General features: G+C 59.8%; 52 protein-coding genes (1 of these 52 only partly in view). 16 read left to right on the forward strand and 36 right to left on the reverse strand.

Going from position 1 to position 57671, the window contains the following annotated elements; genetic code table 11:
* The 23 genes from ispD to rpsB all read right to left on the reverse strand — a co-directional run.
* Positions 1 to 85 carry the start of a 2-C-methyl-D-erythritol 4-phosphate cytidylyltransferase gene (gene ispD / locus AACY52_RS06275; protein ID WP_339418124.1) on the reverse strand. It extends 623 nt beyond the left edge of the window, so only the first 85 of its 708 coding nucleotides appear in the window; its start codon is at positions 83 to 85; the stop codon falls past the left edge of the window.
* The gene (gene ftsB / locus AACY52_RS06280) at positions 82 to 360 is read right to left on the reverse strand and encodes a cell division protein FtsB (RefSeq protein WP_339418126.1); all 279 of its coding nucleotides are present in this window, start codon (positions 358 to 360) and stop codon (positions 82 to 84) included. Before ftsB ends, ispD begins: the two co-directional genes overlap by 4 nt.
* A 183-nt stretch (positions 361 to 543) precedes the next feature.
* Positions 544 to 1833, reverse strand: a complete 1290-nt coding sequence (gene eno, locus AACY52_RS06285) for a phosphopyruvate hydratase (RefSeq protein WP_065872435.1) — start codon at positions 1831 to 1833, stop codon at positions 544 to 546.
* A 157-nt stretch (positions 1834 to 1990) separates the two neighbouring features.
* Entirely contained in the window at positions 1991 to 2836 is an 846-nt protein-coding gene (gene kdsA, locus AACY52_RS06290) for a 3-deoxy-8-phosphooctulonate synthase (RefSeq protein WP_339418128.1), read from the reverse strand.
* Positions 2837 to 2841: 5 nt separating this feature from the next.
* Positions 2842 to 4473, reverse strand: a complete 1632-nt coding sequence (locus AACY52_RS06295) for a CTP synthase (protein ID WP_339427097.1) — start codon at positions 4471 to 4473, stop codon at positions 2842 to 2844.
* A 274-nt stretch (positions 4474 to 4747) separates the two neighbouring features.
* Complete coding sequence (tilS, locus tag AACY52_RS06300; RefSeq protein WP_339418131.1) at positions 4748 to 6067, reverse strand: tRNA lysidine(34) synthetase TilS; 1320 nt, start codon at positions 6065 to 6067, stop codon at positions 4748 to 4750.
* Between the two features lie 178 nt (positions 6068 to 6245).
* On the reverse strand, positions 6246 to 7193 hold the full coding sequence (locus tag AACY52_RS06305; RefSeq protein ID WP_339418132.1) for an acetyl-CoA carboxylase carboxyltransferase subunit alpha: 948 nt from the start codon (positions 7191 to 7193) through the stop codon (positions 6246 to 6248).
* A gap of 138 nt (positions 7194 to 7331) precedes the next feature.
* A complete protein-coding gene (dnaE, locus tag AACY52_RS06310) occupies positions 7332 to 10853 on the reverse strand; it encodes a DNA polymerase III subunit alpha (protein WP_339435890.1) in 3522 nt (1173 codons plus the stop codon).
* A 76-nt stretch (positions 10854 to 10929) separates the two neighbouring features.
* Positions 10930 to 11562: a ribonuclease HII gene (rnhB, locus tag AACY52_RS06315; RefSeq protein WP_339469472.1), complete on the reverse strand. Its 633-nt coding sequence runs from the start codon at positions 11560 to 11562 to the stop codon at positions 10930 to 10932.
* A complete protein-coding gene (gene lpxB, locus AACY52_RS06320) occupies positions 11559 to 12698 on the reverse strand; it encodes a lipid-A-disaccharide synthase (protein WP_339418136.1) in 1140 nt (379 codons plus the stop codon). Before lpxB ends, rnhB begins: the two co-directional genes overlap by 4 nt.
* Before the next feature lie 2 nt (positions 12699 to 12700).
* Positions 12701 to 13477, reverse strand: a complete 777-nt coding sequence (gene lpxA, locus AACY52_RS06325) for an acyl-ACP--UDP-N-acetylglucosamine O-acyltransferase (RefSeq protein ID WP_339418138.1) — start codon at positions 13475 to 13477, stop codon at positions 12701 to 12703.
* On the reverse strand, positions 13474 to 13914 hold the full coding sequence (gene fabZ / locus AACY52_RS06330) for a 3-hydroxyacyl-ACP dehydratase FabZ (protein WP_003172281.1): 441 nt from the start codon (positions 13912 to 13914) through the stop codon (positions 13474 to 13476). The genes lpxA and fabZ overlap by 4 nt, the downstream gene beginning before the upstream one ends.
* Before the next feature lie 111 nt (positions 13915 to 14025).
* The gene (lpxD, locus tag AACY52_RS06335) at positions 14026 to 15081 is read right to left on the reverse strand and encodes a UDP-3-O-(3-hydroxymyristoyl)glucosamine N-acyltransferase (RefSeq protein WP_339418141.1); all 1056 of its coding nucleotides are present in this window, start codon (positions 15079 to 15081) and stop codon (positions 14026 to 14028) included.
* A 3-nt stretch (positions 15082 to 15084) separates the two neighbouring features.
* Complete coding sequence (locus AACY52_RS06340; RefSeq protein WP_003189173.1) at positions 15085 to 15588, reverse strand: OmpH family outer membrane protein; 504 nt, start codon at positions 15586 to 15588, stop codon at positions 15085 to 15087.
* Between the two features lie 45 nt (positions 15589 to 15633).
* Positions 15634 to 18021: an outer membrane protein assembly factor BamA gene (gene bamA / locus AACY52_RS06345; RefSeq protein ID WP_339418143.1), complete on the reverse strand. Its 2388-nt coding sequence runs from the start codon at positions 18019 to 18021 to the stop codon at positions 15634 to 15636.
* Between the two features lie 74 nt (positions 18022 to 18095).
* Entirely contained in the window at positions 18096 to 19448 is a 1353-nt protein-coding gene (rseP, locus tag AACY52_RS06350; protein WP_339427100.1) for a sigma E protease regulator RseP, read from the reverse strand.
* Positions 19449 to 19501: 53 nt separating this feature from the next.
* Positions 19502 to 20692, reverse strand: a complete 1191-nt coding sequence (gene ispC / locus AACY52_RS06355; protein WP_339418147.1) for a 1-deoxy-D-xylulose-5-phosphate reductoisomerase — start codon at positions 20690 to 20692, stop codon at positions 19502 to 19504.
* Complete coding sequence (locus tag AACY52_RS06360; RefSeq protein ID WP_339418148.1) at positions 20689 to 21495, reverse strand: phosphatidate cytidylyltransferase; 807 nt, start codon at positions 21493 to 21495, stop codon at positions 20689 to 20691. Before AACY52_RS06360 ends, ispC begins: the two co-directional genes overlap by 4 nt.
* A complete protein-coding gene (uppS, locus tag AACY52_RS06365; protein WP_339418149.1) occupies positions 21496 to 22251 on the reverse strand; it encodes a polyprenyl diphosphate synthase in 756 nt (251 codons plus the stop codon). It lies immediately after the preceding gene.
* A gap of 17 nt (positions 22252 to 22268) precedes the next feature.
* Positions 22269 to 22826 (reverse strand): ribosome recycling factor, encoded by a 558-nt coding sequence (frr, locus tag AACY52_RS06370; protein ID WP_049709667.1) that lies wholly within the window; start codon positions 22824 to 22826, stop codon positions 22269 to 22271.
* Entirely contained in the window at positions 22823 to 23566 is a 744-nt protein-coding gene (pyrH, locus tag AACY52_RS06375; protein WP_003172271.1) for a UMP kinase, read from the reverse strand. Before pyrH ends, frr begins: the two co-directional genes overlap by 4 nt.
* A gap of 210 nt (positions 23567 to 23776) precedes the next feature.
* Positions 23777 to 24640, reverse strand: a complete 864-nt coding sequence (gene tsf, locus AACY52_RS06380; RefSeq protein ID WP_314563261.1) for a translation elongation factor Ts — start codon at positions 24638 to 24640, stop codon at positions 23777 to 23779.
* 203 nt (positions 24641 to 24843) lie between these two features.
* On the reverse strand, positions 24844 to 25581 hold the full coding sequence (rpsB, locus tag AACY52_RS06385) for a 30S ribosomal protein S2 (protein ID WP_049709669.1): 738 nt from the start codon (positions 25579 to 25581) through the stop codon (positions 24844 to 24846).
* 387 nt (positions 25582 to 25968) lie between these two features.
* Here rpsB and map point away from each other — a divergent pair, with 387 nt between their 5' ends.
* From map to dapC, 3 genes are all read left to right on the forward strand, one after another.
* Positions 25969 to 26763, forward strand: a complete 795-nt coding sequence (map, locus tag AACY52_RS06390; protein WP_065872446.1) for a type I methionyl aminopeptidase — start codon at positions 25969 to 25971, stop codon at positions 26761 to 26763.
* A 64-nt stretch (positions 26764 to 26827) separates the two neighbouring features.
* On the forward strand, positions 26828 to 29530 hold the full coding sequence (locus AACY52_RS06395) for a [protein-PII] uridylyltransferase (protein ID WP_339418154.1): 2703 nt from the start codon (positions 26828 to 26830) through the stop codon (positions 29528 to 29530).
* Positions 29531 to 29673: 143 nt separating this feature from the next.
* Positions 29674 to 30873 (forward strand): succinyldiaminopimelate transaminase, encoded by a 1200-nt coding sequence (gene dapC, locus AACY52_RS06400; protein ID WP_339530430.1) that lies wholly within the window; start codon positions 29674 to 29676, stop codon positions 30871 to 30873.
* A 12-nt stretch (positions 30874 to 30885) separates the two neighbouring features.
* Here the strand turns inward: dapC and AACY52_RS06405 are convergent, their stop codons facing one another.
* The gene (locus AACY52_RS06405) at positions 30886 to 32529 is read right to left on the reverse strand and encodes a Na+/H+ antiporter (protein WP_339435886.1); all 1644 of its coding nucleotides are present in this window, start codon (positions 32527 to 32529) and stop codon (positions 30886 to 30888) included.
* Between the two features lie 252 nt (positions 32530 to 32781).
* Here AACY52_RS06405 and AACY52_RS06410 point away from each other — a divergent pair, with 252 nt between their 5' ends.
* From AACY52_RS06410 to AACY52_RS06425, 4 genes are all read left to right on the forward strand, one after another.
* Positions 32782 to 33090: an arsenate reductase gene (locus tag AACY52_RS06410; protein ID WP_231984831.1), complete on the forward strand. Its 309-nt coding sequence runs from the start codon at positions 32782 to 32784 to the stop codon at positions 33088 to 33090.
* A 32-nt stretch (positions 33091 to 33122) separates the two neighbouring features.
* Complete coding sequence (gene dapD / locus AACY52_RS06415) at positions 33123 to 34157, forward strand: 2,3,4,5-tetrahydropyridine-2,6-dicarboxylate N-succinyltransferase (RefSeq protein WP_339418160.1); 1035 nt, start codon at positions 33123 to 33125, stop codon at positions 34155 to 34157.
* Between the two features lie 64 nt (positions 34158 to 34221).
* Positions 34222 to 35427, forward strand: coding sequence for a cysteine desulfurase (locus tag AACY52_RS06420; protein WP_339435885.1), 1206 nt, complete (start codon positions 34222 to 34224; stop codon positions 35425 to 35427).
* Complete coding sequence (locus AACY52_RS06425; RefSeq protein WP_339418162.1) at positions 35424 to 35837, forward strand: SufE family protein; 414 nt, start codon at positions 35424 to 35426, stop codon at positions 35835 to 35837. Before AACY52_RS06420 ends, AACY52_RS06425 begins: the two co-directional genes overlap by 4 nt.
* A 96-nt stretch (positions 35838 to 35933) precedes the next feature.
* Here the strand turns inward: AACY52_RS06425 and tcdA are convergent, their stop codons facing one another.
* Complete coding sequence (gene tcdA / locus AACY52_RS06430) at positions 35934 to 36743, reverse strand: tRNA cyclic N6-threonylcarbamoyladenosine(37) synthase TcdA (protein ID WP_370467832.1); 810 nt, start codon at positions 36741 to 36743, stop codon at positions 35934 to 35936.
* A 217-nt stretch (positions 36744 to 36960) separates the two neighbouring features.
* Between tcdA and AACY52_RS06435 the strand changes: the two genes are divergently transcribed.
* From AACY52_RS06435 to AACY52_RS06450, 4 genes are all read left to right on the forward strand, one after another.
* Complete coding sequence (locus AACY52_RS06435) at positions 36961 to 39552, forward strand: glycosyltransferase (protein WP_339418164.1); 2592 nt, start codon at positions 36961 to 36963, stop codon at positions 39550 to 39552.
* 159 nt (positions 39553 to 39711) lie between these two features.
* Positions 39712 to 40863, forward strand: a complete 1152-nt coding sequence (dapE, locus tag AACY52_RS06440; protein ID WP_065872455.1) for a succinyl-diaminopimelate desuccinylase — start codon at positions 39712 to 39714, stop codon at positions 40861 to 40863.
* A complete protein-coding gene (locus AACY52_RS06445; protein WP_339435882.1) occupies positions 40863 to 41672 on the forward strand; it encodes a putative RNA methyltransferase in 810 nt (269 codons plus the stop codon). Before dapE ends, AACY52_RS06445 begins: the two co-directional genes overlap by 1 nt.
* A 48-nt stretch (positions 41673 to 41720) precedes the next feature.
* Positions 41721 to 42098 (forward strand): hypothetical protein, encoded by a 378-nt coding sequence (locus tag AACY52_RS06450; protein WP_339418166.1) that lies wholly within the window; start codon positions 41721 to 41723, stop codon positions 42096 to 42098.
* Positions 42099 to 42173: 75 nt separating this feature from the next.
* On the opposite strand, the gene AACY52_RS06455 is transcribed toward AACY52_RS06450, so the two are convergent.
* On the reverse strand, positions 42174 to 42383 hold the full coding sequence (locus AACY52_RS06455) for a cold-shock protein (protein WP_032891681.1): 210 nt from the start codon (positions 42381 to 42383) through the stop codon (positions 42174 to 42176).
* A gap of 182 nt (positions 42384 to 42565) precedes the next feature.
* Between AACY52_RS06455 and plsB the strand changes: the two genes are divergently transcribed.
* The 3 genes from plsB to AACY52_RS06470 are packed head-to-tail and all read left to right on the forward strand — an operon-like array spanning position 42566 to position 46253.
* Entirely contained in the window at positions 42566 to 45085 is a 2520-nt protein-coding gene (gene plsB / locus AACY52_RS06460; protein ID WP_339560358.1) for a glycerol-3-phosphate 1-O-acyltransferase PlsB, read from the forward strand.
* A 51-nt stretch (positions 45086 to 45136) separates the two neighbouring features.
* Complete coding sequence (locus AACY52_RS06465; protein WP_339435880.1) at positions 45137 to 45538, forward strand: YbaY family lipoprotein; 402 nt, start codon at positions 45137 to 45139, stop codon at positions 45536 to 45538.
* Between the two features lie 25 nt (positions 45539 to 45563).
* On the forward strand, positions 45564 to 46253 hold the full coding sequence (locus tag AACY52_RS06470; protein ID WP_339418169.1) for a DUF4197 domain-containing protein: 690 nt from the start codon (positions 45564 to 45566) through the stop codon (positions 46251 to 46253).
* A 65-nt stretch (positions 46254 to 46318) separates the two neighbouring features.
* Here the strand turns inward: AACY52_RS06470 and AACY52_RS06475 are convergent, their stop codons facing one another.
* From AACY52_RS06475 to AACY52_RS06485, 3 genes are all read right to left on the reverse strand, one after another.
* Entirely contained in the window at positions 46319 to 46522 is a 204-nt protein-coding gene (locus AACY52_RS06475) for a hypothetical protein (protein WP_339418170.1), read from the reverse strand.
* A 154-nt stretch (positions 46523 to 46676) separates the two neighbouring features.
* Positions 46677 to 49742, reverse strand: a complete 3066-nt coding sequence (locus AACY52_RS06480; RefSeq protein WP_339560359.1) for an efflux RND transporter permease subunit — start codon at positions 49740 to 49742, stop codon at positions 46677 to 46679.
* Positions 49743 to 49749: 7 nt separating this feature from the next.
* A complete protein-coding gene (locus tag AACY52_RS06485) occupies positions 49750 to 50850 on the reverse strand; it encodes an efflux RND transporter periplasmic adaptor subunit (RefSeq protein WP_339418172.1) in 1101 nt (366 codons plus the stop codon).
* A gap of 93 nt (positions 50851 to 50943) precedes the next feature.
* Here AACY52_RS06485 and AACY52_RS06490 point away from each other — a divergent pair, with 93 nt between their 5' ends.
* On the forward strand, positions 50944 to 51597 hold the full coding sequence (locus tag AACY52_RS06490; RefSeq protein WP_339418173.1) for a TetR/AcrR family transcriptional regulator: 654 nt from the start codon (positions 50944 to 50946) through the stop codon (positions 51595 to 51597).
* 44 nt (positions 51598 to 51641) lie between these two features.
* On the opposite strand, the gene AACY52_RS06495 is transcribed toward AACY52_RS06490, so the two are convergent.
* Positions 51642 to 52424, reverse strand: a complete 783-nt coding sequence (locus tag AACY52_RS06495) for a class I SAM-dependent methyltransferase (protein ID WP_339418174.1) — start codon at positions 52422 to 52424, stop codon at positions 51642 to 51644.
* A 96-nt stretch (positions 52425 to 52520) separates the two neighbouring features.
* On the opposite strand from AACY52_RS06495, the gene AACY52_RS06500 reads away from it, so the two are divergent.
* Positions 52521 to 53141, forward strand: coding sequence for an energy transducer TonB (locus AACY52_RS06500; protein ID WP_339418175.1), 621 nt, complete (start codon positions 52521 to 52523; stop codon positions 53139 to 53141).
* Between the two features lie 3 nt (positions 53142 to 53144).
* Here the strand turns inward: AACY52_RS06500 and AACY52_RS06505 are convergent, their stop codons facing one another.
* The 6 genes from AACY52_RS06505 to adk form a co-directional block, all read right to left on the reverse strand.
* A complete protein-coding gene (locus AACY52_RS06505) occupies positions 53145 to 53843 on the reverse strand; it encodes an extensin family protein (protein WP_339435876.1) in 699 nt (232 codons plus the stop codon).
* A gap of 3 nt (positions 53844 to 53846) precedes the next feature.
* Positions 53847 to 54674 (reverse strand): isocitrate lyase/phosphoenolpyruvate mutase family protein, encoded by an 828-nt coding sequence (locus tag AACY52_RS06510; RefSeq protein ID WP_339437955.1) that lies wholly within the window; start codon positions 54672 to 54674, stop codon positions 53847 to 53849.
* Positions 54675 to 54701: 27 nt separating this feature from the next.
* Positions 54702 to 55562, reverse strand: coding sequence for a DUF72 domain-containing protein (locus AACY52_RS06515; protein ID WP_339418178.1), 861 nt, complete (start codon positions 55560 to 55562; stop codon positions 54702 to 54704).
* Complete coding sequence (locus AACY52_RS06520; RefSeq protein WP_339418179.1) at positions 55562 to 55864, reverse strand: hypothetical protein; 303 nt, start codon at positions 55862 to 55864, stop codon at positions 55562 to 55564. The genes AACY52_RS06515 and AACY52_RS06520 overlap by 1 nt, the downstream gene beginning before the upstream one ends.
* A 160-nt stretch (positions 55865 to 56024) precedes the next feature.
* Positions 56025 to 56711, reverse strand: coding sequence for a tRNA (adenosine(37)-N6)-threonylcarbamoyltransferase complex dimerization subunit type 1 TsaB (gene tsaB, locus AACY52_RS06525; protein WP_339418180.1), 687 nt, complete (start codon positions 56709 to 56711; stop codon positions 56025 to 56027).
* Between the two features lie 90 nt (positions 56712 to 56801).
* Complete coding sequence (adk, locus tag AACY52_RS06530; RefSeq protein ID WP_049709696.1) at positions 56802 to 57449, reverse strand: adenylate kinase; 648 nt, start codon at positions 57447 to 57449, stop codon at positions 56802 to 56804.
* Positions 57450 to 57671 lie beyond the last annotated feature (222 nt).

The following is a 57671-nucleotide window of genomic DNA, read 5'->3' on the forward strand; positions in this document are numbered from 1 at the left end:
ACTGCTTGGGACGGTCCGCGGCCATGCGGGCACCGATGCCCGCGGCAGGAATCACGGCCCAGAAGGCCGGCAAGCTGTTGGTCATTGGGCCAACTGGTAGAGGGTTTCGCCCTCCTTGACCATGCCCAACTCATGACGAGCCCGCTCTTCAACGGTCTCGGTACCCTTTTTCAGCTCAAGCACTTCCGCATAAAGTACCCGGTTGCGCTCCAGCAGGACTTCGTTTTCGGCGCGTTGTGCAGCGATTTGCTCGGCCAGGTCTTTTACCTGCGCAAAGCTGCCATTACCGACCCATAGGCGGTACTGCAGGCCAGCCAGCAACAAGAGCAAGACGAGAAACAACCAATTGGGACTGCGCATCGAAATCCGGGTATCCAGTGAAAAAAGACAGCCATGCAAAACTTTTAAAGTAACTGATAGCACGAAGCCTGGAAAAACCAGGCTTGTGCTTGATAGCCATCAGATTAGCGTCGAAACCCACACTGTCGTGAGTTTTCCGACGCAATCCGTCAGCTTTTTACCATGTCTTACCCTCAAGAGCGATCAGCCGCGAAACTCGCCGCGACCGTTGTACTTGGCTTTGCCGGCCAGTTGCTCTTCGATACGCAGCAATTGGTTGTACTTGGAAACGCGGTCGGAACGGCACAGAGAACCGGTCTTGATCTGGCCCGCCGAGGTGCCCACGGCCAGGTCGGCAATGGTCGAATCTTCGGTTTCGCCGGAGCGGTGCGAGATCACGGCAGTGTAGCCCGCTGCCTTGGCCATCTGGATGGCTTCCAGGGTTTCGGTCAGGGTGCCGATCTGGTTGAACTTGATCAGGATCGAGTTGGCGATCTTTTTATCGATGCCCTCTTTCAGGATCTTGGTGTTGGTGACGAACAGGTCGTCGCCCACCAGCTGGGTTTTCTCGCCGATCTTGTCGGTGAGGATTTTCCAGCCATCCCAGTCGGACTCGTCCAGCCCGTCTTCGATCGAGATGATCGGGTAACGCTCGGTCAAGCCTTTGAGGTAGTCAGCAAAACCTTCGGAGTTGAACACCTGGCCTTCGCCGGACAGGTTGTATTTACCGTCCTCGTAGAACTCACTGGCCGCGCAATCCAGCGCCAGGGTCACGTCGGTGCCCAGCTTGTAGCCAGCGTTGGCTACCGCTTCGGAGATCACTTTGAGTGCATCTTCGTTGGACGCCAGGTTCGGTGCAAAACCACCTTCGTCACCCACGGCAGTGCTCAGGCCACGGGCCTTCAGCACAGCTTTGAGGTGATGGAAAATCTCGGTGCCCATGCGCAGGCCTTCGGAGAAGGTCTTGGCGCCGACCGGCTGCACCATGAATTCCTGAATGTCGACGTTGTTATCGGCGTGCTCACCACCGTTGATGATGTTCATCATCGGTACCGGCATCGAGTAAACACCGGGGGTGCCGTTCAGGTTGGCAATGTGTGCGTACAGCGGCAGGTCCTGGTCCTGGGCAGCAGCCTTGGCAGCAGCCAGGGACACGGCGAGGATGGCGTTGGCGCCCAGGCTGCCTTTGTTTTCGGTGCCGTCGAGCTTGATCATCGCGTGGTCCAGGGCTTTCTGGTCCAGCGGGTCTTTGCCCAGTAACAGGTCTCGGATCGGGCCGTTGATGTTGGCTACAGCCTTGAGTACACCCTTGCCCAGGTAACGGCTCTTGTCGCCATCACGCAGTTCCAGCGCTTCGCGCGAACCGGTGGAAGCACCGGACGGCGCGCAGGCGCTGCCGATGATGCCGTTATCGAGAAGCACGTCTGCTTCGACGGTGGGGTTGCCACGGGAGTCGAGAACTTCACGACCTTTGATGTCGACGATTTTTGCCATTGTTGTAAACACTCCAAAGTTGACGAAAACGACGCAGCTGAAGGAAATCTTTTGACCGACCGCAAGGGTGGAACAACGGGGCAGGCTTGCAGGCGACATGGCTCAGGCCCGTAGGCCTGAGCGTAAAGCGTGGGAAAGTCTACCGGAGAAATGGCGCTTACGCGGTCTCTACCGTCGGAAAACTCTTGACCAGTTCGTCCAGCTGCTTGAGCTGGGCCAGGAATGGCTCCAGTTTGTCCAGGCGCAGGGCGCACGGACCGTCGCATTTGGCGTTGTCCGGGTCCGGGTGGGCTTCGAGGAACAGGCCCGCCAAAGACTGGCTGATGCCAGCCTTGGCCAGGTCCAGCACCTGGGCACGCCGCCCGCCCGCAGAATCAGCGCGACCACCGGGCATTTGCAGCGCGTGGGTCACGTCGAAGAACACCGGGTATTCGAACTGTTTCATGATGCCGAAACCGAGCATGTCGACCACGAGGTTGTTGTAGCCGAAGCTCGAACCGCGCTCGCAGAGGATCAACTGGTCGTTACCCGCTTCAACGCACTTGCTCAGGATGTGCTTCATTTCCTGGGGCGCGAGGAACTGGGCTTTCTTGATATTGATCACAGCACCGGTCTTGGCCATCGCGACAACCAAGTCGGTCTGGCGCGACAGGAAGGCCGGCAACTGGATGATGTCGCACACCTCAGCGACCACGGCAGCCTGTTCAGGCTCGTGGACGTCAGTGATGATCGGTACACCGAAGGCTTGCTTGATGTCCTGGAAGATCCGCATGCCTTCTTCAAGGCCCGGGCCGCGATAGGAGGTCACGGACGAACGGTTGGCCTTGTCGAAGCTGGCTTTGAACACGTAAGGGATACCCATTTTTTGGGTCACCTTCACGTACTCTTCACAGACCTGCATCGCCATGTCGCGGCTTTCCAGCACGTTCATGCCGCCAAACAGCACCATGGGCTTGTCGTTGGCAATCTCGATGTCGCCTACGCGAATGATCTTCTGGGCCATCAGGGTTACGCCTTTTTCTGATGTTGCGTCAGTGCTGCTTTAACGAAACCACTGAACAACGGGTGACCGTCGCGCGGCGTCGAGGTGAACTCCGGGTGGAACTGGCACGCCACGAACCATGGATGATCCGGTGCCTCGACCACTTCAACCAGCGCGCCATCACCGGAGCGACCGGAGATTTTCAGGCCGGCCTCTTTGATTTGTGGCAGCAGGTTGTTGTTCACTTCGTAGCGGTGACGGTGACGCTCGACGATCACATCCTTGCCGTAGCAATCGTGAACCAGCGAACCCGGCTCCAGCAGGCAGTCCTGCGCGCCAAGGCGCATGGTGCCACCAAGGTCGGAGGCTTCGGTACGGGTCTCGACGGCACCAGTGGCATCTTCCCACTCGGTGATCAGGCCCACGACCGGGTGACCGCTCTTGCTGTCGAACTCGGTGGAGTTGGCGTCTTTCCAGCCCAACACGTTACGGGCGAACTCGATAACGGCCACTTGCATGCCCAGGCAGATACCCAGGTAAGGCACCTTGTTCTCACGAGCGTATTGCACGGCAGTGATCTTGCCTTCCACGCCGCGCAGGCCGAAACCGCCCGGTACGAGGATCGCATCGACACCTTCGAGCAGCGCAGTGCCCTGGTTCTCGATGTCTTCGGAATCAATGTAGCGCAGGTTGACCTTGGTACGGTTGCTGATGCCGGCGTGACTCATCGCTTCGATCAGCGACTTGTACGCGTCCAGCAGCTCCATATACTTGCCGACCATGGCGATGGTGACTTCGTGCTCAGGGTTGAGCTTGGCGTCGACCACAGCTTCCCACTCGGACAGGTCCGCGCTGTTGCATTGCAGGCCGAAACGCTCGACCACAAAATCGTCCAGGCCTTGCGAGTGCAGGATGCCCGGGATCTTGTAGATGGTGTCGGCGTCTTCCAGCGCGATCACCGCACGTTCTTCAACGTTGGTGAATTGCGCGATCTTGCGACGCGAGGAAATGTCGATCGGGTGATCGGAGCGGCACACCAGCACATCCGGCTGCAGGCCGATGGAACGCAGTTCCTTTACCGAGTGCTGGGTAGGCTTGGTTTTGGTTTCGCCGGCGGTGGCGATGTACGGCACCAGGGTCAGGTGCATCAGCATCGCGCGCTTGGCGCCGACTTCGAAACGCAGCTGGCGGATGGCTTCGAGGAACGGTTGGGACTCGATGTCACCGACGGTGCCACCAATCTCGACCATCGCCACGTCGGCATCGCCTGCACCCTTGATGATGCGGCGCTTGATTTCATCGGTGATGTGCGGGATCACCTGGATGGTTGCACCCAGATAGTCACCACGGCGTTCCTTGCGCAGCACGTGCTCGTAGACACGGCCGGTGGTGAAGTTGTTGTTCTGGGTCATGGTCGTGCGGATGAACCGCTCGTAGTGGCCCAGGTCCAGGTCGGTCTCGGCGCCGTCGTGAGTGACGAACACTTCACCGTGCTGGAACGGGCTCATGGTGCCCGGGTCGACGTTGATGTACGGGTCCAGCTTGAGCATGGTGACCTTAAGTCCCCGCGCCTCCAGGATGGCCGCCAATGAAGCGGAGGCAATGCCTTTCCCCAATGAAGAAACAACACCGCCCGTGACGAATATGTAGCGCGTCATGAAAAACCCTAGAAGTCTGCGTTAAAGCGGTCCGAACCGCCGGGGAGAGCGAAGAGAGGCCGAAGCCCCCGATCACCTGCATTAATCACAGTGCACCTTTCAAAAAAAACCGCCGCGTGATGACAGACCGGCAATGAAACACCAGTACGTTGATCGCTACACATTTTTTGGAATCGCCCAGCAAAGACTGCTTGGTAATCGGCAACTGCTGCGATTCAGGCGAATCCACAGAAGTTGTATCAAGAAGGGAGCGTAGTCTACCGGAAAGGCGCTATCAGCTCAAACCTTGATCGCAGGTCTGTGGCATCCAATGTAATTGCCAGTCGCCCGCCCCTGTGTTCCACAATCCCGCCAGGTTAGGCACCCCGAGCAATTGCTCTCCCTGATACAGCAGCGGCAATCTGCCACGGACGAAGCTCGGAAGCCCACTTTCATTAAGCAGGCGCTTCAAGTCACGCCGCCCGCGACGTGGCACGTCGATGATTTCGCCGCCATGACGGTAGCGAACCTCCAGCGGGCCTTCAGGCGCCTTGCCGGTGAGTTTCAGCCGGCCATTGCCGGGTAACTCTAGTGGATTTCGCGGATCGGGCCAGCGCAGCGATGCGTCGGAAAACTCCGACCATGTGGAGGGCAGCCACCATAGGCGTTCGCCGCTACGGTGCAGTTCGCCGTCGGCCAGGCGCCATAGAGGCTGTGCGTCGCCCTTGGCATCACGCAGGGAATGCCAACTGGCCCAGTGGTCGCTGTCGGGTAGACGGGTCAGTGGGGCCAGCCAATGGCGCAGGGCGTTACGCTGGCGGGCGTCGGAAAGTTCGCGCAGCGGCGCAAGTGCCAAAGATGGCAGGTGCAACCAGGGAAAAGGTGCAGGCTGGTCGGCGGCTTGCAGGTCCATTTGCGCCAATTCATCGAGCAGGCCCTGGGCTTCACCTAGGTGCTCGGCAGTGCGGGCAAGGCTGATGACAGCTTGAGGCCAGCGCTTCGTGAGCGCCGGGAACACGTGATGGCGCAGATAATTGCGTGAGAACCGCGGGTCGGCGTTGGACGGGTCTTCGACCCATTTGAGTTGATGCTCGTGGGCGTAGGCCTCCAACTCACCCCTTGCTACATCCAATAAAGGCCGAACCAGATAACCAGCCGCCAACGGGCGCTGTGCAGGCATTGCCGACAGCCCGCGCGCGCCTGCGCCGCGCAACAGGCGGAATAACAGGGTTTCGGCCTGATCATCGCGATGCTGGCCTGTCAGCAGCACCTCCCCTGCTCCGATGACTTCGGTAAACGCCTGGTAACGCGCGTCACGGGCGGCCCGCTCAAGGCTGGCGCCGGGTTGTACCTGCACGCGCATGACGCGCAGGGGGATGCCCACGCTGTCGCATATCGACTGGCAATGGTTTGGCCAGGCGTCGGCGGCGGTTTGCAGGCCATGGTGGACATGGATTGCGTTGAGGGGTGGGAGTGTTTCGGTTTCTGGCAGGGCGGCCAGGAGATGGAGCAGGACGGTGGAATCAAGGCCGCCAGAGAAAGCGATATGCCAGGCCGGGGCATTTTGCCAGGGAACCAGGGCTTGCAGCAGTTTGGCGGTCAGCGTCCGTTTCATCACACATTGTCGCCGCATACTTGGAACACGATAGCCCAGCATACACAAAGCAAATGTGGGAGCGGGCTTACTCGCGAAAGCGTGGTGTCAGTCACCGGATATATTGACTGATTCACCGCTTTCGCGAGTAAGCCCGCTCCCACATCAGTACAGCAATGTCTGCCAGATCAGTAGTTGATCAGAGACCGTAGCTCATCAGACGCTCATAACGACGGGCCAACAGCGCTTCGTTATCCAGCTTCTTGAGCATCGCCAGTTGCGAACCCAGCTCGGCACGAATAGTCGCGGCAGCAGCAGTCGGATCACGATGAGCGCCGCCCAATGGCTCGGCGATCACTTTGTCGACAATGCCCAGGCCCTTGAGGCGATCAGCGGTGATACCCATCGCTTCAGCAGCGTCCGGCGCTTTTTCAGCGGTTTTCCACAGAATCGAAGCGCAACCTTCCGGTGAGATCACCGCGTAGGTCGAGTATTGCAGCATGTTCAACTGATCGCACACGCCAATGGCCAGTGCGCCACCGGAACCACCTTCACCAATCACGGTAGCGATGATCGGGGTTTTGAGGCGCGACATGACGCGCAGGTTCCAGGCGATTGCTTCGCTCTGGTTGCGCTCTTCAGCGTCGATACCCGGATAAGCACCCGGCGTGTCGATGAAGGTCAGGATCGGCATTTTGAAACGCTCGGCCATTTCCATCAGGCGGCACGCCTTGCGGTAGCCTTCCGGACGCGGCATGCCGAAGTTGCGGCGAACTTTCTCGCGCACTTCACGGCCTTTCTGGTGACCGATCACCATCACCGGCTGGTCGTCCAGGCGAGCGATACCGCCCACGATGGCCGCGTCGTCGGAGAAGTGGCGGTCGCCGTGCAGCTCGTCGAACTCGGTGAAGATGTGCTGAATGTAGTCCAGGGTGTACGGACGACGCGGGTGGCGAGCCAAACGCGCGATCTGCCAGCTGGTCAGCTTGCCGAAGATATCCTCGGTGAGCGTGCTGCTCTTGTCTTGCAGGCGAGCGATCTCATCGCCGATATTCAGCGAATTGTCATTGCCGACCAGGCGCAGTTCTTCAATCTTGGCTTGCAGGTCAGCGATCGGCTGTTCGAAATCAAGAAAATTCGGGTTCATAAGCGTCCGTCTTGGGTCGACGGCCAAGGAGTGCCTGGCCAGCCGGTTGTCTATTCGCGCCCTACCTTAAGGGAGAGGCGCGTCTAGGTCGAGATTAAATGTTTCGCCGAGATCAGGCTAAATATTAATGCCTGACCGTCAACGGTATTGGAGAAAGACGTTGTCACGGCCGAACTGGTCACGCAATGCTTGAATCAAGCCATCCGCAGGATCAATTCGCCAGGTCTCGCCAAACTGCAACATGGCCTTGGCGTCATTGCCGGTGTACTCCATAGTCACCGGGCACGCGCCACGGTGGCGTTTGAGCAGGTCGCCCAACCAGCGTAGCTGATCGCCCTTGAGCGCTTCGGTTTTCACCTTCAAGCGCAAGCTCTCGGCCAAATTGGTGCGCGCATCTTCCATGCTCATCACGCGCTTGATCCGCAGCCGCAGGCCGCCGGAGAAGTCATCGTTGCTGACCTCCCCTTCCACCACCACCATGGCGTCAGTCTGCAGCAGCGACTGCGCGGAGTGGAACGCATCGGCAAACAGCGACGCTTCGATGCGGCCCGAACGGTCGTCGAGAGTGATAAAGCCCATCTTGTCGCCCTTTTTGTTTTTCATCACCCGCAGGGCGATGATCATACCGGCGACGGTCTGCGTATCCCGCGCCGGTTTCAGGTCGATGATGCGCTGGCGGGCGAACCGCCGGATTTCACCTTCGTACTCATCAATCGGGTGGCCGGTGAGGTAAAGGCCCAAGGTGTCTTTCTCACCCTTGAGGCGCTCCTTCAGGGTCAGGTCCTTGGCCTTGCGGTGGTTGGCGTACACATCCGCGTCTTCCTCGACGAACAATCCGCCAAACAGGTCGGCATGGCCACTGTCATGGGTGCGGGCAGTCTGCTCGGCAGCCTTGATCGCCTCTTCCATCGCAGTGAGCAACACGGCGCGGTTACGGTCGATATTCGCCTGGTAAGCCTTCGGCTCATCATGGAAATAGGGGCCGAGGCGGTCGAGTGCACCACTACGGATCAGCCCATCGAGGGTTCGCTTGTTGATGCGCTTGAGGTCAACCCTTGCACAGAAGTCGAACAAGTCCTTGAAAGGCCCGTCCTGGCGCGCTTCGGTGATGGCTTCCACCGGGCCTTCGCCCACGCCTTTGATCGCGCCCAGGCCATAGATGATGCGACCTTCGTCGTTCACCGTGAACTTGAACTCCGAGGCGTTCACGTCCGGTGCGTCGAGGCGCAGTTTCATGGTGCGCACTTCCTCGATCAAGGTCACAACCTTGTCGGTGTTGTGCATATCCGCCGAAAGTACCGCAGCCATGAACGGCGCCGGGTAGTGAGCCTTCAGCCAGGCAGTCTGGTACGACACCAGGCCGTAGGCGGCGGAGTGGGATTTGTTAAAGCCGTAACCGGCGAATTTTTCTACCAGGTCGAAAATGTTACCGGCCAGGTCAGCGTCAATATTGTTGGTGGCGCAACCTTCAATGAAACCGCCGCGCTGCTTGGCCATTTCCTCGGGTTTTTTCTTACCCATGGCGCGACGCAGCATGTCCGCACCACCGAGGGTGTAACCGGCCATCACCTGGGCGATCTGCATCACCTGTTCCTGATACAGGATGATGCCGTAGGTCGGCGCCAATACCGGCTTGAGGCCTTCGTATTGGTAGTCGGAGTGCGGATATGCCAGCTCGGCGCGACCGTGCTTACGGTTGATGAAGTCGTCCACCATGCCCGATTGCAGCGGGCCCGGACGGAACAGCGCCACCAGTGCGATCAAGTCTTCCAGGCAGTCGGGCTTGAGCTTTTTGATCAGCTCTTTCATACCGCGCGACTCAAGCTGGAACACCGCCGTGGTTTCGGCCTTTTGCAGCAACTGGTAGGTCGGCTTGTCGTCCAGCGGGATGAACGCAATATCCAGCGGCTCTTCGTCAACCTTGGCACGCTCACGGTTGATCGTCTTGAGCGCCCAGTCGATGATCGTCAGCGTGCGCAGGCCGAGGAAGTCGAACTTCACCAGGCCGGCCGCCTCGACGTCGTCCTTGTCGAACTGGGTGACCAGGCCACCGCCTTCTTCATCGCAATAGATCGGCGAAAAGTCGGTGAGCTTTGTAGGCGCGATAACCACACCACCGGCGTGTTTACCGACGTTACGCACCACGCCTTCGAGCTTGCGCGCCATGTCCCAGATTTCGGCGGCTTCTTCATCGATCTTGATGAAGTCACGCAGGATCTCTTCCTGCTCGTAGGCCTTTTCCAGGGTCATGCCGACTTCGAACGGAATCATCTTCGACAGGCGATCCGCCAGGCCGTAGGACTTGCCCTGCACCCGCGCAACGTCGCGGATTACAGCCTTGGCAGCCATGGAACCGAAGGTGATGATCTGGCTTACCGCGTTGCGGCCGTATTTCTCGGCCACGTACTCAATGACGCGGTCGCGACCATCCATGCAGAAGTCGACGTCGAAGTCGGGCATGGAAACCCGTTCCGGGTTCAGGAACCGTTCGAACAGCAGGTCATATTCCAGCGGGTCGAGATCGGTAATCTTCTGTACGTAAGCAACCAGCGAGCCAGCACCCGACCCCCGGCCCGGGCCTACCGGCACACCGTTGCTTTTGGCCCACTGGATAAAGTCCATTACGATCAGGAAGTAACCGGGGAACCCCATCTGGATGATGATATCCAGCTCGAAATTCAGCCGGTCGACATAGACCTGGCGCTTGGCCTCGTAATCCTCAGTGGTGTCCTTGGGCAACAGCACACTGAGGCGCTCTTCCAAGCCGTCGAACGACACCTTGCGGAAGTACTCATCGATGGTCATGCCATCGGGAATCGGGAAGTTGGGCAGGAAGTGCTTGCCCAGCTTCACTTCAATGTTGCAACGCTTGGCAATTTCGACAGAGTTTTCCAGGGCCTCGGGCAGGTCGCTGAACAGCTCGGCCATCTCGTCGGCACTTTTGAGGTATTGCTCTTCGCTGAAGTTCTTCGAGCGTCGCGGGTCATCCAGAGCCCGGCCCTCGCCGATGCACACGCGGGTTTCGTGGGCTTCGAAATCTTCTTTCTTGATGAAGCGCACATCGTTGGTCGCTACCAACGGCGCGCCCAGCTTATCGGCCAGGGCCACGGCGGCGTGCAGGTGCTCTTCGTCGTTGGGGCGGTTGGTGCGCTGGACTTCCAAGTAGAGACGGTCGGGAAAAACCTGCATCCACTCGCGGGCCAGCACTTCAGCCTCTTGAGGATTGCCGCCGAGTAGCGCGAGACCGATCTCACCCTCTTTAGCGGCCGACAGCATGATCAGCCCTTCGCTGGCCTCGGCGACCCACTCGCGCTCGATGATGATCGAACCGTTGCGCTGGCCGTCGATAAAGCCACGGGAAATCAGTTCGGTGAGGTTGCGATAACCCACGCCGTTCATCGCCAGCAGACTGATACGGCTAAGGGCGTTATCCGGATCTTTGTTGGACAACCACAGGTCGGCGCCGCAGATCGGCTTGATGCCGGCGCCCATGGCGTTTTTATAGAATTTGACCAGGGAACACATGTTGTTCTGATCGGTAACCGCCACGGCAGGCATGTTCATGCCCACCAGGGTTTTGACCAGCGGTTTGATCCGTACCAGGCCGTCAACCAGGGAGTATTCAGTGTGCAGGCGCAGGTGAACGAATGAAGCCGGCATAGTGATCCTGTCTTAAACGTAGAAACAACAAGGCCCGGGATTGTACCGGGCCTTGGCAAAAACATCAGCCTCGCGACTACACCTCGCTGAGACTCTCTCGCAGCTCATAAGCCTGGCGTACGGGGGCGAACGAGCGGCGGTGGATCGGCGTCGGGCCGAGGCGAGCCAGGGCTTCCAGATGAACGGGGGTCGGGTAGCCTTTATGGCCGCCAATGCCGTAGCCGGGGTAGATCAATTCGAAAGCAGCCATTTCACGATCGCGGCTGACTTTAGCCAGGATTGACGCTGCCGCAATCGCAGGCACCTTGCTATCGCCCTTCACCACCGCTTCCGCCGGCATGGCCAATTTTGGGCAGCGGTTGCCGTCGATCATCGCCATTTTGGGCGTGATGTGCAGGCCTTCTACTGCACGCTGCATGGCAAGCATGGTGGCGTGAAGGATGTTCAACGCGTCGATTTCCTCGACTTCGGCCCGAGCAATATGCCAGCTGAGGGCCTTCTCAATAATCTCGTCGTAGAGCTTTTCGCGGCGCGCTTCGGTGAGTTTCTTCGAGTCGTTGAGGCCGAGAATCGGGCGGTTCGGATCGAGAATCACCGCCGCCGTGACGACAGCGCCGCACAAAGGCCCGCGCCCGACCTCGTCAACACCGGCCACCAGTTCGTGGGCTTCGGCAACCAGGCTGAAATCCAGGCCGATTTGCTTGGTCATAAAGCTTCCTGTTTCTTGCCGATCAAGGTCAACACGGCGTCCGCCGCCTGGTTCGAGGCATCACGGCGCAAGGTGCAGTGAATGTCGTCAAAACCGCGGGTCTGCTCTTCGCCGCCGTCGATCAAGGGTAGTAGAGTTTGTGCCAAGGCCTCAGGCGTTGCATCGTCCTGCAACAACTCCGGCACCAACAGGCGCTGGGCCAGCAGGTTGGGCAGGGAGATGTAAGGGCTTTTGACCATGCGCTTGAGAATCCAGAAGGTCAGCGGCGCCAGGCGATAGGCCACGACCATCGGACGCTTGTACAGCAAGGCCTCCAGGGTGGCCGTACCCGAGGCGATCAGCACGGCATTACAGGCCGCCAGGGCCAGGTGCGATTGGCCGTCGAGCAAGGTCACCGGCAGGTTGCGACCGTCCAATAGGGCCTCGATCTGCGCACGCCGCTGCGGGCTCGCGCAGGGCAGCACGAAACGTACGCCTGGCTTCAAGGCTTGCAGGCGCTCGGCAGCATCGAAGAACACCGCAGCCAGGCGGCCGACTTCGCCGCCACGGCTGCCCGGCATCAGCGCCACCAGCGGACCGTCAGGCAGACCCAGCTCGGCGCGCGCGGCTGTGCGATCAGCGTGCAAAGGGATGGTGTCGGCCAGGGTGTGACCGACAAATCGCACCGGCACGCCCTTTTCTTCGTAGAACCTGGCTTCGAACGGCAGCAGGGTCAGCATCAAGTCACAGCCTTCGCGGATCTTCAGTACGCGCTTCTGACGCCATGCCCACACGGAGGGGCTGACGTAGTGCACGGTCTTGATCCCGGCCTGACGTAACTTGAGCTCGATATTAAGGGTGAAGTCCGGTGCGTCGATCCCGATGAAAACATCGGGTTTCTCTTCGATGAGGGTCTGGATCAGCAGCTTGCGGCGAGCCAGCAGCTCACGCAGACGGCCCAGCACTTCCACCAACCCCATGACCGATAGCCGCTCCATGGGAAAGTAGGACGTGAGCCCTTCGGCCTGCATCAGCGGGCCGCCGACACCCATAAATTCCACCGCAGGGTGCTGGGCCTTGAGGGCCCGCATAAGACCCGCGCCCAGAATGTCACCGGAAGCTTCTCCGGCCACCAGCGCAATACGCAGATTAGCCATGATTAGCGGGTGATGCCGCGAGTCGACGCCTGGATAGAGTCACGGAACACCGCGACTTCCGGGAACAACGTCGATGGCTCGGCCAATTGCGTCAACGCCTGATCCACGGTAAGCCCCTGGCGATAAACCACCTTGTAGGCACGGCGCAGGGCGTGGATGGCCTCTTCGCTGAAACCACGACGGCGCATGCCTTCGAAGTTCATGCTGCGAGCTTCGGCCGGGTTGCCAAATACTGTGACGAACGCCGGAACATCCTTGCCGATGGCGGTACCCATGCCGGAAAAGCTGTGTGCGCCGATATGGCAGTACTGATGCACCAGGGTGAATCCGGAGAGGATCGCCCAATCGTCGACGTGCACATGGCCGGCTAACGCCGTGTTGTTGACCAGGATGCAGTGGTTGCCGATGACGCTGTCGTGGCCGATGTGCGCGTAGGCCATGACCAGGTTGTGATCACCCAGGGTGGTCTCGGCCCGATCTTGCACGGTGCCACGGTGAATGGTCACGCCTTCACGAATGATGTTGTGATCACCGATTACCAGGCGTGTTTCTTCACCCTTGTACTTCATGTCCGGGGTGTCTTCGCCTACCGAGGAAAACTGGTAGATACGATTGTGTTTGCCAATACGGGTCGGACCTTTAAGGATCACGTGCGGCCCGATGACAGTCCCCTCGCCGATTTCCACACCTGCGCCGATGATCGACCAGGGGCCGACCTCAACGTCGGCGGCCAGTACGGCCGACGGATCGATGATTGCGCGAGGGTCAATCAAACTCATAGTTTGCGTTCCGCACAGATGATTTCGGCGGAGCACACAGGCTTGCCGTCCACCGAAGCCTGGCATTCGAACTTCCAGATCTGGCGCTTGCAACTGATGAACTTGGCTTCCAGGATCAACTGGTCACCCGGGGTGACCGGGTTGCGAAAACGCAACTTATCGGACCCCACGAAATAGTAGAGTGTGCCGTCGGCAGGCTTGAGGTCGAGCATTTTGAAACCAAGGATACCGGCAGCCTGGGCCATCGCTTCGATGATCAGCACGCCCGGCATGATTGGATGCGCGGGAAAGTGACCGTTGAAGAACGGTTCGTTGATGCTGACATTCTTGTAGGCACGAATGCGCTTTTCCTCGACGTTGAGGTCCACTACGCGGTCCACCAGCAGGAACGGGTAACGGTGAGGCAGGTATTCGCGAATCTCGTTGATGTCCATCATTTCGGGGGGAAGCCTGTAATAAAGATTGGGGGCGGGCGAACTAAACGCACGCCCCGCTAGCAAATCAAGGAGGCAGTCTAGCGGCTGTGCACACTTGATATGGAAATGGTATCAGCCTTCTGATGAAGCATTACCGCCAGGGGTCACGTCCCCAACACGCTTTTCCAGCTGTTTGAGACGTCGAGCCATGTCGTCGAGCTGCCTCAACCGTGCTGCGCTCTTGCGCCATTCAGCCGCAGGCTGCATGGCGGTACCGGATGAGTAGGCCCCTGGCTCGGTAATCGAGTGGGTAACCATGGTCATGCCGGTGATGAAGACGTTGTCGCAAATATCGATATGCCCCACCAGCCCTACGCCACCGGCGAGCATGCAATGCTTGCCGATCCTGGTGCTGCCGGAAATGCCCACACACGCTGCCATGGCAGTGTGATCACCAATCTGCACGTTGTGGGCGATCTGAATCTGGTTGTCGAGCTTCACGCCGTTGCCGATCACGGTATCGGCCAGGGCCCCGCGATCAACAGCAGTGTTGACGCCAATTTCCACGTCGTCGCCGATCAATACGCCGCCGACCTGGGCAATCTTGTTCCAGATACCCTTGGCGTTGGCGAAGCCGAAGCCTTCCCCCCCGATCACCGCACCCGATTGGATGACCACACGCTCACCGATACGCACATCGTGGTACAGGGTTACGCGCGGTGCGAGCCAACCGTCAGCGCCGATCTCGCAGCGCGCGCCGATAAAGCAATGGGCACCAATGGTCACACCTGCTGCAATGCGCGCACCGCTCTCGATCACCGCAAAGGCGCCAATGCTGGCCGCAGGATCAACCTGAGCATCATCGGCGATGACCGCAGACGAATGAATACCGGCTGCGGCCCTTGGTTTCGGATCGAACAGGTGCGACACCCGGGCATAAGCGAGGTACGGGTCGGGCACCACCAGCGAGTCCCCTGCAAACCCTTCGGCGTCAGCAGCTTTCAGCAACACGGCGGCGGCTTGGCTCTCGACCAGGTATTTACGGTATTGAGGGTTTGCGAGGAAGCTCAACTGAGCTGGGCCAGCCTCCTGCAAGGTGGCTAGCCCAGTGATTTCTTTCTCCGGGGAGCCATTTAAGGTGGCCCCCAGGAACTCGGCCAACTCGCCGAGCTTGATAGTCGCGGTCATGGCTTACTTCAGCTGGTTCATGCGCTCGATCACCTGGCGGGTGATGTCATATTGAGGCTTGACGTCGATAACCGCGCCACGCTCGAACACCAGGTCAAAGGCACCTTTCTTGATGACTTCTTCCACGGCGCTGTCGAGTTTCGGCTTCAGCTGTTTCAGCATTTCACGGTCAGCAACCGCTTTGGCTTCGTTCAGCTCCTTGGACTGGAACTGGTAGTCACGGGCCTTTTGCTTGAATTCAAGCTCCAGACGCTCGCGCTCGCCTTGCTGCATCTTGTCGCCACCGGCTACCAGACGATCCTGGATGCCCTTGGCGCTGCTTTCCAGGGTCTTGAGTTTGGTCAGTTGCGGACCGAATTTCTTCTCGGCATCCACGGCATAACGCTTGGCCGCGTCGGATTCCAACAGCGCCATCTGATAGTTCAGGACGGCGATTTTCATTTCGGCGAAGGCCGGGGTGGTTACCAGCACAGTGGCCAGCAAAACCAATTGAGTCAACTTACGCACGATGTACTCCTACAGAATCCGTTGTCGTTATCTTAGGTCAGACGCTTAGAACGTCTGGCCGAGGGAGAATTGGAAAATCTGGGTTTCAGCGTTATCCGGTTTCTTGATCGGCATGGCCAGCGCGAAGCTCAACGGGCCCAGCGCAGTCACCCAGGTCACACCCAAGCCCACGGAGCTCGCCAAGTTACTGAGGCTCACATCGTTGCACTGGGTGTTGGACTTCAAGCCGCTCGGGTTACGAATCTGCTCGCACTTGGAGTCGAACACGTTACCCACGTCCCAGAAGACCGAGGTCCGCAGGGAACGCTGATCCTTGACGAACGGCAGCGGGAACAGGATCTCGGCACCACCCTGGATCAGCACGTTACCACCGAACGGCAGCGGATCGTTGTCGGAGTCAGCCACAGTGCCTTGGTTACCGGTTACACCAACACCACGGCTTGGGGTACCACGTGGACCCAGGGTGCTGTCTTTGAAACCACGTACGGAGTTGAAGCCACCCGCGTAGTAGTTCTCGTAGAAAGGTAGACCGTTGGTGGAACCATAACCATCGCCATAACCCAATTCAGTGTGCAGGCGCATGGTGTAGTTGTCGCTCAACGGCGTGAACAGTTGGCCACGGTAGTCGAGCTTGAAGAACGACAGGTCGCTGCCCGGCGTGGTGACTTCCGCAGTCAGGCTCTGGGAATGGCCACGGGTTGCCAGCACCCCTTTGTTCAGGGTCGACTCGGACCAGCCAGCAGATGCCTTGAAGTTCAGGAACTTGTCACCTTCACGACGGGTGAAGTCAAAGATTTCATCCACGGTGTAGACACCGGTCTTGATCTCATCCTGTTGCGCAGTCAGGCCGAAGGTCAGGCGCGACGTCTCGCTGATCGGGTAACCAACGTTGACACCGGCACCGAGGCTGTCGATCGCATAGCTTGCAACGTCAACGTCGAGGTCTTTGTAGTCGGTGGTGCGGTAGAAGGCGTTGTAGCCCAGGCTCACACCATCAGCAGTCCAGTAGGGGTCGGTATAACCGAAGTTATATCGGCTCTGGTATTCGCTTCGGGTCAGGCCGATAGACACGCGGTTACCGGTACCCAGGAAGTTGTTCTGGGTGATGGAGCCACCAAGGATCAGACCGGCACTTTGTGCGAAGCCGACACTGGCGGTGATCGAGCCCGAGGCTTGTTCTTCCACGGCGTAGTTCACGTCAACCTGGTCATCAACACCCGGTACGGCCGGGGTTTCGACGTTGACTTCCTTGAAGAAGCCCAGGCGTTCAAGACGGGTCTTGGACTGGTCGATCAGGTAAGTCGACGCCCAGCCACCTTCCATCTGACGCATTTCACGACGCAGCACTTCGTCCGCTGACTTGGTGTTGCCACGGAAGTTGATGCGGTTCACGTAGGCACGTTTGCCGGGATCGACGACGAAAGTGATGTCCACGGTGTGGTCATCATCATGCGGAGTCGGCACGCCGTTGACGTTGGCGAAGGTATAGCCTTCGTTACCCAGGCGGCGAGTGATCAGTTCTGACGTGGTGGTCATCAGCTTGCGGGAGAACACCTGGTCTTTCTGCACCAGCAGCAGCGCCTTGACCTGGTCTTCAGGCACTTTCAGGTCGCCGCTCAGCTTGACATCACGAACCTTGTACTTCTCGCCTTCGTTGACGTTGACTGTGATGTAGACGTGTTTCTTGTCCGGGGTGATGGAGACCTGGGTCGAGGCGATATCCATGTTGATATAGCCACGGTCCAGGTAGTAGGAACGCAGGCGTTCCAAGTCACCAGACAGTTTCTCGCGGGCGTACTTGTCATCGTTCTTGAAGAACGACAGCCAGTTGGTGGTCTTGAGCTCGAACAGGTCGATCAGGTCTTCATCAGCGAACTTGGTATTACCCACCACGTTGATGTGCTGGATCGCCGCCACGGTGCCTTCGTTGATGTTGACCTTGAGGCCCACACGGTTACGCGGCTGCGGCACCACTTCCGTTTCCACGGTGGCGGAGTAGCGGCCTTGGGCAACGTACTGGCGTTGCAGCTCGTTACGCACACCTTCAAGGGTGGCGCGTTGGAAGATCTCGCCTTCGGCCAGGCCGGATTGCTTCAGACCTTTCATCAAGTCTTCAGTAGAGATCGCCTTGTTGCCTTCGATCTCGATACTGGCGACGGAAGGTCGCTCGACAACGGTGATGACCAGGACGTTGCCTTCACGCCCCAGTTGGATGTCTTGAAAGAAACCGGTTTTGAACAGCGCACGAGTGGACTCCACCAGGCGACGGTCATCAGCCTGTTCACCGACGTTCAACGGTAACGCACCAAAGACGCTACCGGCGGAAACCCGCTGGAGGCCGTTGACGCGAATATCGGAGATGGTGAAGGACTCGGCGTGAACTTCGGCGATCATCAATACGGTGAGAACCGCAGTTAGCAGCAGACGTTTCATGAAGTCCTTTCTTATTCCAACTGGCAATAAACAAACTGCCGCAAAATGCGGCAGATTCGCAATTCAGCGAAGCGTTACAGTCGACCCAGATCGTTGACCAAGGCTAATAACATCACCCCGACCACCAAACTGATACCGATCTGTATCCCCCAACCCTGCACCCGATCCGACAAGGGGCGACCACGCACCCACTCGACCAGATAAAACAACAGATGCCCCCCATCCAATACTGGAATGGGCAACAAATTCAGAACACCCAGGCTAATACTCAGATAAGCCAGGAAATTCAGGAAATCCGCGACACCCGACTGGGCAGAAGCGCCCGCCACTTTAGCAATGGTTATCGGTCCACTCAAGTTTTTTACCGAGAGCTCGCCGAACAACATTTTCTTGAGGGATTCCAGGGTCAGCACACTCATGGTCCAAGTGCGTTTTGCACCCTCGCCAATTGCTGCCAACGGCCCGAAGCTGACCTCACGCACCATCGATGGCGGCCAGTCGACACCTTTGACTCCGGCACCGAGGTAACCCCCGGCCGCCTTGGCTTCCCCGCGAACAGACAAGGTCACAGGGACGTCGATTTGAGCACCGTCGCGCTCAACTTTCAGCAGAATTTTAGTATCAGGACGTACACGAACCAGGTCGACTACTTGCTGCCAGTCGCCCAGCGCCTGTCCATCGAGGGCCAACAGCCGATCGCCTGTTTTCAGGCCAGCGGCCTGGGCCGGACCTTTCGGATCGAGCTCCGCCAGGACTGGCGGCAAGGCCGGACGCCATGGACGTATGCCCAGGGACTTGATCGGATCAGGTTCATCAGCGCCCTTGAGCCAGTGGTCGAGGGTCAGATCACGCGGGGTTTCGGTAGTCGAGTCCTGCTCACGCACCACCACATTGACGATGCCGCTTTCGCCCAGGCGGCGCACCAACTGCAGATTGACCGCACCCCAACCTGTGGTGGGCTCGCCATCAATGGAAACAATTTCTTGCCCGGCAACCAGGCCGGCTTTAGCGGCAATACTGTCCGACTCGACCGCACCGATGACCGGACGCACCTGCTGGCTGCCCAGCATGGCGAGGACCCAGAAGAACACCATCGCCAACAGGAAGTTGGCGATCGGGCCAGCGGCAACAATGGCGATACGCTGACGAACGGTCTTGCGATTGAAGGATTGGTCCAACTGATCTGCCGGCACTTCGCCTTCGCGCTCATCGAGCATCTTGACGTAGCCACCCAGCGGGATGGCGGCAATCACGAATTCGGTGCCTTGGCGGTCACGCCAGCGCAACAGCGGCATGCCGAAACCGACGGAAAAGCGCAGTACCTTGACGCCGCAACGACGCGCGACCCAGAAATGGCCGAATTCGTGGAAGGTAACCAGCACACCCAGAGCAACCAGGGTGCCGACGATCATGTAAAGCGCACTCATCTAATTTCTCCGCATTCCAATCCAGTGCCTAAAGGCTCAAACCCGCCCAAAGACTAACGCGCGTTCCGGCTCAACCATTGCTCAGCCAGGGCTCGAGCCTTGGCATCAGCCTCGAATACCGCCCCCAGATCATTCACCGCCACTACAGGTTCAAGCGCTAGGACGCCCTCGATGATACTCGCGATCTGCGGAAAGCGGATGCGCCGTTCGAGAAACGCTGCCACAGCCACTTCATTCGCGGCATTCAGCATCGCCGGCGCGCTGTTACCCGCTTCGGCAGCTTGCCGCGCCAGGCGCAGGCAAGGAAAGCGCTGCTCGTCCGGCGCCTCGAAGTCCAGACGGGCCACGGCAAACAGGTCCAACGGCGCCACACCGGAGTCAATCCGCTCCGGCCAGGCCAAGGCATTGGCGATGGGCGTGCGCATATCGGGATTGCCCAACTGCGCCAATACCGAACCGTCCACGTAATCAACCAGCGAATGAATCACACTTTGCGGGTGAATCACCACCTCGACCTGATCCGGGCGCGCATCGAACAGCCAGCACGCCTCGATCAACTCAAGACCCTTGTTCATCATGCTCGCCGAATCAACCGAGATCTTGCGCCCCATGGACCAGTTCGGATGAGCGCACGCCTGGTCAGGCGACACATCTTCCAACTCAGCCAACGGAGTTTGCCGGAAAGGACCACCAGACGCCGTCAGCAGAATCCGACGCACGCCAACCTGACTCAAGCCCCGGGCGTAGTCACCCGGCATGCATTGGAAAATCGCATTGTGCTCGCTATCGAGGGGCAGCAACACGGCGCCGCTTTTGCGCACCGCCTGCATAAAGAGTGCACCAGACATCACCAGCGCTTCTTTATTGGCCAGCAGGATCTTCTTGCCGGCATCGACAGCAGCCAGGGTCGGACGCAAACCGGCCGCACCGACAATAGCGGCAACCACGGTATCCACGTCAGCGTCGGCCGAGACCTGGCACAACCCCTCCTCCCCGACCAACACCTGAGTGGCAAGCCCGGCAGCCCGCAGATCATCCTGCAGGCCACGAGCCGCGGCCGCTTCAGGCACCACGGCAAAGCGCGGCGAATGACGCACGCACAAAGCCAGCAGCTCGCTCAAGCGGGTAAACCCGGTGAGGGCGAAGACCTGATAGCGATCAGGATGACGCGCAATCACGTCAAGGGTACTCAGCCCTACCGACCCCGTCGCACCCAGCACGGTTATTTGTTGCAGGCGGCTCACGAAGCCGTCATCCACAACAGCACGGCGAAGATCGGAATGGCCGCGGTCAAGCTGTCGATGCGGTCCAGCACGCCGCCATGGCCCGGCAGCAGGTTGCTACTGTCCTTGATCCCGGCCTGGCGCTTAAACATGCTTTCAGTGAGGTCACCCACCACCGAAATGAACACCACGATGGCCGTGGCCAACAGCGCCAGGAAGATTTCCTTCACCGACCAGCCACGCACGACACCCACTACCAGCGTGATCACCAGCGTTAGTGCCAGGCCGCCGTAAACGCCTTCCCAGCTCTTGCCCGGACTGACCGCCGGCGCCAGCTTGCGCTTGCCGAAGGCCCGGCCGGAAAAGTAGGCACCGATATCAGCGCCCCAGACCAGCACCATCACGGCCAGAATCAACCAGTTACCCATTGGGTAACGCTTGATTTCCACCAGCCCTTGCCACGCAGGCAAGAGGATCAACAAACCAATCACCAACTTGCAGGCAACGGTGGACCATTGGCCACTGGTACGCGGATAGGTCAACACCAGGAACGTCGCCAGTGCCCACCACAACACTGCCGCCCCCAACACCCAAGGCGCAAGGTCCGGCAGGATGTACAAGAGAAACGCCAGGGCAGCCACGACAGTGGCATACACCACACGCGGCAATTGCGCGCTGAAACCCGCCAGGCGCGCCCACTCCCAGGCACCCAGGGTGACGACCAGGCCGATAAACAGCGCAAAGCCGGAACCCTCGAGCAGGAAAAACCCACACAAGGCAATCGGCAACAGGATCAGTGCTGTGATGATTCGTTGTTTAAGCATTTAAACCCGGGCTCCAGCTTCGATCTGCTCGCTCGTTTTACCGAAGCGACGCTGACGGGAAGCGAAATCGGCCAGTGCTTTACGCATGGCATCGTGTTTGAAGTCCGGCCAGAACAGGTCGGAGAAGTACAGCTCGGTATAGGCCAACTGCCACAACAGGAAATTGCTGATGCGGTGCTCACCACCGGTACGGATGCACAAGTCAGGCAACGGCAGGTCGCCGGTGACCAGGCAGGTTTGCAACAGTTCGGGCGTAATGTCGTCGGGACGCAGATGGCCGGCCTGCACTTCGCGGGCCAGCCGTTGCGCGGCCTGGGCGATATCCCACTGGCCACCGTAATTGGCTGCGATCTGCAGCACAAAACGCTCGGCGCCAGCGGTAATGGCCTCGGCTTCGCGCATGGCGGCTTGCAGTTCCGGATGGAAGCGCGAGCGATCACCAATGATACGCAGGCTGATGTTGTTGTCGTTGAGGCGCTTGGCCTCACGACGCAAGGCCTTGAAGAACAGGTCCATCAAGGCACTGACTTCTTCGGCGGGCCGCTGCCAGTTCTCACTGGAGAAGGCGAACAAAGTCAACACTTCGACCTTGGCCTCGGCACACACTTCAATCACAGCCCTTACCGCATCGACACCCGCTTTATGCCCGGCGACACCCGGCATAAAGCGCTTTTTCGCCCAGCGATTATTCCCATCCATGATGATCGCGACATGGCGCGGCACCACGGAGGGTACAGTCTGCTTGGTCTTTTCCATGAAGGCGTCCTGACCCCTTATACGGCCATCAGGTCCTTTTCTTTTTCTTCCGTGGCCTTGGTGATCTGGGCCTCGGCATCTTTGGTCAGTTTGTCGATATCAGCAACGGCACGGCGCTCTTCGTCTTCGCTGATTTCCTTGTCCTTGACCAATTTCTTCAGATCACCCAAGGCATCACGACGAATGTTGCGCACGGCAACCCGCGCATCTTCAGCTGCGCTGCGCGCCTGCTTGGTGAAGCCCTTGCGGGTTTCTTCAGTCAGGGCTGGCATGGAAATCAGCAGCAACTCGCCCAGGTTGGTCGGGTTGAGGTTCAGACCGGCGCTCTGGATAGCCTTGTCGACGGCGCCGAGCATGTTGCGCTCAAAGGCGACGACTTGCAGGGTGCGCGAGTCTTTTACGGTGATGTTGGCCACTTGGGTGATGGAGGTATCTGCGCCGTAATACGGCACCATCACGCTGCCCAGAATGCTTGGGTGAGCCTTGCCTGTACGAATCTGACCAAATGCATGGTTCAGGGAGTCCAGGGATTTCTGCATACGCTCTTGAGCGTCTTTTTTAATTTCGTTGATCATTGTTGGCCTTCCTCGATCAGAGTCCCTTCTGCGCCGCCGTGTACGATATTCAGCAGGGCACCGGGTTTGTTCATGTTAAATACGCGTAGTGGCATCTTGTGGTCGCGGCACAGGCAAATAGCAGTCAGGTCCATCACGCCCAATTTGCGATCCAGCACTTCATCGTAGGTCAGATGATCGAACTTCTCGGCATGCGGGTCTTTGAATGGATCTGCGGTGTACACGCCGTCTACCTTGGTCGCCTTGAGCACCACGTCAGCATCGATCTCGATGGCGCGCAGGCACGCTGCCGAGTCGGTGGTGAAGAACGGGTTACCTGTGCCAGCGGCGAAGATCACCACTTCCTTGGCGTTCAGGTGGCGCATGGCTTTGCGGCGGTCATAGTGATCGGTCACGCCGACCATGGAAATGGCCGACATCACGATAGCCGAGATATTGGCGCGCTCCAGGGCGTCGCGCATGGCCAAGGCGTTCATCACAGTGGCCAGCATGCCCATGTGGTCGCCTGTGACCCGATCCATGCCGGCCGCACTCAGTGCCGCGCCGCGAAACAGGTTACCGCCGCCGATCACCAGGCCGACCTGAACGCCGATACCGACCAGTTGGCCGACTTCCAGCGCCATGCGGTCGAGCACTTTGGGATCGATCCCGAACTCTTCCGAGCCCATGAGGGCCTCGCCGCTAAGCTTGAGTAGAATGCGTTTATAGCGAGCCTGATAACCACTGCCCTGCTGAGCCATTGCGAATCTCTCCTGCGGCGTATTTTTAAAAATTCTTGGCGAGCCGTTTACGGCTTGCGTTCACTCTAGCTGGACGCTGCTACAGCGCCATCGGAACACGGCTTTGTAAGCCAGTTCCGAAGGGATGCCAATTAAAATCGGCCTTCCCATTTGAAAAGAGGCTGCGCGCGTGAGCGGGCAGCCTCTTTCGGGCGACAGTTGAAAACTGTCTTATTGCTTGGCGGCAGCCAGCTGGGCAGCAACTTCTTCAGCGAAGTTGTCGACCGGCTTCTCGATGCCTTCGCCTACTTTAAAGTAGGTGAAGGAAACGATTTCAGCACCGGCTTTCTTTGCCAGTTCGCCAACCTTGATTTCAGGGTTCTTGACGAACGCCTGCTCAACCAGGCTCGCTTCAGCCAGGAACTTGCTGATACGGCCTTTGATCATGTTTTCAACGATGTTTTCTGGCTTGCCGGCGATCTTGTCAGCGTTGAGGCTCAGGAACACGGCTTTTTCGCGTTCGATGGCGTCAGCGGACACTTCCGATGGCAGCAGGAATTCAGGGTTGCTGGCCGCTACGTGCATAGCGATGTCTTTGGCCAGTTCAACGTTGCCGCCTTTCAGGACAACAGCTACGCCGATTTTGTTGCCGTGCAGGTAACCACCCACAACATCACCTTCAACGCGAACCAGGCGACGGATGTTGACGTTTTCGCCAACCTTGCCGACCAGCACCAGGCGAGCAGCTTCTTGAGCTTCGATCAGCGGCTCAACGGTGGTCAGCTTGTCGTCGAATGCTTTCTGGACGCTGGCAGCAACGAATGCCTTGAAGTCGTCTTGCAGAGCGAGGAAGTCGGTCTGCGAGTTCACTTCCAGCAGAACGGCGGCTTTACCGTCTTCAACCAGAGCGATAGCGCCTTCGGCAGCCACGTTGCCGGCTTTCTTGGCAGCCTTGATGGCGCCCGAGGCACGCATGTCGTCGATGGCTTTTTCGATGTCGCCGCCGGCCTTGGTCAAGGCCTTTTTGCAATCCATCATGCCTTCGCCGGTACGCTCACGCAGTTCTTTAACCAACGCTGCAGTAATCTCTGCCATTTCAAAATCCTCTTGGATAGGTTTTCAACCATTCCACCCGATCAAACGGGCGATCAATTCTTCCCGAATCACCCTTGTAGGCCGCTGCACGTTACAGTCGCTAGGTTGCGCTGCCACAAATGGGCGCCGACAAATGGTTTTCGAGGTGGCAAAAAGGGGGCCAAGCCCCCTTTTTGCTTACTGAGTCAACGCCAGGGCGTCAATTACTCAGCTGCGGCTACCGGAGCTTCTTCAACGAACTGCTCGGCACCACCAGCAACGTGGTTGCGACCACGGATTACAGCGTCAGCCATCGAACCCATGTACAGCTGGATAGCGCGGATTGCGTCATCGTTGCCTGGGATGATGTAGTCAACGCCTTCCGGGCTGCTGTTGGTATCGACTACGCCGATAACAGGGATGCCCAGCTTGTTGGCTTCGGTGATCGCGATACGCTCGTGATCAACGTCGATAACGAACAGTGCGTCAGGCAGACCGCCCATGTCCTTGATACCACCCAGGGAACGATCGAGCTTTTCCAGGTCGCGAGTGCGCATCAGCGCCTCTTTCTTGGTCAGCTTGGCGAAAGTACCGTCTTCGGCTTGCACTTCAAGGTCACGCAGACGCTTGATGGAAGCACGGATGGTTTTGAAGTTGGTGAGCATGCCGCCCAACCAGCGGTGATCGACGTACGGCGAACCGCAACGTGCTGCTTCTTCAGCAACGATCTTGCCAGCGGAACGCTTGGTGCCGACGAACAGAATCTTGTTTTTGCCCTGAGCCAGGCGCTCTACGAAAGTCAAAGCTTCGTTGAACATAGGCAGGGTTTTTTCAAGGTTGATAATGTGGATCTTGTTACGCGCGCCGAAAATGTATTTACCCATTTTCGGGTTCCAGTAACGGGTCTGGTGACCGAAGTGCACACCGGCCTTCAGCATATCGCGCATGTTGACTTGGGACATGATAGTTCCTTAATAAGTCGGGTTTGGCCTCCACGTATCCCAATGACCAACCAGCGGCTTCAAAGCCTCCGGCACCCAGGTCATCGTGTCGACACGTGTGTGGATTTAAGCTCTGCGGGGCATCCCCGGAAAGCGGCGCATTTTATACCACAGCATCGGCAAAAACGGAACACGCAATCACATTTGCCGCCGGTCGCTTTCGTGTAACCCCTTGAATAGAGCCAACATCGCCCTACCTTATAGAAAGAAGCGATCATCAGAGGCTCATGATTTGACGCCATCGTCTGTTAGAATCGCGTTTTTTGTGGCTTGTGCGAATTCTGTAACCTCTTGTCGCACGCCCGTAAACCGTATTGATTTCAGCGCGTCGCGCTAGAGAGAGCCTGTATGACCGTTAGTTTGAAAACCGCCGAAGACATCGCCGGCATGCGCATCGCCGGCAAACTGGCTGCCGACGTGCTGGAAATGATCGCCGAGCACGTCAAGCCCGGCGTTACCACCGAGACCCTCAACCAAATCTGCCATGACTATATCGTCAACGTGCAGGGTGCTATCCCTGCGCCGTTGAACTACAAAGGCTTCCCCAAGTCGATCTGCACCTCGGTCAACCACGTGGTCTGCCACGGGATTCCCGGTGACAAACCGTTGAAGGACGGCGACACCCTGAACATCGACGTTACCGTGATCAAGGACCGCTACTTCGGCGACACCAGCCGCATGTTCCACGTCGGCACCGTGCCGGTCTGGGCCGAGCGCCTGTCCCAGGTGACCCAGGAATGCATGTACAAGGCCATCGAAATCGTCAAACCGGGTTGCCGCCTGGGCGACATCGGCGAAGTGATCCAGAAGCACGCTGAAAAGAACGGCTTCTCGGTGGTGCGCGAATTCTGCGGCCACGGTATCGGCACCGTGTTCCACGAAGAGCCACAGATCCTGCACTACGGCCGCGCCGGCACTGGCATGGAACTCAAGGCAGGCATGACCTTCACCATCGAGCCGATGATCAATCAGGGCAAGGCCGATACCAAAGTGCTGGGCGACGGCTGGACCGCCATCACCAAGGACCGCAAGCTCTCGGCCCAGTGGGAACACACCCTGCTGGTCACCGAAACCGGCTATGAAATCTTCACCCTGCGCGCCGACGACACAATCCCGCGCACTTCAGGTGCTGCTTCGGCGTAACGGTTGCTCAGGTTTTCCCCCACTGTGTTGTGACTGACTGTTTGATAGAAAGGAAAGCCGATCGATGCCCCAGGTGGATCCCGAACTCTTCGACCGTGGCCAGTTCCAGGCCGAACTGGCCCTGAAGGCGAGCCCCATCGCCGCGTTCAAGAAAGCTATTCGCCAGGCCCGCGAGGTGCTCGATGCGCGCTTTCGCAGCGGCCGGGACATCCGTCGGTTGATCGAAGACCGCGCCTGGTTTGTCGATAACATCCTGCAAAAGGCTTGGGAGCAGTTCAGCTGGAGCGAAGACGCCGACATCGCCCTGGTGGCGGTCGGCGGCTACGGGCGTGGCGAACTGCACCCCTACTCCGACATCGACCTGCTGATCCTGCTGGACAGCGCCGATCATGAGATCTTTCGCGATTCCATCGAGCGTTTTCTGACGCTGTTGTGGGACATCGGCCTGGAAGTCGGCCAGAGCGTACGCTCGGTCGACGAATGCGCCGAAGAAGCCCGCGCCGACCTCACGGTGATCACCAACCTGATGGAAAGCCGCACCATCGCCGGCCCCGAGCGCCTGCGCCAGCGCATGCTCGAAGTCACCAGCACCGCGCACATGTGGCCGAGCAAGGAGTTCTTCCTGGCCAAGCGCGCCGAGCAAAAGGCCAGGCACCACAAGTACAACGACACCGAATACAACCTGGAACCCAACGTCAAAGGCTCACCGGGCGGACTGCGGGATATCCAGACGATTTTGTGGGTTGCCCGCCGCCAATACGGCACCTTGAACCTGCGGGCATTGGCCGGTGAAGGCTTCCTGGTGGAAAGCGAGAACGCCCTGCTGGCCTCGTCCCAGGATTTTCTGTGGAAGGTGCGCTACGCCCTGCACATGCTCGCGGGGCGCTCCGAAGACCGCCTGCTGTTCGACCATCAGCGCTCCATCGCCACCCTGCTGGGGTTTGAAGGCGAAGACGCAAAGACCAGCATCGAAAGCTTCATGCAGCAGTATTACCGGGTGGTCATGAGCATTGCCCAGCTCAGCGACCTGATCATCCAGCACTTCGAAGAGGTGATCCTGGCCCCTGAAGACGAAGCGCCGCCGCAACCGATCAACTCGCGTTTCCAACTGCACGACGGCTATATCGAAGCGCGCAACGACAATGTGTTTCGCCGCACGCCGTTCGCCATGCTGGAAATCTTCGTGCTGATGGCCCAGCAGCCGGAAATAAAAGGCGTGCGCGCCGACACCATTCGCCTGCTGCGGGAAAACCGTCACCTGATCGACGACGATTTCCGCAACGACATCCGCAACACCAGCCTGTTTATCGAGCTGTTCAAGTGCAAAATCGGCATCCACCGCAACCTGCGGCGCATGAACCGTTACGGCATCCTCGGGCGCTACCTGCCGGAGTTCGGCTTTATCGTCGGGCAAATGCAGCACGACCTGTTCCACATTTATACCGTGGATGCGCACACCCTGAACCTGATCAAGCACCTGCGTAAGTTGCAGTACACCCAGGTGTCAGAGAAATTCCCTTTGGCCAGTAAGCTGATGGCCAAGTTGCCCAAGCCCGAGCTGATCTACCTGGCCGGTTTGTACCACGACATAGGCAAGGGCCGGCATGGCGACCACTCCGAGATCGGTGCGGTGGATGCCGAGGCGTTCTGCCAGCGCCACCAGTTGCCGCTGTGGGACAGTCGCCTGATCGTCTGGCTGGTGCAGAACCATTTGGTGATGTCCACCACCGCCCAACGCAAGGACCTGTCCGACCCACAGGTGATCCACGACTTCGCACAGATCGTCGGCGATGAAACCCACCTCGACTACCTGTACGTCTTGACCGTCTCCGACATCAACGCCACCAACCCGACGCTGTGGAACTCCTGGCGCGCCAGCCTGTTGCGCCAGCTGTACACCGAGACCAAGCGCGCCCTGCGCCGCGGCCTGGAAAACCCGGTGGACCGCGAAGAGCAGATCCGCCGCACCCAAAGCGCGGCGCTGGATATATTGGTGCGCGGCGGCAACGACCCAGACGACGTCGAACAACTGTGGTCGCAACTGGGCGACGATTACTTCCTGCGCCACACCGCTGGCGACGTGGCTTGGCACACTGACGCGATCTTGCAGCAGCCAGCCGATGGCGGCCCGCTGGTATTGGTCAAGGAGACCACCCAGCGCGAATTCGAGGGCGGTACGCAGATCTTCATTTATGCGCCGGACCAGCACGACTTCTTCGCTGTGACGGTAGCCGCCATGGACCAGCTCAACCTCAACATCCATGACGCCCGGGTCATCACCTCCAGCAGCCAGTTCACCCTCGACACTTATATCGTGCTCGACACCGATGGCGACTCAATTGGTGACAACCCAGCACGCGTGAAAAAGATCCGCGAAGGCCTGACCGAGGCCCTGCACAACCCTGACGACTACCCGACCATCATCCAGCGCCGGGTGCCGCGTCAGCTCAAGCATTTTGCGTTTGCCCCACAGGTGACCATCTCCAACGACGCCCAGCGCCCGGTAACTGTGCTGGAACTCAGCGCCCCGGACCGCCCGGGCCTGTTGGCGCGAGTCGGTGGGATTTTCCTGGAGTTCGACCTGTCGTTGCAGAATGCCAAGATCGCGACCCTCGGCGAGCGCGTGGAAGACGTGTTCTTCATCACCGACGCCGACAACCAGCCATTGTCCGACCCGGAACTGTGCCGCCGCTTGCAGAAAGCCATCGAGCAGCAATTAAGCGTGACTCAGCAACCGAACGTCGAACTGACGCACCTGACTATATGAATTTTTAACTTTGTAAACACGATCCCTGTGGGAGCTGGCTTGCCTGCGATGGCATCGCTGCGGAGTCTCTGGTGTACCGCGGCGTCCCCATCGCAGGCAAGCCAGCTCCCACAGAGTCTGTGTTCACCGTGATAGAGGCTTACATGAACAACGCCCTGAACCAACTGCAGCCCTACCCGTTCGAAAAACTGCGCGCCCTGCTGGGCAGTGTCACGCCGAACCCGGACAAACGCCCGATCGCGCTGTCCATCGGCGAGCCGAAGCACAAATCCCCGACCTTCGTGGCCGAAGCGCTGAGCAATAACCTTGACCAGATGGCCGTGTACCCGACCACCCTGGGCATTCCCGCGCTGCGCGAGGCCATCGGCGCCTGGTGCGAGCGCCGCTTCAATGTGCCCAGGGGCTGGCTCGACCCGGCGCGCAACATCTTGCCGGTCAACGGCACGCGTGAAGCGCTGTTCGCCTTCACCCAAACCGTGGTCAATCGCGGCGACGATGCGCTGGTGGTGAGCCCGAACCCGTTCTACCAGATCTACGAAGGCGCCGCGTTCCTGGCCGGGGCCAAGCCGCATTACCTGCCGTGCCTGGCCGCCAATGGCTTCAACCCGGATTTCGATGCCGTGACGCCGGACGTCTGGAAACGCTGCCAGATCCTGTTCCTGTGCTCCCCCGGCAACCCGACCGGCGCGTTGATACCGGTCGACACCCTGAAAAAACTCATCGCCCTGGCCGACGAATACGACTTCGTGATCGCTGCCGACGAATGCTACAGCGAACTCTACTTCGACGAGCAAACCCCGCCGCCGGGCCTGTTGAGTGCCTGCGTCGAGCTGGGTCGCCAGGACTTCAAGCGTTGCGTGGTGTTCCACAGCCTGTCCAAGCGCTCCAACCTGCCGGGCCTGCGCTCCGGTTTTGTGGCCGGCGACGCCGACATTCTCAAGGCGTTCCTGCTGTACCGCACCTACCACGGTTGCGCGATGCCGGTGCAAACCCAACTGGCGAGCATTGCTGCCTGGCAGGACGAAGCCCACGTGCAGACCAATCGTGATCTGTACCGCGAGAAATTCGATGCGGTGCTGGCGATCCTCAAGCCAGTACTGGACGTGCAAAACCCCGACGGCGGTTTCTACCTGTGGCCGAATGTCGAAGGTGATGACGCCGCTTTCTGCCGGGATCTGTTCGTAGAGGAACATGTCACTGTGGTGCCAGGCTCGTACCTGTCGCGGGAAGTCGACGGCTTCAACCCCGGCGCCGGGCGTGTGCGCATGGCGTTGGTTGCCCCCTTGGCGGAGTGTGTGGAAGCGGCGGAGCGGATTCGCGATTTTATTCAGCGTCGCCGCTAACGGCTAGCTGGGTCATTTCACATGACCCAGATTAGCCTCACTCATATCCAACTCGGCCAACACTTCCCTCAAGACGTCGTCACCAATCTGGTGATGACGGCTCAAGCTGTACAACTCCAAGCGCTGCGCGCGCAGGGCCTTCAGACGCAACTTGCGCTCAAGCAGGTCCATCTGCCGCGCCAGCGCCTGGGCTTCGGCTGAGTCGTTGAACACGTTCAACTGATGGCGATACTCCGACATCAGGCGAGCCTTGAGTTCGGTCGCGAGCGCAGCCTGGGCGGCGTCCTGGGTTTCGCTTTCCGCCGGTTCTTCAGCCTCCAGCGCATGGATTGCAGCCACTGCGGTCTTTTTCCAGGCCTCGCGCACTTCGTTATGGCGCTTTTCATCGGGGCTCTTTTCGATCCCGCGCAACAGCAGGGGCAAGGCGATGCATGCGGCGATCAGCGACAGCAGGATCACCCCGGCAGCAATGAAGATCAGCAAGTCGCGCTCGGGGAAATCCTGGCCCGGCGCCAGCAGCAACGGCACTGACATCACACCCGCCAGCGTCACCGCACCGCGCACACCACCGACGGTCAGCAGCCAGCAAGAGCGTGCAGTCGGCACCAGCGTCAATTCACTTTTCCCACGAATCCGGCGCAGTAAACCCGACAGCCGCCAGATGCTCTGCACCCAGATGAAACGCAACACCACCAGCACCAGAAAGATCGAGACCACATCCAGGCAGCGATAAAACAATGTCGGCCACAGCGTCGGCTCGTGACTGACCACGGCCTTAATGATGTCCGGCAGTTGCAGGCCCAGCAGCAGGAAAATCAAGCCGTTGAAGGCAAACTCCAGCAACGACCACACACTGCGATTGAGCAAGCGGGTGCTGGTCTGGCGGGGTAGCAGGTCGAGCCAGCTTTGCATCATGCCCGCCGCCACCGCCGACAAAATGCCCGATGCGCCCAAGCGCTCAGCCAGCACATAGGCGGCGAACGGTAGCAGCAACATAAACACCACGTGAGTCGCCGGGTCGTCCCAGCCTCGCGCGATCATCCACGCACGCAGTCGCCCGACCAGCCAGCTCAATGCCACCCCCACGGCCAGGCCCCCCACGGCGACCAACACAAATGCCAGGCTGGCATCCGCCAGGGAAAACACGCCAGTCAACGCCGCCGCCAGGGCAAACTTGAAGGTCACCAAGCCCGACGCATCGTTCATCAGGGCCTCGCCCTGGAGCATGTGCATCAGCGGCGTGGGCAGACGGTTCTGGGAAATGGCCGACACCGCAACGGCGTCCGTCGGTGACAACACAGCCGCCAGGGCGAAGGCCACGGGCAGCGGGATCGTAGGCAAAATCCAGTGAATGAAGTAACCGGCGCCCACCACGGTGAACAGCACCAGCCCCACCGCCAACGTCAGGATTGGCCCACGCAGGCGCCACAACTCACGCTTGGGCATGCGCCAGCCATCCGAGAACAGCAGCGGCGGCAGGAACAGAAACAGGAACAACTCCGGGTCCAGCGCCACGTGCAGCCCCAACGTGGGCCAGGCCAGCAAGGCGCCCGCTGCGATCTGCACCAAGGGTAACGGCAGGGGGATGACACGCCCGACCAGACGCGAAACGCTGACCAACATCAGTAGGATAAGAACGGTGTAGGCGGTTTGCATAACGCGGTTTCCCGGACAATCGACTCGCAACGACACATGAGGCAACAACTCGCCGTTGAAGTGCCATATTACCCACCTATGCTGCCGGCTGGCATTTGCACATAAGTCTCACGCCAGCATGACGAGGGGCACCAGAGGCCGCTGGTCGTGGCATAATCCGTAACCTTTCCATTTCATTCGCTCAAAGGGGGCAATTCCTTGACCGCTTCAAGCAAAACGTTGCACCTTTTCGGCATCAAAGCCTGCGACACCATGAAAAAGGCCCGCACCTGGCTCGATGAGCACGCTGTGAGCTATGAGTTCCACGACTATAAAACGGCCGGTATCGACCGCGAGCACTTGACCCAATGGTGCAACGAGCACGGTTGGCAGGTGGTTTTGAACCGTGCGGGCACCACCTTTCGCAAACTCGAAGACGAACGCAAAGCCGATCTCGATCAGTCGAAAGCCATTGAATTGATGCTCGCACAACCCTCGATGATCAAGCGCCCGGTGCTCGATCTCGGTGACAGAACCCTGATTGGCTTCAAGCCAGAAAGTTATTCGGCGGCCCTCAAGTAGGCCAGCCTTCCATTTTTTGTAGAGGTAACACCATGTCCCATTCCCTGTTCAGCCTGGGCTTCGGCGTCGGCACTCAGAACCGCCAAGGTGCTTGGCTGGAAGTGTTTTACGCACAACCGTTGCTCAACCCATCGGCTGAAATCGTCGCGGCCATCGCGCCGATCATCGGCTACACCGAAGGCAACCAGGCAATCACCTTCACCGTCACCCAGGCCCTGCAAATGGCTGACGCGCTCAAAGGCGTCGACGCTACCCAAGCTGCCCTGATCAGCCGCCTGGCTGAAAGCCACACGCCGCTGGTCGCCACGTTGCTGGCCGAAGACACTGCACTGACCTCCACGCCTGAGGCTTACCTCAAGCTGCACCTGCTGTCTCACCGCCTGGTCAAGCCACACGGCCTAAGCCTGGCCGGTGTGTTCCCGCAGCTGCCGAACGTAGCCTGGACCAGCCAAGGTGCGATCGACATCAATGAGCTGGCCGAACGCCAGCTGGAAGCGCGCCTGCGTGGCGATCTGCTGGAAGTGTTCTCGGTAGACAAGTTCCCGAAAATGACCGACTACGTGGTGCCGAGCGGTGTGCGTATCGCTGATGCGGCGCGTATCCGCCTGGGCGCCTACGTGGGCGAAGGCACCACCGTGATGCACGAAGGTTTCGTCAACTTCAACGCCGGCACCGAAGGCCCGGGCATGATCGAAGGCCGCGTATCGGCGGGCGTGTTCGTCGGCAAGGGTTCTGACCTGGGCGGCGGTTGCTCCACCATGGGCACCCTGTCGGGTGGCGGCAACATCGTGATCAAGGTCGGCGAAGGCTGCTTGATCGGCGCCAACGCCGGTATTGGTATCCCGTTGGGCGACCGCAACACCGTCGAATCGGGCCTGTACGTGACGGCCGGGACCAAGGTTGCGCTGCTGGACGAGCAGAACCAACTGGTCAAAGTGGTCAAGGCGCGCGAGCTGGCCGGCCAGCCGGACCTGCTGTTCCGCCGTAACTCCGAGACCGGTGCCGTGGAGTGCAAAACCCACAAATCGGCTATCGAACTGAACGAAGCGCTGCACGCTCACAACTAAGCAGCCACTCGATGCCACTAGCGGGCCCCTCCCCTGGGGCTCGCTTATACGAGTCTTGATCACCATGCTTGTGCCCTCCCCCTGGCGCGCCGATTTCCCGGCCATCGCCACCCTGCAACGGCAAGACCAGACTTACCTGGACAACGCCGCCACCACGCAAAAACCCCAAGCCTTGTTGGATGCCATCAGCCATTACTACGCCAATGGCGCAGCCAATGTGCACCGCGCGCAACATTTGCCGGGAGCCCATGCGACACAGGCGTTCGAAGACAGTCGCAGCAAGGTCGCGCAATGGTTGAATGCAGGTGACAGCGGGCAGATTGTGTTTACCCACGGCGCGACCTCTGCGCTGAACCTCCTGGCTTATGGCCTGGAGCATTTATTCAATGCGGGCGATGAGATTGTCATCAGCGCCCTCGAGCACCACGCCAACCTGTTGCCGTGGCAGCAGTTGGCCAAACGTCGCGCGCTGACGCTGGTGGTATTGCCACTTGGCGAGGACGGCGTGATCGACCTGCAAGCCGCCGCGGAGCTGATCGGCTCGCGCACACGCCTGCTGGCGGTAAGCCAGCTGTCCAACGTGCTCGGCGCCTGGCAGCCGCTGGAGGCCCTTCTCGCGCTGGCCCAGCCCCACGGTGCCCTGACCGTGGTCGACGGCGCCCAAGGCATCGTCCATGGCCGCCACGACGTGCAGGCCCTGGGTTGCGACTTCTACGTATTTTCCAGCCACAAACTGTACGGCCCGGACGGCGTCGGCGTGCTGTTTGGGCGCAATGACGCCCTGCATCACCTGCGCCACTGGCAGTTTGGAGGAGAAATGGTGCAAAAAGCCGACTACCACAGCGCCAGTTTCCGGCCCGCGCCGCTGGGTTTCGAGGCCGGCACACCACCGATTGCCAGCGTGATTGGCCTCGGCGCCAGCCTGGATTACCTGAGCTCGCTGGATCAACAAGCGGTCGTCGCCCATGAAGCAGCCCTGCATGACTACCTGTTGCGTGGGCTCAAGGCGCGCAATGGCGTGCGCGTGCTGGGGTCACCGCAGGTGGCGTTGGTCAGTTTTGTGGTCGACGGCGTGCATAACGCCGACCTTGCGCACCTGCTGACCGAGCAAGGCATTGCCGTGCGCGCGGGTCATCACTGCGCGATGCCGTTGCTCAAGGCCATGCACCTGTCGGGGGCGATCCGCGTGTCCCTGGCGCTGTATAACGATTCCGATGACCTGGAACGCTTTTTTGAAGCGCTGGACCAGGCCCTGGATATGTTGCGATGAGTGTGCCGGTGGATGCGGTCAGCGCGCTTGAAGCCTTTCAAGCCGTCGGTAGCTGGGAGCAACGCGCGCGGATGTTGATGCAGTGGGGCGAGCGTATGCCGGCCCTGGCGGATGAAGATAAGGTCGACGCCAACCTGGTGCAGGGCTGCGAAAGCCTGGTGTGGTTGGTGGGGCGTTTGCAGGATGGGCATTGGCAGTTTGCGGCGAGCAGCGATGCGCGGCTGATTCGCGGGCTGGTGGCGTTGCTGCTGGCACGGGTCAATGGGTTATCGGCGGCTGAGTTGCAAGGGGTGGATCTGCCTGACTGGTTCAACCAGTTGGGCCTTTCCCGTCAACTGTCACCGTCGCGCAGCAATGGCCTGAACGCGGTCCTGAAGCGCATGCGAGAACTAAGCCCTACACAAAACTAAATGTGGGAGCGGGCTTGCCTGCGATACAGGCACCTCGGTCTATCCGGCTATCGCAGGCAAGCCACACACATTTTGAGCGGTGCACGGCATTAAGTTTTAAGCAGACTTGACCCGCTCCGACGGCCGCCGCACCCCAGCCACAATCTTGTCCACCGCCTTGGTCGCCGCCACCATGCCGAACGTGGCCGTGACCATCATCACCGCGCCAAACCCACCGGCGCAGTCCAGCTTCACGCCATCCCCGACAAAACTCTTCTGCAAACAAATACTGCCATCCGGCTTGGGATAGCGCAGTTGCTCGGTGGAAAACACGCACGGCACGCTGTAATGGCGGGTCACGGTGCGTGAGAAACCATAGTCGCGACGCAGCGTGGAGCGCACTTTCGACGCCAGCGGGTCATTGAAGGTGCGGTTCAGGTCGCAGACCTGGATCAGCGTCGGGTCGATCTGCCCGCCGGCGCCGCCGGTGGTGATGATCTGGATCTTGCGGCGCTTGCACCAGGCAATCAATGCCGCCTTGGCGTTAACGGCGTCAATGCAGTCGATCACGCAGTCGATATCCGGCGTGATGTACTCGGCCATGGTGTCGCGGGTCACAAAGTCCGCCACCGCATGCACGGTGCAATCCGGGTTGATGCCCTTCAGGCGCTCGGCCATCACCTCGACCTTGGGCTTGCCCACGGTGCTGTCCAGCGCGTGCAACTGGCGGTTGCTGTTGCTGACGCAGACATCGTCCAGATCAAACAGCGAAATCTCGCCCACCCCGCAACGGGCCATGGCTTCCGCCGCCCACGAGCCCACGCCGCCGACGCCGACGATTGCCACGTGGGCCGCTTTCAAGCGTTCCAGGCCTTCAATGCCATACAAACGGGCGACGCCTGCAAACCGTGGATCTTCTGTGCTCATGACCATTACCCCAAAAACCGGCGCGCATTATGGACTACGCAGCGACAAGTTCGAAGCGACAAGCTACAAGTAAAGAACTTAGATGGCCTTTCGCTGACTAATGTCCGGTTTTTCTCTGCTTGCTGTACGGTCAGGGAAGGGCCGGTGTAGGATGCGCGCCGTTCGGCGCAGGCCGACACCTCTTTTCGTTCCACACCTTTTGGAACCTGACATAACCATGGCATCGCGTAAATTTGGACTCAACCTGGTGATCGTGCTGGCAATTGCCGCACTGTTCACCGGTTTCTGGGCGCTGATCAACCGCCCGGTCACTGCTCCCAACTGGCCTGAGCAGATCTCCGGTTTTTCCTACTCGCCGTTCCAGCAAGGTCAGTACCCACAGAAAAACCAGTTCCCGACCGACGATCAGATGCGTCGCGACCTTGAGATCATGAGCAAGCTGACGGACAACATCCGTACCTACTCGGTCGACGGCACCCTGAGCGACATCCCCAAGTTGGCGGAAGAATTCGGCCTGCGCGTGACATTGGGGATCTGGATCAGCCCGGACCTTGAACGTAACGAGCGGGAAATCCAGCGCGCCATCGAAATCGCCAACACCTCGCGCAGTGTGGTGCGGGTGGTGGTCGGTAACGAAGCGGTGTTCCGTAAGGACATCACGCCAGAAGCGTTGATCGTGCTGCTGGATCGAGTGCGCGCCGCTGTGAAAGTGCCGGTGACGACATCCGAGCAATGGGACATCTGGGAGAAGAACCCACAACTGGCCAAGCACGTCGACCTGATCGCCGCGCACATCCTGCCGTTCTGGGAATACATTCCGATGGACAAGGCCGGCCAGTACGTACTCGACCGCGCCAAGGATCTGAAGAAACTGTTCCCGAAAAAGCCGCTGCTACTGTCGGAGGTTGGCTGGCCGAGCAACGGGCGCATGCGCGGCGGCAATGAAACGTCGCCGGCCGACCAGGCGATTTACCTGCGTACGCTGGTGAACAAGCTGAACCGTCAGGGCTACAACTACTTCGTGATCGAGGCGTTCGATCAGCCGTGGAAAGTCAGCGACGAAGGCTCGGCCGGCGCTTACTGGGGTGTGTTCAACGGCGCACGCCAGCAGAAATTCAACTTTGAAGGGCCGGTGGTCGCGATCCCGCAATGGCGCGTACTGGCCATTGGCTCGGTCATACTTGCGCTGCTGTCCTTGACCCTGTTAATGATCGACGGCTCGGCCCTGCGCCAACGCGGCCGGACCTTCCTGACGTTTATCGCGTTCTTGTGCGGTTCAGTGCTGGTGTGGATCGGTTACGACTACAGCCAGCAATACAGCACGTGGTTCAGTGTCACCGTGGGCATCCTCTTGGCCCTCGGCGCCCTGGGCGTGTTTATCGTGTTGCTGACCGAAGCCCACGAACTGGCGGAAGCGGTATGGACTCACAAGCGCCGGCGTGAATTCCTGCCGGTGGAGGGGGAGTCGGACTACCGCCCGAAAGTGTCGATCCATGTGCCGTGCTACAACGAGCCGCCTGAGATGGTCAAACAGACCCTCGACGCCCTGGCCGCCCTCGATTACCCGGACTACGAAGTCCTGATCATCGACAACAACACCAAGGACCCGGCCGTTTGGGAGCCGGTGCGCGACTACTGCGAAACCCTGGGCCCGCGCTTCAAGTTCTTCCACGTCGCGCCCCTGGCAGGTTTCAAGGGCGGCGCACTGAACTACCTGATCCCGCACACCGCCAAGGATGCCGAAGTGATCGCGGTGATCGACTCCGACTACTGCGTGTCGCCCAACTGGCTCAAGCACATGGTGCCGCACTTCGCCGACCCGAAAATCGCCGTGGTGCAGTCACCGCAGGATTACCGCGACCAGAACGAAAGCACCTTCAAGAAGCTCTGCTACGCGGAATACAAGGGCTTCTTCCATATAGGCATGGTCACCCGCAACGACCGCGACGCGATCATCCAGCACGGCACCATGACCATGACCCGTCGCTCGGTGCTTGAAGAACTGGGCTGGGCCGACTGGTGCATCTGCGAAGACGCCGAACTGGGCCTACGTGTATTCGAGAAAGGCCTGTCGGCGGCGTATTACCACGACAGCTACGGCAAGGGCCTGATGCCGGATACCTTTATCGACTTCAAGAAACAGCGTTTCCGCTGGGCCTACGGTGCGATCCAGATCATCAAGCGTCACACCGCAAGCCTGTTGCGCGGCAAAGGCACAGAGCTGACCCGTGGCCAGCGCTACCACTTCCTCGCGGGCTGGTTGCCGTGGGTGGCGGACGGCATGAACATCTTCTTCACCGTTGGCGCGCTGTTGTGGTCGGCGGCGATGATCATCGTGCCGACGCGGGTCGACCCGCCGTTGCTGATTTTCGCGATCCCGCCGTTGGCACTGTTTGTGTTCAAAGTCGGCAAGATCATCTTCTTGTACCGCCGCGCCATGGGTGTGAACCTCAAGGATGCGTTCTGCGCAGCCCTGGCCGGCCTGGCGTTGTCACACACCATCGCCAAAGCGGTGCTGTACGGATTCTTCACCACCAGTATTCCGTTCTTTCGTACACCGAAAAACGCGGATAACCACGGCTTCTGGGTGGCGATTTCCGAAGCCCGCGAAGAGATGTTCATCATGCTGCTGTTGTGGGGCGCGGCGCTCGGGATTTACTTGGTGCAGGGCCTGCCAAGCAATGACATCCGCTTCTGGGTGGTGATGCTGCTGGTGCAGTCGCTGCCGTATGTGGCGGCGCTGATCATGGCGTTCCTGTCTTCGCTGCCAAAACCTTCGGTGAAGGCTGAGCCTGTCACAGCCGTGTAAAAACTTGCGCAATGCACTAAACGGCGGCCTCTGGCCGCCGTTTTGCTATAAGATAACGGCCGTTTTGCAAGACTTGGCATAGCCCCGGCTCTGTGTGGGAGCTGCACCGCTTCAAGTCCACATTCGTCCTGCGCCCATTACACGCTTCCGGAGTTTTTCATGACGGCCCATGCCGACCTTTCGCCGACCCTTCAACTTGCCATCGACCTGATCCGTCGCCCCTCGGTGACGCCGATCGACGCCGATTGCCAGAAGCTAATGATGCAGCGCCTGGGCGACGCAGGTTTTGCGCTGGAACCGATGCGCATCGAAGACGTGGACAATTTCTGGGCCACTCACGGCAAGCATGACGGCCCGGTGCTGTGCTTTGCCGGCCATACCGACGTGGTGCCGACCGGTCCGGTGCAGGCTTGGCAGAACGACCCGTTCGACGCGCTGATCGACGAAAACGGCATGCTCTGCGGGCGTGGCGCGGCAGACATGAAAGGCAGCCTGGCAGCCATGTTGGTGGCGGCGGAACGTTTCGTCACCGATTACCCGGACCACAAGGGTTCGGTCGCTTTCCTGATCACCAGCGATGAAGAAGGCCCCGCGCACCACGGCACCAAGGCGGTAATCGAACGCCTGGCCGCGCGCAAGGAGCGCCTGGACTGGTGCATCGTCGGTGAACCGTCAAGCACCACACTGGTGGGCGATGTAGTCAAGAACGGCCGTCGTGGCTCACTCGGCGCCACCCTGACCGTACGCGGTGTGCAAGGTCACGTGGCCTACCCGCACCTGGCGAAAAACCCGATCCATCTGGCCGCTCCGGCACTGGCCGAACTGGCCGCTGAGCACTGGGATGACGGCAACACGTTCTTCCCGCCGACCAGCTTCCAGATCTCCAACCTCAACTCGGGCACTGGCGCAACCAACGTGATCCCCGGTGAGCTGACAGCGGTGTTCAACTTCCGCTTCTCCACCGAATCCACCGTGGAAGGCCTGCAGCAACGGGTTGCGGCGATTCTCGACAAGCATGGCCTGGACTGGCACGTGGAATGGGCGCTGTCGGGCCTGCCGTTCCTGACCGAGCCGGGCGCTTTGTTGGATGCGGTATCGGCGAGCATCAAGGCGATCACCGGTCGTGAGACCAAGGCGTCCACCAGTGGCGGCACCTCCGACGGGCGCTTCATTGCGACCCTCGGCACTCAAGTGGTAGAGCTGGGCCCGGTCAACGCAACGATCCACCAGGTCAACGAACGCATCCTCGCCAGCGACCTCGATGTGCTGACCGAAATCTATTACCAGACCCTGATCAAGTTGCTCGCCTGATGCTCGCGTGCCCCATTTGCAGCGCACCGCTCAACGCGGTCGACAATGGCGTGGCCTGCCCGGCCGGGCACCGTTTCGACCGTGCGCGCCAGGGTTACCTGAACCTGTTGCCGGTGCAGCACAAGAACAGCCGCGACCCGGGCGATAACCTGGCGATGGTGGAAGCGCGCCGCGACTTCCTCAACGCTGGCCACTACGCTCCCGTGGCAAAACGCTTGGCCGAGTTGGCTGCTGAACGCGCGCCGGCGCGCTGGGTCGACATCGGTTGTGGCGAGGGTTACTACACCGCGCAAATAGCCGACGCCCTGCCCCACGCCGATGGCTACGCGCTGGATATCTCCAAAGAAGCGGTCAAGCGCGCGTGCAAGCGCAACCCGGCGCTGACCTGGTTGATCGCCAGCATGGCCCGTGTGCCCTTGGCCGATGCCAGTTGCCAGTTCCTCGCCAGTGTGTTCAGCCCATTGGACTGGCAGGAGGCCAAGCGCCTGCTCAGCACTGGCGGCGGCTTGATGAAGGTCGGTCCTACCAGCGGCCACCTGATGGAACTGCGCGAACGCCTGTACGACGAAGTGCGCGAATACACCGACGACAAGCATCTGGCCCTGGTGCCAGACGGCATGAGCCTGGCGCACAGCGAGACGCTGGAATTCACGCTGAGCCTGGCCGAGCCCCTGGACCGCGCCAACCTGCTGGCCATGACACCCCACGGCTGGCGCGCCAGTGCCGAGCGCCGCGCCCAAGTGATCGAGGCGGCCGAGCCGCTGCTGGTCACTGTGTCGATGCGCTACGATTATTTCGTGCTTAACTAACCGACTTTTCCGCGAATGGATTTTCGAATCCCGCAACGAGGAACATCCATGCGCCAACCCGATATCGAGATTTACCTGAAGGACGCTGACGTCGACTACAAGGCCATTGCCGCCTGGCTGGGCGCCGCCCTCGGCCCGTGCACCGACTGGGTCCAACGGGGTCAGACCTACAAGTGCAAGGCCGGCGATGTGCCGGTAACGTGGCTGCCGAAAGCTGTAGGCAAATGGAATAGCCTGTTCCTGGAAAGCGACCAGACCCCGTGGGATGACGACATCGCCTGCGCCCGCGCCGCGTTTGCCGCGCTGAAGGTGGAAGTGCGTTGCGCGCCGGGTACTTGGGTTGAAGAGGAAGGTGAGGAAAGCGCTGACACCTGGATTCGTATCAGTGAAGACGGTGAAGAGCAGATCACCTGGAAGACAGCTTAAAGCAGTTGCAAGCTACAAGCCTCAAGCTGAAGCCAACCCGCTTGCAGCTTGAAGCTTGCAATTTGCAGCTCGGCCTTACAGGCCGACTACATCCTCCGCCTGCAACCCCTTCTCGCCAGTCACCACGGCGTACTCCACCTGCTGGCCCTCGGCCAAAGAACGGTGACCATCACCGCGAATGGCGCGGTAGTGCACAAACACATCCTTGCCGTCCTCGCGTTGAATAAACCCATAGCCCTTTGCATCGTTGAACCACTTCACATTGCCGGTTTCGCGCGTTGCCATCTGTCTTACTCCCACATGCATTTTTATTGTTGAGTCGCTCGCATTGAACTGCCGAGTATAAGACAGGCTCAAAAACGATCAACTCAAGTTTACATCGCTGCTTTTTTGCCGATTTTCGGCGAATACGGCACACTACCCGCCCGAGCGTCTGCTCGGTTTTTCCCACTCAAAGCAGAAGCCGTATGACCCGCTCCCCGTTTCGCCGTCTGGTATTTGGCACCTTGCGCCGACTGTTGTACCTCTGGGTTCGCTCGGAGACGATCAACCAGTCGTCCTTAACCCTCAACCTGGACCGCAGCCGGCCGGTGTTATACGTCCTGCAATCACCCTCCCTCAGCGAATTGGCGGTGGTCGATGCCGAGTGCACCAAGGCCGGCTTGCCGCGCCCGGTGCTGCCGGTAGCGGTCGGCCCGCTAATGGAAGCGGCGGCGTTCTTCTACCTCACGCCAGAGCCCGACTGGCTCGGCCGCCAAGACAAGCGCGGCGCGCCGCCGACCCTGACCCGCCTGGTCAACACCCTCAGCGAGCACGCCGAGGAGAATGCACAAATCATTCCGGTCAGCGTGTTTTGGGGCCAATCCCCCGAAAGCGAGTCCAGTCCGTGGAAATTGTTATTCGCCGACAGTTGGGCGGTCACCGGGCGTCTGCGTCGGTTCTTGAGCATCCTGATCCTCGGTCGCAAGACCCGTGTGCAATTCTCTGCGCCTATCAACCTGCGTGAATTGATCGAGCACAATAAAGGCCACGAACGCACGGTGCGGATGGCCCAGCGCATCCTGCGTGTGCACTTTCGTAACCTGAAGACCGCCGTGATCGGCCCCGACCTGTCCCACCGCCGCAATCTGGTGAAAGGCCTGGTCAATATGCCGCTGGTGCGCAAAGCCATTGCCGACGAGGCTGAGCGGGAAAAAATCTCCCCGGAAAAAGCCAAGGCCCAGGCCTTGCGCTACGGCAACGAGATCGCCTCGGACTACACCTACACCGCGATCCGCTTCCTGGAAGTGGTGCTGAGCTGGTTCTGGAACAAGATCTACGACGGGATCAAGGTCAATAACATCGAAGGTGTGCAAAAGGTTGCCCAGGGTTACGAGGTGATCTACGTACCTTGCCACCGCAGCCATATCGACTACCTGTTGCTGTCTTACCTGTTGTTCAAAAATGGCCTGACTCCGCCGCATATCGCCGCCGGTATCAACCTGAACATGCCCGTCATCGGCAGCCTGCTGCGCCGTGGCGGTGCGTTTTTCATGCGCCGCACCTTCAAGGGCAACCCGCTGTACACCTCGGTGTTCAACGAATACCTGCATACCCTGTTCACCAAGGGTTTCCCGGTGGAGTACTTCGTCGAAGGCGGGCGCTCGCGCACCGGTCGCATGCTGCAACCGAAGACCGGGATGCTGGCGATTACCCTGCGCAGTTTCTTGCGCTCCTCGCGTATGCCGATCGTGTTTGTGCCGGTGTACATCGGCTACGAACGCGTGCTCGAAGGCCGCACCTACCTCGGCGAGCTGCGCGGCGCGACCAAGAAGAAAGAATCGATCTTCGATATTTTCAAGGTGGTTGGCGCGCTCAAGCAGCGCTTTGGCCAGGTCGCAGTCAACTTCGGCGAGCCGATCAAGCTGGCCGAATTCCTCGACAGCGAACAGCCGGATTGGCGCGCCCAGGAACTCGCCCCGAACTACAAACCAGCCTGGCTCAACGAAACCACTAACCGCCTTGGCGAACAGGTGGCGCGCCACCTGAACGAAGCTGCGGCAGTGAACCCAGTGAACCTGGTAGCGCTGGCACTGCTGTCCACTACGCGCCTGGCGCTCGACGAACAAGCCATGGCGCGCCAGTTGGACCTGTACCTGGCGCTGCTTCGCCGTGTGCCGTACTCGCCTCACACCACGTTGCCTGAGGGCGATGGCCTGGCGCTGATCAAGCACGTCAAGGACATGGACCTGCTATCGGAACAGAGCGACGCCCTCGGTAAAATTCTGTACCTGGACGAGCAAAACGCCGTCCTGATGACCTACTATCGCAATAACGTTTTGCACATTTTTGCCCTGCCGGCGCTGCTGGCGAGCTTCTTCCAGAGCAGCTCGCGCATGAGCCGCGACCAGATCCTGCGCTACACCCACGCGCTGTATCCGTACCTGCAATCGGAGCTGTTTATCCGCTGGTCGCTGGAAGAGCTGGACACGATGGTTGACCAATGGCTGGAGGCTTTTGTCGAACAGGGCCTGCTGCGGTTCGAGAAAGACGTGTTCTTGCGCCCGGCCCCCAGTTCGCGGCACTTCGTACTGCTCACGCTGCTGTCCAAGAGCATCGCCCAGACCCTGCAACGCTTCTACATGGCGATTTCGCTGCTGCTCAACAGTGGCCAAAGCAGCATCAGCGCCGAAGAGCTGGAAGACCTGTGCACGATCATGGCCCAGCGCCTGTCGATCCTGCATGGCCTCAACGCTCCAGAGTTCTTCGACAAGAGCCTTTTCCGACATTTCATCCAGACCTTGTTGGAGCAAGATGTGCTGCGTCGCAATGAAGCCGGCAAGCTGAGCTACCACGACCTGCTGGGTGAGCTGGCTGAAGGCGCAGCCAAGCGCGTGTTGCCGGCGGATATTCGCCTGTCGATCCGTCAGGTGGCCCTGCATCGTGTGGATGGCGCTGCTGAAGCGTCCGTCGAACCCGAAGCCCCGATACCTGAAGAAACCCGCTAGATTTAAACAGGCGCCGATTGGATGCCGGCGCCGTTGAAAAGGAGCTGTACCATGAAAAAGATCATTCTCCTGGGCCTCACCGCCTTGCTTGGAGCCTGCCAATCCATGACCCCCACTTCCAAGGCCAGCCTTGATGGCGAAGTGTTCTATCTGCAACGCATTGCCCTGCCGCCGACCGCGACCTTGAGCGTCAGCCTGCAAGACGTGTCGTTGATGGACGCCCCGGCCGTCACCCTGGCCGAACAGAAAGGCCCGGTCAAAGGCCAAGTGCCGTTGCCCTTTCACCTGAGCTACGACCCGGCGCAAGTCAAGCCTGGCCGCAGTTACTCGGTGAGCGCTCGCATCGAGCTGGATGGCAAGCTACTGTTTATCACCACCGAACGGCATTCTGTGCAGCTCAACGGCCAGGACCCACAACCGTTGCGTCTGCGGGTTGATGCTGTCGCCCACTGAATTCGAACTTCATAAGGAAGCGCCCATGCTCCGTAACTCCCTTCGTTTTACTGCCCTGTGTGCCGGATTGCTGCTCGGGGCCAATGCCATGGCCCTGGATCTTGGCAGCCTGTCCCAAGGTGATGCCGCCGGCGGCCTCAAGGATGCACTGACCCAAGGCGCGCAGATCGCCGTGAAGCAACTGGGCGTCCCCGGTGGTTTCAGCGATAACCCCGAAGTGAAGATCGGCCTGCCGGGCAAGCTGGGCAAAGTCGCCGACAAACTGAAAATGTTCGGCATGGGTGATCAAGTCACTCAGCTGGAAACCAGCATGAACAAGGCCGCCGAAACCGCCGTGACCCAGGCCCAGCCGATCCTGGTCAACGCCGTGAAAAACATGAGCGTGAGTGACGCCAAGGGCATCCTCAGTGGGGGTCAGGATTCGGCAACCCAGTACCTGAACAAAAGCAGCCGCGAACAAATCCGCGCCAAGTTCCTGCCGATCGTCAAGGCGGCTACCGACAAGGTCGGCGTGGCCCAACAGTACAACGCCCTGGCCGGCAAGGCTGCTGCCTTTGGCGCGTTGGACGCCAAGAGCGCCAACGTCGAAAACTACGTGACCGAGCAAGCGCTGGATGGGCTGTTCAAAATGATTGCCAAGCAGGAAGAAACCATTCGCGAGAACCCTGCAGCTGCCGCGACCAGCCTGGCGAAGAAAGTCTTCGGCGCCCTGTAAGCCCAGGCAGAAGCCCGGGCAGATGTGGGGAGCTCACCTGCCCGGATCTGGAAGTCTTCACGTGATTAGAAGATCTTCCCTAAAAGCCCAATACCCCCAAAAGCGATCGCGCCCAACGGCATGACACCGAAGCCTATCGCGAAACTATTGCGGGGCTTGCAAGCGTCTTTGCAAGGGTCGTTGGGCTTGGCAGGTTCAGGCTTGCCAGGCCCGCATGGGTTGCTGTTGCAGGCGGGTTTGAAAGCGCTGACATTGATATCAATTTTCATAAACACTCCTTGAATCATCAGATTTAAGCTTCTACCAGCAGGGGTGAAGCCTGCTGGTAGAAGACCTGGCAATCAGGTAATTCATGTGTGGCCCCGCGTCTCTGAAACGTTCCCGCCTGCGTATTGCCTTTGTGAAAATCCCTACGACAAGCTTTTACACGGACTGTGGTTTGACTCGGAACCATGCCGCGTACAACGCTGGCAAGAATAACAACGTCAACGCCGTCGCCACGATCAAGCCACCCATGATCGCCACGGCCATTGGTCCGAAGAACACACTGCGTGACAGTGGAATCATTGCCAGCACGGCCGCCAGGGCTGTCAGCACAATCGGGCGGAAACGTCGCACGGTGGCTTCGATGATTGCCTGCCAAGGTGCCAGGCCCGCCTTGATGTCCTGTTCGATCTGATCTACCAGGATCACAGAGTTGCGCATGATCATCCCGGACAGTGCGATGGTCCCCAGCATGGCCACAAAGCCAAACGGCTGGCGGAATACCAGCAGAAATAACGTCACACCGATCAACCCCAGCGGCGCTGTCAGAAACACCATGGCAGTGCGCGAGAAGCTACGCAGTTGCAGCATCAGCAGAGTCAGCACCACCACGATAAACAGCGGCACGCCTGCCTTGACCGAGTTCTGACCACGGGCCGAGTCCTCGACCGTACCGCCGACGTCCAGCAGGTAGCCATCCGGCAGTTCGGCCCGCACGCCTGCAAGGGTTGGCAAGATCTGCTGGACCAATGTCGCCGGCTGCTCCTTGCCATAGATGTCAGCGCGGATGGTCACCGTCGGCAGACGGTTGCGGTGCCAGATAATGCCTTCCTCGAAGCCGTATTCGAGGGTGGCGATTTGCGACAGCGCTACGCTTTTACCGTTGTCGGTGGGCACCGCCAGGCTTGGTAGCAATGACAGCTCGGTGCGTTCATGCACCGTGCCACGCAGAAGGATCTCGATCAACTCGTTGTCCTCGCGGTACTGACTGACGCTGGAACCGGTCAACGAACTCTGCAGGAACTTCGACAGGTTGGTCGTGCTCACGCCAAGGGCGCGGGCGCGGTCCTGGTCGATATTGAGGTAGACGATCTTGCTCGGTTCTTCCCAGTCCAGGTGCACGTTGACCACATGGGTATTTTCGCGAACCTTGGCCGCGACTTTGCGTGCCAGGGCGCGGACTTCTTCGATGTGCTCACCGGTCACGCGGAACTGCACCGGGTAGCCCACGGGCGGACCGTTTTCCAGGCGTGTGACGCGTGAGCGCAGATCCGGGAATTGTTCGTTGAGGGTTTCGATCAGCCAGGTGCGCAGGCTTTCACGTTCTTCAATGGTTCTGGCCAGCACCACAAATTGCGCGAAGCTGGCGGCCGGCAGTTGCTGATCCAGGGGCAAGTAGAAGCGCGGCGAGCCCGTACCGACATAGGCCACGTAATTGTCGATGCTTTCATGCTCCTTGAGCAGCGTCTCCAAGCGTTTGACCTGGTCAGCGGTGTTGCTCAAAGAGGCACCTTCGGCCAGCTTCAGGTCGACCATCAGCTCCAGTCGGCCAGAAGCTGGGAAGAACTGTTGAGGCACAAAACGGAACAACGCCACCGAGCCGATAAACAGCAACAGGGTCAGCACGATCACGGTCTTGCGCCGACGCACACACCATTCCACCAAACGCCTTACACGTTGATAGAACGGCGTGCCGTAGGGATCTGGGCCATCGGTGCCGTGCTTGGCTGCGTGAATCTTCGCCAGGTCCGGCAGGAGTTTTTCCCCCAGGTAGGGCACAAACACCACGGCGGCCACCCACGAGGCGAGCAACGCAATGGTCACCACCTGGAAAATCGAACGGGTGTATTCGCCGGTGCTCGATTGCGCCGTGGCGATCGGCAGGAAGCCCGCCGCCGTGATCAGCGTACCGGTGAGCATCGGGAATGCGGTGCTGGTCCAGGCAAAGCTGGCGGCCTTGAGCCGGTCATAGCCCTGCTCCATTTTGATCGCCATCATTTCTACCGCGATGATCGCGTCATCCACCAGCAAACCCAAGGCAAGCACCAGGGCACCGAGGGAAATCTTGTGCAGGCCGATGCCGAGGTAATACATGGTGGCAAAGGTCATCGCCAGCACCAGCGGAATCGCCAGGGCCACCACCATGCCCGTGCGCACGCCAAGGGAAAAGAAGCTCACCAGCAACACGATGGCCAGCGCTTCGGCCAGCACCTGCACAAATTCGCCGACGCTGGTTTTCACCGCCGCCGGTTGGTCCGACACCTTGCGCAGTTCCATGCCTGCCGGAAGATTCTTCTGCAGGCGTGAGAATTCGCTCTCCAAGGCTTTGCCCAATACCAGAATATCGCCGCCGTCACGCATGGCCACGGCCAGGCCAATGGCATCTTCGCCCATGAAGCGCATACGCGGTGCCGGTGGATCGTTGAAGCCGCGGTGGATGTCGGCTACATCGCCGATGCGGAAGGTCCGGTCACCCACGCGAATCGGGAAGTTGCGGATCTCTTCCACGCTCTTGAAGTTGCCCGACACCCGCAGTTGCACGCGCTCGCTAGGGGTTTCAAAGAAGCCCGCAGTGGACACCGCATTTTGCTCCTGCAATGCCTGCTGCACCGCCGCCAATGGCAGGCCGAGCGTGGCCAGCTTGAGGTTGGACAGTTCGATCCAGATCTTTTCATCCTGCAGGCCGAGCAGTTCGACCTTGCCCACATCCGCCACCCGCTGCAGTTGAATCTGGATGCGGTCGGCGTAGTCCTTGAGCAGGGCGTAGTCAAAACCATCGCCGGTCAGCGCGTAGATATTGCCAAAGGTGGTGCCGAACTCATCGTTGAAAAACGGCCCCTGGATATCCGGCGGCAAGGTCTGGCGGATGTCGCTGATCTTCTTGCGCACCTGGTACCACAGGTCGGGGATCTGCGCCGAATGCATGGAATCACGGGCAATGAAAGTGACCTGGGATTCGCCGGGCCGCGAGAAGGAGACGATGCGCTCGTACTCACCCGTCTCCATGAGTTTTTTCTCGATGCGCTCGGTGACTTGCCGCGAAACTTCCTGGGCCGTGGCCCCCGGCCAGTTGGTCTTGATCACCATGGCCTTGAACGTGAACGGTGGGTCTTCACTTTGTCCCAGCTTGGAGTAGGACAAGGTGCCAACCACCGCCAGCAGGATCATCAGGAACAGTACGATCTGGCGATTACGCAGCGCCCATTCGGAAAGATTGAAACCCATTGGGGGACTACTCCTTGGCCGCCAGATTCACCACACGGTTGGCACGATCCACCGGGCGCACTTGCTGGCCCTCGTGGAGCACATGGACACCGGCGGCGATCACCCAATCGGTCGGGGTCAGGCCTTCCAGTATCGGGACGATTTTTTCACCAAAGGCGCCGATGCGCACCGGTGTGCGCTTGAGCGTGTTGTCGGGCTGCACACGCCAGACGTAGGACTCACCGTTCTGCGCACTGAGGGCAGACAGCGGCACCGACAACGGAATCACACCGTCAGCCTGTATGAAAACGCGGGCGCTTTGGCCCAGCTCGGCCGGTATCTTGCCACCAGTGAACGCCACGCGGGCCGCGAACGTACGCGACTTCGGATCGGCCGCCGGTGACAGCTCACGAATACGCCCGGTGAAGCGTTGATCGGGCTGGCTCCACAGCTCCACCGACACCGGCTGACCGAGCTTGAAACGGGCAAAACCCTGCTCCGGCAGGCTGATCAGCACTTCGCGCTCACCATCGGTGGCGAGGGTGAACACGGTCTGGCCGGCGGACACCACTTGGCCAACTTCCACTGCGCGCTTGGCGACCACACCGTCTTGTGGCGCACGCAGCACGGCATAGCCGGCCTGGTTGCTGGCCACGTCGAACTCAGCCTTGATCTGCTTGAGGCGGGCAACACCGGCCCGGTAGAGATTTTCGGCATTGTCATACTGAGATCGGCTGACCATCTGACGGTCCATCAAGGTCTTGTAGCGATCACGCTCGGCACGCACCAGGCTCAGGTTGGCCTCGGCGGCGGCGACTTGGGCACGGGTGGCTTCCAGTTGCAGGCGCACGTCCTGTGGGTCGAGCTCTGCCAGCGGTTGGTTGGCCTTGACTCGCTCGCCCTCCTCCACCAGCCGCTTGCTGATTTTGCCGCCGATGCGGAATGCCAGGTCTGGCTCATAGCGCGCACGCACTTCGCCGGGGTAACTGCCCATCGACTGCGACGACGGCAGTGGCTGCACCACCATGGCCGGGCGGATGGTGGCCTGGGTCGCTTCCTCATGGCCGCAAGCGGTCAACAGGACGACCAGACTGACAGGCAACGCAAAGGGCAGGAAAGTGCTGCGCATGCTGTAGGACCTTTCGCAAATGAAGCTAAGAATAATTATACTGGCCGGTATGTTATTAATACCAAACTCGCCAGTCCAGTATTAAAGGTGAAAATGTCCGACAATCCTGTAAACACCAATAGCCCCGGGCGCCCCAAGGACATGGCAAAACGCCAGGCTATCCTCGAAGCAGCGAAATTCCTGTTTTTGAGCAATGGTTACGCCAGTACCAGCATGGACGCCGTGGCCCTTGAGGCGGGCGTCTCAAAACTGACCGTCTACAGCCACTTCAATGACAAAGAAACCCTGTTCACCGCCGCCGTGGTGGCCAAGTGCGAGGAACAGCTGCCGGTGATGTACTTCGAGCTGCCCGAAGGCGTGCCCGTGGAGACTGTGTTGTTGAACATCGCGCGGGGGTTCCATCGCCTGATCAACAGCGAAGAGTCGATAAACCTGCATCGCCTGATGATGACCACCGGCAGCCAGGACGTGAAACTCTCGCAGATCTTCTTCGAGGCCGGCCCCATGCGCATGCTGCAAGGCATGGAGCGTCTGCTCGGCAAGATCGACCAGGGCGGCGCCCTGAGCATCGATAAACCCTTCACGGCAGCCGAGCACTTTTTTTGCCTGCTCAAGGGCACGGCGAATTTTTGCCTGCTGTATGGCTGCGGCGGACAACTGAGCGAAGAAGCCGCCGAAGCGCATGTGCAGGAAGTGGTGGGGTTGTTTATGCGGGCTTATGGGAGAGGAGCAGTTGCAAGGGGTTAGCTACAAGCGGCAAGCGTACAGCGCGTTTACTTGCAGCTTGCAGCTTAGAGCTTGAGCGCTTTTTTAGCATAAATATCATACCGGCTGGACTTACCCTCCAGCGCGTGGCTCGGCTTGGGCCCTTCAATGCACGGCGCCTTGCGCGGACGCTTGACCACCACGCGGTGGCTGGCCAGGGCCAGGGCGGCGGCCAGCAGCGCCGGTGCGTCCGGATCATCGCCCACCAGCGGGCGGAACAGGCGCATTTCCTTCTTCACCAATGCCGTCTTCTCACGGTGCGGGAACATCGGATCGAGGTAGATCACCTGCGGCGGCTCGCCTTCCCAGTTGCACATTACGTCAATGGAGTTGCCCTTGAGCAACTTCATGCGCGCCACGATCGGCGCCACCTCACAATCATCCGCGCCGCGCGCCAGGCCATCTTCGAGCAGGGCGCCGATCAGCGGCTGGCGCTCGATCAGGCTCATTTCGCAGCCCAGACTGGCAAGCACGAAGGCGTCCTTACCCAGGCCCGCCGTGGCGTCCAGCACCCGTGGGCGCACGCCTTGGGCGACACCCACGGCCTTGGCAATCATCTGCCCGCTGCCACCGCCGTACAGGCGTCGATGCGCGGCGCCGCCCTCGACAAAGTCCACCCGCACCGGCCCTGGCGCGTCAGGCCCAAGCTGTTGTAGCTGTAGGCCATGCTCCCCGAACTGCAGGGAAAAGTCCGCATCCGCCAGGTGTAACGGCAAACCCAGCAGTGAAGCCCACTGCTCGGCACGGTCCTTGAAACCTTCGCCCAAGGCCTCGACACTGATGCGGCTGGCCGCTGGTTGTTCGCTCATCAATCGCTACGCTCAAAAATATTAAGGATCGGCCAAAACCGGCCGATAAAAACAACAGTCAGGTATTTTGCCAGAGCTGAGCGTCGACCGAGAAAAATGTCAGACATTCTTCCCCTAACCATCGGTGTACTGCCGACCCATAACCACTACGGCCTGCGTAATACTCAAGCGCTGGCCGGGGTGAGTCATGTGTGGCAGGACTTCTTCGCCCGGGCATTGGCCGAACAGCTCGGCGATACGCCTGGCGCGCTGGCGGTCCAGGCGCCTGCACCTGCGGACCCAGCGGTAGAACCCAACGCCGGCGCCGACCTGTTGTCGCAGATCCTCACCCAGCGTGAGTGTGACGTGAAGGACACCGAGATCGCCCCTCCAGAGCCGCTGTTCCTGCCGATCGCGGAGTTCGAAACCGAACTGCTGCCACCCGCCGCCGAGCCATTCCCGGAAGAGGAAATCGTCGCCCAGCAACGCCAGCAGAATTTCGAAAGTGGCTGGGTGCGCCCGATCGTGCTGACAGCCGGCCAGCCGCTGCCGGAGCCAGGCCCGGTGCCGGCACCACGCCCACTGCACCTGCCCATTGCCGAATTCGAGCTGGACCTGCTGCCACCGGCCGCCACCCCGTACCCTACCGAAGAACTGGTCGCGCAACAAAAGGCCCTGGACTTCGATTACTACTGGGCACGCCCGTTGATCGCCAACAACCTGCGCCTGGCCGCTTAAACCTTAGCGGCACACCCACCAACGCCCCATGTCCAGATGGAAATGGTTGCGGTGCGCAGCGTTGTAGTCCGGGCTCAACACCACATTGAAATCATCGCAGGCGCTATCGCGCACCCGACGCAGGAACCGCGCATCAGCGCCCTCCCCCGGCCAACCTTTAAGCACACTGATGCGGCGCCCATCCGCCAGGCGAAAGCCGGCAATATCCAACGCATTGGCGGAGGCATGCTCGCTGAGTCGCCCTACAGAACGGTTATACATGTTGCGGCAGGCAAAGCTGCCCAGGTGATCGACCCGCGTCACCGCCTGGCCAAACACCGCCTGGGCCGCCGGCTGCAAACTGTGCCGCTCGAACAACGCGAACGCCACCGCCAGTGGGCAACTGGCGAGAAAGCTACTGCTGAGCCCAACCGCAGCGCCCTGTACACGCAAGGTATTGCGTAAAGGGCAGGCGACGTCGACGGGGGTATCGGCCTGATGGCTGACGCGCAGGCCGGAAGTTTCCAGCACGTTGTCGCACAGCGCTGGATCATCCTGCAGACGTCCCAATTTATAACGGGTCAAAAAGTTGGGGCTGGCGCGCACATCCAACGGCGCCCAAGGGTTCCAATCAGCCGGCAACGGCACCCAGCCCCGCCAGATACCAACGGCAAACACCCCGCCCAGAACCAGCAGTACGCCGATGATTTTGAAGAAACTCACCGCTTAGTCCTTAAAGAACTGGTTGGCCTGACTGAACGGCATTTTGCGGTCGGTGAAGGTGAACGTGCCCAGCTCATAGACTTCCTGGGCCGCGCGGTAGAACTCACCATAGGCGGCCAACGCCAGCGCCGAGCCGACGCTGATACGCCGCACGCCCATCTCGCTCAATTGCGCCACACTGAGGTTCAAGCCGCCGGACATCAACACATTCACCGGTTTGGGCGCCACCGCTTTGACCACCGCCAGCACTTCCTCGGCAGTGCGCAGGGCCGGTGCATACAGCACGTCGGCACCGGCTTCGGCGTAGGCTTGCAGGCGCCGGATGGTGTCAGGCAAATCCAGACGACCATGCAGGAGGTTTTCCGCGCGGGCAGTCAGGGTGAAGGGGAATGGCAGGCTGCGCGCGGCGGCAACGGCAGCTTCCACGCGCTCGACGGAGAGGTCGAAGGGATAGATCGGGTCAGCGGCAATACCGGTGGCATCTTCGATGGAACCGCCCACGATACCCGTGGCGGCGGCACGCAGGATCGTCTGGGCGCAGCCTTCAGGGGTGTCACTGAAGCCGTTTTCCAGATCTGCCGCTACCGGCAACACTGTGGCCTTGACGATCATACTGGCGTTGATCAAGGTGTCATCCAGGGACAGCGCCCCTTCCGCATCCGGGCGCCCCAGGCTGAACGCATACCCCGCACTGGTGGTGGCCAGCGCTTCAAACCCCAGGCTGGCGAGCATCACAGCGGAACCAGCATCCCACGGGTTGGGCATCACAAACGCACGGTCTCGCTCATGCAAGGCCTTGAAGGTTTCGGCGCGAAGGGTTGGGGCATCCATGTCTGGCTCCAGGCGGAAAAAGGTGCCCTAGAGTAACCCCAGTTGCTCCGCTGCGGGAGCTCTATCCAAGGTTGCCAGCGCTGGCAGGCCAGGCAGACGCACCATCAACTGGTCGTGAAAACGCAGCGCCAATTGCGCGGCGAGGCGGTTGTCCGAGGTGTGCAGGAACACGTAGGGCGTGCGGCCTTCTTCAATCCAACCGGCGACTTTCTCCACCCATGGGACCAGGAACGGGTCATTGGCTTCCAATTCGGGATGGCCGATAAAACGCACTTGGGGAAACAGCGTCAGCGCCGCCGGACGCGGCGGCACCTTGGGCTTTTTGGATTGCGCGTGCAGTACGGCCGCCGAGGTGGACGTGCAACTGAACAAGGCCCGCGGGTCAAGGCAGACCCGCTCGACCCCGCGATCACGCAACAAACGGTTGAGCGTTCGCTCGGCCTCGCCCTTGGCGAAAAACTCAAGATGCCGCACTTCGACAGCCATCGGACGCTCGAGCCCATCAATGAAACCTGCCAACTCACCGAGCCGCTGCGGCGTGAACGTCGCGGGCAGCTGCAACCAAAACGGCGATACCCGCTCACCCAGCGGGCTCATCAAGCCAACAAAGCTTTCTGCCGCCGGCAGTTGTTCGATCAGGTTGCCGCTGTGGCTGATATCACCGGGAAATTTGGCCGTGAAGCGGAAATCGTCAGGCATGATTTCAGCCCAGCGTTGCACCGTGGCAGCTGAAGGGCGGGCATAAAAGGTGGTGTTGCCTTCAACGGCGTTGAAGACCTGGGAATAGAGTGCAAGGTAGTCGCTGGAACGGGCATCGGCGGGGTACAGGTACTCGCGCCAAGCGTTTTCGCTCCAGGACGGGCAACCGAGGTAGTAAGGCAGACGCATCAGATGTGGATGTCGAGGCCCAGCACTTCCATATCCCATTCGACAAAACCGGCGGTGGTCATGTAGCTGGCCAGGGCGGTGGCGACGCTTTTACTCATGGAGCGCGGGAAGACCATGTCTTGCTGACGGGCTGGAAGACCGCTGATACGAGCGCCTGCGCAACCCTGGGCATTTTGCTGTGCTTCGGACTGGACTTCGATGAAGTCCGGCGAATCTTCGACGGACTCGTCTACCGTAACGTTTGCCTTGCGTGGCTTACGCTTGATGGGGTAGGACGGTGAGGAAAATCCATCTATACGCATGTATGCGAACTCGATATCGGTGATGGCATTTTAGTGGCGTAATCCATAACGCGCAAATGCTCTGGTGATAACTAGAACACATAATTTGAAAAAGGTTTAAAAGCGGGGGCAAATTCTGACGATTGGTGAATTTAGCCCCAAAGTGCCAGCATTTTTGGCGTCAAATAATCCCGCGCTCAGCTTTAGTCTGCGCAACCTTATCGCGCAGATAAACCGGAGCAGCTTGGTCCGCCAGAATCGCTTCACCGCGTTCGAACGCGAAGCGCGCTAGGGTCAATAAGTCTTCGGCATGCGGCAACATCGCAGCGTCCTGGCCAGCCAACGACACGCCAATACGTTCGCCATAAACCCAGCCGGTGCCGGCGCCGAACCAATCACCGCTGGCATCCAACGGCAACGCAGACGACTCCGGCGGCTGCACCGCTTCCACGCCCACCAGGCGCATCTCGCCCGCCGTTGCGCGATAGCAACCCCAATACACTTCATCCATCCGCGCATCGATAGCGGCCGCCACCTGCTGCGCGCCGTGTTCACGCAAGGCACGCTGGGCCAGTACCGCCAGGTTGGACACCGGCAACACTGGGCGCTCCAACGCGAACGCCAGCCCCTGCACCACGCCGATGGCGATGCGCACACCGGTAAACGCGCCCGGGCCACGGCCGAAGGCGATGGCATCGACCGCAGCCAACGTCGTGCCTGCGTCTTCAAGCAGTTGCTTGATCATTGGCAGCAGCTTCTGCGCATGCAGGCGCGGGATCACCTCGTAGTGGCTCGTTACCTTGCCATCGTGCAGCAAGGCAACGGAGCAAGCTTCAGTCGCGGTGTCCAGGGCCAGCAGGGTGCTCATCGTTGTGGGTGTCCAAGTCGAAAAAAAGTGCGCCAGTATAAACAACAACGGCCCGCAAGCGGGCCGTTATCCGTGAAGCCAGTCGAGGGATCAGCTCAGTGCTTGCAGCACTTTGGCAGTGATCGCTTCAACCGAGCCGACGCCAGGAATGTGGCTGTACTTCGGCTTGCCGTTAGCGGCGGACAGCTTCTGGTAAAAATCCACCAGCGGCTTGGTCTGGGAGTGGTAGACCGACAGGCGATGACGCACGGTTTCTTCGGTGTCGTCTTTACGCTGCACCAGGTCTTCACCCGTCACATCGTCCTTGCCTTCAACCTTTGGCGGGTTGTAGACGGTGTGGTACACGCGGCCAGAAGCTTCGTGAACGCGACGACCAGCAATGCGCTGGACGATTTCCTCGTCTTCAACCGCGATTTCGACGACGGCATCCAGCTCGACGCCGGCCTTCACCAGGGCTTCGGCCTGGGGAATGGTGCGCGGGAAGCCGTCGAACAGGAAACCGTTCTTGCAGTCTTCCTGGCTGATGCGCTCCTTGACCAGGTTGATGATCAGGTCATCAGAAACCAGGCCACCGCTGTCCATCACGCTCTTGGCGATCAGGCCCAGCTCGGTGCCGGCCTTGACGGCCGCACGCAGCATGTCGCCGGTGGAGATTTGTGGAATACCGAATTTTTCAGTGATGAACTTTGCCTGAGTACCTTTACCGGCCCCCGGAGCTCCCAGCAGAATGACGCGCATTGATGTGCTCCTCAATTTTTTATAGAGATGACGCTCGGATTCGCCGCGTGGGGCCAATCTCGTAAAATAGGGTTTGTAACTGTATGAGCCCAGCCGTCCAAAACGGCCAAAGGCTGATCAAGATACACAGCAGGCCCTAACCACACAAGCCGCCGAAAGTCGCAGGAACCGTGCCCGGCTTACGTCATAGGTAGGGGTGTGCCTGAGTGCAACCCAGCCGCA

The sequence above is a fragment of the Pseudomonas sp. EA_65y_Pfl1_P113 genome, assembly GCF_963970525.1.
In the GTDB taxonomy this organism is placed as follows: Bacteria; Pseudomonadota; Gammaproteobacteria; order Pseudomonadales; family Pseudomonadaceae; genus Aquipseudomonas; species Aquipseudomonas tritici.

What these genes read in the sequence shown, in the direction of transcription:
- ftsB (WP_339418126.1), bottom strand. Translation starts at nt 360, where the DNA reads ATGCGCAGTCCCAATTGGTTGTTTCTCGTCTTGCTCTTGTTGCTGGCT.
- eno (WP_065872435.1), bottom strand. Translation starts at nt 1,833, where the DNA reads ATGGCAAAAATCGTCGACATCAAAGGTCGTGAAGTTCTCGACTCCCGT.
- kdsA (WP_339418128.1), bottom strand. Translation starts at nt 2,836, where the DNA reads ATGGCCCAGAAGATCATTCGCGTAGGCGACATCGAGATTGCCAACGAC.
- AACY52_RS06295 (WP_339427097.1), bottom strand. Translation starts at nt 4,473, where the DNA reads ATGACGCGCTACATATTCGTCACGGGCGGTGTTGTTTCTTCATTGGGG.
- tilS (WP_339418131.1), bottom strand. Translation starts at nt 6,067, where the DNA reads ATGAAACGGACGCTGACCGCCAAACTGCTGCAAGCCCTGGTTCCCTGG.
- AACY52_RS06305 (WP_339418132.1), bottom strand. Translation starts at nt 7,193, where the DNA reads ATGAACCCGAATTTTCTTGATTTCGAACAGCCGATCGCTGACCTGCAA.
- dnaE (WP_339435890.1), bottom strand. Translation starts at nt 10,853, where the DNA reads ATGCCGGCTTCATTCGTTCACCTGCGCCTGCACACTGAATACTCCCTG.
- rnhB (WP_339469472.1), bottom strand. Translation starts at nt 11,562, where the DNA reads ATGACCAAGCAAATCGGCCTGGATTTCAGCCTGGTTGCCGAAGCCCAC.
- lpxB (WP_339418136.1), bottom strand. Translation starts at nt 12,698, where the DNA reads ATGGCTAATCTGCGTATTGCGCTGGTGGCCGGAGAAGCTTCCGGTGAC.
- lpxA (WP_339418138.1), bottom strand. Translation starts at nt 13,477, where the DNA reads ATGAGTTTGATTGACCCTCGCGCAATCATCGATCCGTCGGCCGTACTG.
- fabZ (WP_003172281.1), bottom strand. Translation starts at nt 13,914, where the DNA reads ATGATGGACATCAACGAGATTCGCGAATACCTGCCTCACCGTTACCCG.
- lpxD (WP_339418141.1), bottom strand. Translation starts at nt 15,081, where the DNA reads ATGACCGCGACTATCAAGCTCGGCGAGTTGGCCGAGTTCCTGGGGGCC.
- bamA (WP_339418143.1), bottom strand. Translation starts at nt 18,021, where the DNA reads ATGAAACGTCTGCTGCTAACTGCGGTTCTCACCGTATTGATGATCGCC.
- rseP (WP_339427100.1), bottom strand. Translation starts at nt 19,448, where the DNA reads ATGAGTGCGCTTTACATGATCGTCGGCACCCTGGTTGCTCTGGGTGTG.
- AACY52_RS06360 (WP_339418148.1), bottom strand. Translation starts at nt 21,495, where the DNA reads ATGCTTAAACAACGAATCATCACAGCACTGATCCTGTTGCCGATTGCC.
- uppS (WP_339418149.1), bottom strand. Translation starts at nt 22,251, where the DNA reads ATGGAAAAGACCAAGCAGACTGTACCCTCCGTGGTGCCGCGCCATGTC.
- frr (WP_049709667.1), bottom strand. Translation starts at nt 22,826, where the DNA reads ATGATCAACGAAATTAAAAAAGACGCTCAAGAGCGTATGCAGAAATCC.
- pyrH (WP_003172271.1), bottom strand. Translation starts at nt 23,566, where the DNA reads ATGGCTCAGCAGGGCAGTGGTTATCAGGCTCGCTATAAACGCATTCTA.
- tsf (WP_314563261.1), bottom strand. Translation starts at nt 24,640, where the DNA reads ATGGCAGAGATTACTGCAGCGTTGGTTAAAGAACTGCGTGAGCGTACC.
- rpsB (WP_049709669.1), bottom strand. Translation starts at nt 25,581, where the DNA reads ATGTCCCAAGTCAACATGCGCGATATGCTGAAGGCCGGTGTGCACTTC.
- map (WP_065872446.1), top strand. Translation starts at nt 25,969, where the DNA reads ATGACCGTTAGTTTGAAAACCGCCGAAGACATCGCCGGCATGCGCATC.
- AACY52_RS06395 (WP_339418154.1), top strand. Translation starts at nt 26,828, where the DNA reads ATGCCCCAGGTGGATCCCGAACTCTTCGACCGTGGCCAGTTCCAGGCC.
- dapC (WP_339530430.1), top strand. Translation starts at nt 29,674, where the DNA reads ATGAACAACGCCCTGAACCAACTGCAGCCCTACCCGTTCGAAAAACTG.
- AACY52_RS06405 (WP_339435886.1), bottom strand. Translation starts at nt 32,529, where the DNA reads ATGCAAACCGCCTACACCGTTCTTATCCTACTGATGTTGGTCAGCGTT.
- AACY52_RS06410 (WP_231984831.1), top strand. Translation starts at nt 32,782, where the DNA reads ATGAAAAAGGCCCGCACCTGGCTCGATGAGCACGCTGTGAGCTATGAG.
- dapD (WP_339418160.1), top strand. Translation starts at nt 33,123, where the DNA reads ATGTCCCATTCCCTGTTCAGCCTGGGCTTCGGCGTCGGCACTCAGAAC.
- AACY52_RS06420 (WP_339435885.1), top strand. Translation starts at nt 34,222, where the DNA reads ATGCTTGTGCCCTCCCCCTGGCGCGCCGATTTCCCGGCCATCGCCACC.
- AACY52_RS06425 (WP_339418162.1), top strand. Translation starts at nt 35,424, where the DNA reads ATGAGTGTGCCGGTGGATGCGGTCAGCGCGCTTGAAGCCTTTCAAGCC.
- tcdA (WP_370467832.1), bottom strand. Translation starts at nt 36,743, where the DNA reads ATGAGCACAGAAGATCCACGGTTTGCAGGCGTCGCCCGTTTGTATGGC.
- AACY52_RS06435 (WP_339418164.1), top strand. Translation starts at nt 36,961, where the DNA reads ATGGCATCGCGTAAATTTGGACTCAACCTGGTGATCGTGCTGGCAATT.
- dapE (WP_065872455.1), top strand. Translation starts at nt 39,712, where the DNA reads ATGACGGCCCATGCCGACCTTTCGCCGACCCTTCAACTTGCCATCGAC.
- AACY52_RS06445 (WP_339435882.1), top strand. Translation starts at nt 40,863, where the DNA reads ATGCTCGCGTGCCCCATTTGCAGCGCACCGCTCAACGCGGTCGACAAT.
- AACY52_RS06450 (WP_339418166.1), top strand. Translation starts at nt 41,721, where the DNA reads ATGCGCCAACCCGATATCGAGATTTACCTGAAGGACGCTGACGTCGAC.
- AACY52_RS06455 (WP_032891681.1), bottom strand. Translation starts at nt 42,383, where the DNA reads ATGGCAACGCGCGAAACCGGCAATGTGAAGTGGTTCAACGATGCAAAG.
- plsB (WP_339560358.1), top strand. Translation starts at nt 42,566, where the DNA reads ATGACCCGCTCCCCGTTTCGCCGTCTGGTATTTGGCACCTTGCGCCGA.
- AACY52_RS06465 (WP_339435880.1), top strand. Translation starts at nt 45,137, where the DNA reads ATGAAAAAGATCATTCTCCTGGGCCTCACCGCCTTGCTTGGAGCCTGC.
- AACY52_RS06470 (WP_339418169.1), top strand. Translation starts at nt 45,564, where the DNA reads ATGCTCCGTAACTCCCTTCGTTTTACTGCCCTGTGTGCCGGATTGCTG.
- AACY52_RS06475 (WP_339418170.1), bottom strand. Translation starts at nt 46,522, where the DNA reads ATGAAAATTGATATCAATGTCAGCGCTTTCAAACCCGCCTGCAACAGC.
- AACY52_RS06480 (WP_339560359.1), bottom strand. Translation starts at nt 49,742, where the DNA reads ATGGGTTTCAATCTTTCCGAATGGGCGCTGCGTAATCGCCAGATCGTA.
- AACY52_RS06485 (WP_339418172.1), bottom strand. Translation starts at nt 50,850, where the DNA reads ATGCGCAGCACTTTCCTGCCCTTTGCGTTGCCTGTCAGTCTGGTCGTC.
- AACY52_RS06490 (WP_339418173.1), top strand. Translation starts at nt 50,944, where the DNA reads ATGTCCGACAATCCTGTAAACACCAATAGCCCCGGGCGCCCCAAGGAC.
- AACY52_RS06495 (WP_339418174.1), bottom strand. Translation starts at nt 52,424, where the DNA reads ATGAGCGAACAACCAGCGGCCAGCCGCATCAGTGTCGAGGCCTTGGGC.
- AACY52_RS06500 (WP_339418175.1), top strand. Translation starts at nt 52,521, where the DNA reads ATGTCAGACATTCTTCCCCTAACCATCGGTGTACTGCCGACCCATAAC.
- AACY52_RS06510 (WP_339437955.1), bottom strand. Translation starts at nt 54,674, where the DNA reads ATGGATGCCCCAACCCTTCGCGCCGAAACCTTCAAGGCCTTGCATGAG.
- AACY52_RS06515 (WP_339418178.1), bottom strand. Translation starts at nt 55,562, where the DNA reads ATGCGTCTGCCTTACTACCTCGGTTGCCCGTCCTGGAGCGAAAACGCT.
- AACY52_RS06520 (WP_339418179.1), bottom strand. Translation starts at nt 55,864, where the DNA reads ATGCGTATAGATGGATTTTCCTCACCGTCCTACCCCATCAAGCGTAAG.
- tsaB (WP_339418180.1), bottom strand. Translation starts at nt 56,711, where the DNA reads ATGAGCACCCTGCTGGCCCTGGACACCGCGACTGAAGCTTGCTCCGTT.
- adk (WP_049709696.1), bottom strand. Translation starts at nt 57,449, where the DNA reads ATGCGCGTCATTCTGCTGGGAGCTCCGGGGGCCGGTAAAGGTACTCAG.